This is a genomic window from Blautia coccoides (assembly GCF_034355335.1).
Classification (GTDB): domain Bacteria; phylum Bacillota; class Clostridia; order Lachnospirales; family Lachnospiraceae; genus Blautia; species Blautia producta.
Genome location: NZ_CP136422.1, coordinates 1,146,374 through 1,204,044, shown reverse-complemented (window position 1 = coordinate 1,204,044; position 57,671 = coordinate 1,146,374). Strand labels below are relative to the sequence as shown.

Sequence of the window (57,671 nt, the reverse complement as noted above, 5' to 3'; positions counted from 1 at the left end):
CAGATCTTGTACAGCTCTGCCCGTTCAGGGGCAATTCCGCCCAGACCCTCATCATAGTTTTCCTTGAAATATTCTGTTATATCGTCACTGGCAGGAAGCATATCAAAGGCCGGATTGATGCTGAACAATATCATCTCGATCCTGCCGCTTAAGGCAGCCAGCTTTGCAACTGCGGGATTATGGGTACTCATTCCCATATGTCGTATTATACCCTTTTCTTTCAAGCTTCTGGCATATTCATAGAATTCCCCATCCATAATACGCCGGAATTCTTCCTCCTCATCTACAAAATGAAGGATACCCAAATCTATGTAATCTGTCCCCAGGCGATCCATAAGATCAAAAAAAGCTGTCTTCGCCTGCCCGATATCGCGGGTTCTCACATACTGCCCGTTCTGCCAGGTAGATCCCAGATGTCCCTGGATGATCCAGCGCTCTCTTCTGCCTTTGATGGCTGCGCCTATATTAGACCTCACATTAGGCTCCGACATCCAGCAGTCCAGAATATTGATTCCCGCTTTCTCACAGCGCAGGATCACTTCCTGGACCTCCCGGGCGTTGTGGCGCTCCAGCCACTCTGCCCCAAGTCCGATCTCACTGACTTTTAATCCGGTTTTCCCTAGTTCTCTGTATCTCATTTTTCACTCACCTTTCCATAACGGGCAGAAAAAGACTGCGTTACTCCCTGTGTATGTTCCCCTGCCATATTATTTCTATTCCTGCGGACTCAGGGCAAAATTCCATATAACGCATAAAACCATGCCCTTCAATGGGATAGCTTCATACATTTTTCAACTTCTTTCGGCTTTAACCATTACTTTTTATTATAACATAAAATAATGCAGTCATTCCATAATTTTCCAAGATCATGTAATGGCTGCATTAATTTTTTTCTGCCGTTTTTGGCAGGGGTCCCGCTACTGAGGACCGATATCTTCCCATTGATTCTTCTTTTTCCATATACAACAGCTTACCAAAGCTTTTTTTAACTGTTCTATAGAGATGGGTTTTGCCAGATGTCCATTCATACCTGCCAGACGCGCGCTTTTAACATCCTCAGAAAAAGCGTCTGCTGTCATGGCATAAATGGGAAGCTCACTGATCCTTTCCATACCGGAACTACGGATCTCCCGGGCCGCCTCGTATCCATTTTTAACCGGCATCTGTATATCCATGAAGACGATATCGTAATAGAGAGGCGCATGGGTAAGGACTGCCTCCACTGCCTGCTTACCATCCTCTACCACCTCTGCCTGTACCCCCAGAAGCTCCAGCATCTCCACAGCGATCTGCCGGTTCAGCTCATTGTCCTCCGCAAGAAGAACTCTGAGGTTTGCAAAGCCGGAGATATCCTCCATCTTTTCTTCTGTAGGGACGGAGACGGTTCCATAACATTTTGTCATACACAATGTGACCAAAAATTCAGAACCTTTTCCATACTCGCTCTCCACCTCAATAGTACCGTCCATCATAGAAACAATATTTTTTACGATCGTCATCCCAAGCCCGGTGCCGGTAACCTTGCTGGTCCGGCTGTCCTCCGCTCTGCTGAAAGGCTCAAAGATATGTTCCAGATACTCAGGTTTCATACCAATGCCGTTATCCTTGATCAGAAAATGGTAGGTCCCTGCTCTCTGCTCTTCCTTGCGCTCCTCTCGGACAATAAGAGAAATCCTGCCTCCCTTATCTGTATACTTGGACGCATTTTCCAAAATGTTCACCAACACCTGTTTCAGTCTCCTGGCATCTCCTGCCACCTGGGTATGAGTCCCCTCTTCCACTTCAGCGAAAAACGTCTGGTTTTTCCTTTCAAGAGAAATGCGCACAATCTCTGACACCTCTTCCACCAGACTTTTCAAGTCAAATTCCCTCTCCTCCAGTTCCACGGTACCGCTTTCAATTTTACTGACATCCAGCACTTCGTTGATCAATCCCAGCAGATGAGCGCCGGAGCTTTGTATCTTTGTAAAATAGTCCTTTAATCGTTCCGTTTCCTCTAAATGGAGCTGTGCCAGCTCCGTCATTCCCACAATTGCGTTGAGAGGGGTCCGGATATCATGGCTCATTCTTGACAGGAAGTCACTTTTTGCCTGACTGGCCTTCTCCGCTTTCTGCAGCGCATCTTCCAACAGTTGTTTTGCCCTTCTCTCTTTTTCAAGGGTTTCCTGCTGGATCCTGCGTTCCCAGTCAATATTTCTTGACAGAGTGACTTCGACCAGGTCATCTGTATATGGACTGTCCACCCTCACTACCTGTGTAAAATACCAGTGACAGCTTCCGTCCTCTCCCATATGAGGCACTTCCATTGATACAATACGCTTTCCCTGGGCAAATGCGCTGACCAGAGAAAAATAGGAGAATTTCTCCAGGAACTTCTCCCTGTGATCAGGATGGACCCCGGCAGCCTCAGACTCGATCAGTTCATCAAAATCACCTTCATCCCCGGGACGAGCAACAGAATAGCGCTCATATTCAAGCATATGGTAGGTCCTTTTAGTCAGGTTCACAGATATGAGCATCTGATACGCAAATCCTGCGGCTGTTGCCAACTGGCTGATTTCCAGATTGCGCTGCTGCTCCTGCAGAAATTCCTCCTGTATATCACGGAATACCAGGATACACCAGCATTCCTTTTCCCCCAGCTTATCCACCCTGGCTGCGGTAAATTCCACCATGTGATAGTTTCCTTCTGCTGTAAGTCGGCGCATACGCCTGGATATCTGCTTTTTTCCTTCCCCAAAGAGACGCAGCATGGCCTCCCGGGAAAAGTTCTCGTGAAAAAGCTCCAGATCATCGGGATGTACTACCTTTTTTGCGTAATTATAATTTTCTGCCCCGAAATTTCCCTGCTCCGGTATATCCGTCCACATTACATCCTTCTGACAATTAACATAATAATCCGTAGTCAGATTTGCAATGATACATTCATCAAATATAGTCACAAGGCTCTGGGCATACATCTGCTCAATATTCTGTATCCACTGCTTTTCCTCAAAATTCGGAGTGTGAGGCGTGGATGTGATCACCACTGCCGGGATATCTCCATCCCAGTTTGTTCTGTCTGCTGTCACATCCACTGTGTTCTTCAACAGCGGATCATAACAGACAATATGGCTGGAATTCCCACTGCCCATAGCTCTGACCGGACAATTACCGCATAGCTCAGGCCAGATTTCATGACATTTTGCTTCCAGCACAGCTCTGCCGCGGCCGGTCTTTCTGCAGCGCTGATTGCAATACAAAAGCCGGTGGCTTTTCTCCTCTATGACATAAATACTGGTCTCACTCAAAGAATCCAGCAGATTCCTCAGATTATCCCCGGACATGCGGTTCCCTCCTCATTTTGTTTCTGTGACATATCATCAGTTGTCTTCCTGCAGCATGAAAAATTTATATGATTATCTATCACTTAAATAAAAAGAGGCATTTACGAACCTGGTAAGAATCGTAATGCCTCCCGGCTTCGCCTATATTTATCTACTTTTTCAGCTTGAATTTTCCAATCAGTTCTTTCAGAATCTGTGCCTGTGCGGAAAGTTCCTCACTGGCAGCTGCGCTTTCTTCCGCAGTACCTGAATTCATCTGGACCACACCGGAAATCTGGTCAATCCCCCGGGCAACCTGTTCCGCAGAACGAGCCTGATCACCGGATGCCTCGGAAATTTTGTCGATGGAATCAGCCACTTCTCCTACGCCTTCCACCACACGTTTCAGCATCGCCGCCGTCTCATCCGCAAGCTTTGCGCCGTTTTCCACAGCTTTTAGGGAGCCTTCTATCAGCACGGTAGTATCTCGGGATGCCTCCGCGCTCTTGGTTGCAAGATTTCTTACCTCGCCCGCCACTACGGCAAATCCTCTGCCGCTCTCCCCGGCTCTGGCAGCTTCCACAGAGGCATTCAGTGCTAATATATTGGTTTGGAACGCAATATCCTCAATGGCTTTGACGATATTGCCGATTTCATATGACCTTTTCTTAAGCTCCTGCATTGCTTCCAGCATTTCCTGCATACGGGTGTTGCTCCTGGCAGCCTCTCTGCCCACATCCGCCACTCTGCTGTTTGCCGTTGCCGCATTGTCGGCATTGGCAGACACCTGTTCTGATATTTCGCTGATACTCTCTGCCAGTTCTTCCACTGCTCCCGCCTGTTCTGACGCTCCCTGTGCCAGAGACTGCGCACCTTCTGATACCTGCTCAGAACCGCAGGAAACCTGTTCCGCAGAGGCATTGATCTGACCCAGAGTCAAATTCAATGATTCAATGATCTGTTCCAGTGCCTCCCGTATGAAGCGGAAATCACCGATATAGTTATCTCTCACCGTCACGTCCAGGTTACCGCCTGAAATCTCACTCAATACATGTGTGACATCATGTATCATCTCTTTCAATGTGCTGACGGAAGTACGGATGCTCACAGCCATGCGGCCAATTTCATCATTTCCGTACTCTTTAATGGAAACTTCCAGGTTACCTTCTGAAAACTCCTGCATACTGCCGCTGATTTCCACCAAAGGCTTCATCATCCTGCGGGTGATCACCATAATAACCATTATGAGAATCCCTATCATGATAACAGACAGCGCAGCCAGTGCGGCGATCAGATGATTACGTGTGGCATTTACCTCTGAAACAGGCAGTGTGGCAATCGCCAGCCATCCCGTTGTCCCGCAGTTTCTGAACATGGAGGTATAGGCTGTATCACTGTATTCAAAATTAAAGATTCCGTTATAGTTACTCTTTACATTTTCTTTATAGTCATCTGATATGTTCAGCTCTTCGACATTTTTCCCCATAGCCGCAGGGTCATCGCTGTATATGTAGTCCGCGCTGCCGGAAAGCACCTCCAGGTACCCATTTTCCCCTACTTTTATCTCTGAGAGAAGCTGCGAAAGACTGCTGACATAGACATCAAACCCCACAAATCCCTCAATCTTTAAATTGTCTTCAGAAAATACAGGGGAAACTACAGAGATTATGGATTCTCCTGTGGCCGGATCCAGATAAGGCTCAGATACAACCGGCTTCTTTTCATCAAGCACCGGCTGACGCCATACCACATCCGCCAGATTCGCTGCCACTGCCTCTCCATTTGAGAGCAGGTAACAGTCAGTCTTGTCATCTGCGACCCATACCTGCAAAACATTTTCATCCCTCATGCGTTCCAGGGCACCGGACAGTTCCTTCAGGACTATATCCTTCTCCTTATATTTTTCAATATCTTCTGCCGTATTGACAGCTCTAAAATAAGACTGGAGGTCATCGCTCTTCTCAAACATACTGACTGCTGCTGTTTTACTCTTAAAAAAATCATCCACAATGGAAACCGCATAATCTGTCTGCACGTCCAGAAGCTCATCATTGAGATCTGAAATATTATTGGCCGCAACGATACAGGATATAATGATCAGTATGACCAGTGACGGAACCAGAACGATCAGCAGGCTCCCGGTGATTCTTGTGGAGATGGACTTTTCTCTCTGTTTTACAGCCTCCTCTCCATGAGTGTTTTCACGGTTTAAAATATTTGACATTCTTTCCCCCCATAGTCATGGCATTGGCTTATCACAGCATACAGCAGCTCAATTCCATTGCGTATTTAATAACTTTACATACAAAATATTATATCATATGCCTTACAAAAGGAAAAGAAAATCATCTTTCCATTGTCAGTTCTAAGCATTTCCAGTCTTCCTTCATTACATGATACGTCTCCACACGATCGGAGATCAGATCCTGAAATCCTGCTGCTCTATAGCAATGATAAGCTGAGGGGTTATTTTCAAATACTCCCAGCGAAACTTTTCCGGCACCGTAAATTTCAAATGCAAACTTCACTCCCTGCTGTATCATTGCTTTTCCGTAACCTTTACCACGCTTAGCTGGGTCTAGGATCACATATCCAAAACGCAGTTCATCTAAGGAACTACCAGGGTTTCTAAAAGTAAAAAAGCCCACAATGCCAGATTCGTCAAATGCGGTAAAAGGCATCAATGATTTCACAGAATTAAATTCTTTCTCCGTAATGGGATAGTTTCCAAGCATCCCTGCTGTCCATTTATAAAAATCCGCTTCATTTTTACACCAGGATAGGATCTCACAGACATCCGTATCTTTGTAAGGTCTTAATCTGATCATTTTTGCGCCTTTCTAATTCTATTTTCTGTACCGAGTTTCATTTATTAAGCTTAGGATTAAAGCTTTTGAATGTGATGAATCGCCGGATCATCCTACTGCCAGTGCCTACTCTGTAAATAAAATCTGTAAATCAATATCTTCGCAGTCATATCCCACAAGTTTCAATCTATTCTGCCCGGGCGTTAATGATACGGTTTTTGTTACAAATCCATCTCCATATCCTGTGCCTCATCCGTCATGTCTGACCATATTGTTTCACGTCCGTCAAATTTAGAAACCGTAATGGAACATCCTGTATCGGTTGTATTTGCTACGGATCTTTCTTTGGCATAATGGTCTTCTGCTTTTGCAATCTTTTCGGCAGATTCGTATTCTGCCTTAGCAAATCCATTACCACATCCTGATACGGATAAACACAGCAATACTGCTAAAACAATGCGCACTTTCTTCATGCCTTTTAACATCTTTTCAACTTTTCCTTCCACATAAATTGGGGATTTCCCTCTAAATTCAGTTTACTATATGTAAGGCAATGCGTCTATAACAAGAACTGTTTTTCAATCTGCTTTTCTGCTTCAGGTATGCAGATGTCCGCTTTTTACTTCGGAGGATAGGTTTTGGCAAATCTTTTTACTTTTGGTAAAAATAAAGGTTTTGCCACGCGGCAAAACCCTCTTTGAATATTTACCTCAAATCAGCCATTTTTCCCAGCCATGACTATTCCGTCTATTACAAATCCCTTTACCGATATCTCAATACAATTCAAAGATCCCTATTGGACTTATGAGATTTTGGAATCATACTGTTTACAAAATTTTTATATTCTTATATATGAATCATTTCTTTCACACTACCCCCTTCCAATTCCGCGACACTGGTGGCAGAATTGAAAGGTTCTACTCTTCCCACATTTCACGATAATTATAAATATAATCATTTACTAATTGCGGATACCTTGAATACAAGCCTCAACAAAGTTACTTAAACAATATCCGCATTTTATCAAAATGTTTCAAGTTAATATACTGGAATTTAATTTCCGAAAACCATTTAATCAACCTTAATAATTTTAATTTTATATTTTCCGATAAAGTTTCTATGTTTTGCTGTTAATGTATATATATCTGCATTGTCCAATGTATGAAAAGTTTCTAATTCTTTTGCTTTATCTAATTGATACACCACATTACCATCTGAATCATGTAAAACTAAGTCTAAATCACCATGTTTTATATTACAACTAAATAAAAACTTTATTCTGTCACCTGCCTCTCCTGAAAATGAAATTTCAGAATTTGAAGTTATCTGTTCTGAATAACTATGATTCATATTACCTAATATTTTAGGTCTAATTAATAAGTAAACAATTATCATCACAATAACCACTGTAATAAGACATATTATTACATTTTTCTTTTTCATTGACTCTCCTTTGCACCAAATTATGATTTCTCATTGTGTTCAGTTTAGAATACTTAAGTTAATGCATCCATAACAAGCACCGTTTTCCAACCTACTTTTCGGTTTCAAGTAATCTAATGACAGGCATCTGCCCTAGGTACCGAATTTGTCCAATATTAAGCATTTTATCCCGTAGTATCAACCTTTCCGCACGAGAAACGTGACAGTTTCCACATGCGGTGGGACAGAGGTTTTATACTACATGGCAAAAATATTTTCATTACATAATGGTGGGGTAGATTTCTTCGATTATTCTCCCTCTCTTACCCCTTTTGAAGGAAAATCACCCCTTTATGAATTAATTTACCCCTCCCACAAAAATTACACTATCTTTAAGTAAAGTTAATTTGATTTTTCTTTATCATATTCCAATGCTCTGTACTCCCTTTGCAATTCCTGTGACAGCTCTTCTTCACTTGGAAGATATAGCTTATACTTAGAAGCAAAAATATGCGTTTCATTTTCCGGTAAGGTATACTTTACTACAGATTCACTTTTATCCGCACAAAGAACAATTCCTATCGGTGGATTATCTCCTTCATTCATCAATTCACGTTCATAGTAATGTACATACATCTGCATCTGCCCTAAATCCTGATGTGTCAAATCCCCAATTTTTAAATCAATTAATACAAAGCATTTCAAAATATAATTATAAAAAACAAGGTCTATTCGGAAATGCCGGCCATCAAATGTAATCCTCTTCTGTCTGGCAACAAAAGAAAATCCTCTCCCCAATTCTAAGAGAAACTTTTGCAAATGCGTTATCAATGCCCCTTCAAGATCGCTTTCATAAAAATCGTCATTCGGATTTAATCCCAGAAACTCTAATACATATGGATCGCGAATAATATCCTCTGGCACTTTTGCGGACTCCAATTTCTGAATCTCCCTTGAGACTTTTTCTTTATTTTGGCTGGACAACAATCTTTCATAAAAGAACGAATTAATTTGTCTTTCTAACTGCCGTGTGCTCCAATTCGATTTTATTGCTTCTTCTGTATAGAATTCACGGGCATTTTCATTTTCCACGCGCATAAGCAGGCGATAATGTGTCCAACTCAATTCGTCACGCAGTGCGTGACTATTTGGAAATGTCAGATAAAACTGTCTCATGTATTTAAGATTAGTCGGTGTGAAACCTTTACCAAAATCTATAGTCATTTGTTTGGATAATTCCGCTATTAATCTACTCCCATATTCTGCTTTTTCATAGCCATCCTGCTGTTCCACGATACTTTTCCCTATATTCCAGTATGCTTCCACCATGGCAAAGTTTGCAGTTTGATATACTTTGTTTCTGGCTTCTGAAAGAATATGTTTTATTTGTTCATAAAATTGTTGTTCCATATCCCCTCCATGGAGTCAATTGCTCTTAATTTTTATATCAAATTCGTTATGTTACACTTATTAACGCCTTACATATTTTACTTGTGATGAATGGAAAGCACATTCCACGATATTATACTTTTTTAAAAATAAATTCATATCAACTTCACTAATCCGATTACAGGGACCAGCAATTATCTCTTTTATTAATTTATTTGTCTTATCAATTTCACTAAATGAAACCTCTAAATAAGGGACTATATTCTTTGAAGTCACCTGAAAATTCAAGCGTTCATTTATAAACTCTAAAGCTACCTGATTCCATTGCTCATCATTTCCTAGCATTCTCACTAACTTTACTTTATTTGTTTCCTTATTAATCGGGTTATCTAAATACAATCGCCATTCGCACTCTTCTTTAAAACCGTCCATTTTATAACATACGGTTTCATTTATTTGTTGCAGAATATTAAAGCGTATATTTTCAAATATATAATTACCAAATTCTAACCCATCTTCGATTATCACATCCCCTTCCATTATTGCATTTAACACAGTATTAATAATGTACAAAATCTCCTTGGCACTGTTATAAATTAACTGTTTTCGTTCCTCTGGTGAAAGATAGATTACTTTTTCTAACCTAAGTAAACTACTATTCTGTGCATATTTTTCTAACATGGTAAAATCAAAACCTAGAGCAACTCCTTGAGCATCATTAGCATATCCTCTCCATTGGCTTAACAAGTCCCCTTCTTCTGAAAAGCAAGCTACATATGTTGATATATTACCGCTTTGAATCGACTTTGTAATCTCTTTCTCCATATCTTTTACAAAATGCTGCCATGCAATACTATCTCTTTTTTCATTATAACAAAATTCATAATCAAACCCGTTAAAATTATTATAGATATTTAACAATTCGTCAAAAAATTCCGGAAACAAAATATTCATTTCAAAGGAATCATTACTCTTTATAATATCAGATAAACGAATAGTTTTTCCTTTAAGGATATTATATGCTTTTTCATTGCTACAATAATGATATAAAATATTACTTTTCATATCTATATTCTCCTTAGTAGAAAATTAATATTTCAGATAAACCGTTTATAACAAAAGCCGTTCAATAATGATACAATTAGGACTTGATAATTGTTCTGTTACAGAGTTTAGTTTTCTCCATGCAATATATCTTTTGCCAAAATGTAGGGGTTTTGCCGGATTGTATCTTTTGCCCTACAAAACCCTCATTTTCAAACTATCCGGCGTTATCCCCGTCCCCTTATCTACGAAAACTTATCCATCTTACCCTCCACAAAAACACAACTCCATTTTCTCCAAATAATCCCTCAAACCCGCCTGGAATCAAGGTTTCCGCACCAGCAACACGGCGGTCTCCACATGCTCCGTCCAAGCAAACATATCATAAGGCACAGCTCTCACTGCCTCATACCCCTTCTTAACCAAATACCTCAAATCTCTTGCCAGTGTCTCCGGATTACAGGAAATGTACACCACCTTCTTTGGTCCCAGCTTCACTACAGATGACAGAAAAGCCTCATCACTGCCAGCCCTGGGCGGGTCCATAAAAACCACATCTGCCTTTTCTCCCTCCGAGGCCATCTGCACCATAAAGGCTCCGGCATCCCCCTGAAAAGCCCTGAAATTTTTACTGCCGTTTCTCTTTGCATTGATACCTGCATCACGCACCGCATCTTTATTTAATTCCACGCCGATCACTTCCTTTGCGTGTTTTGCGGCGATCAGGCCAATGGTCCCGATACCACAGTATGCGTCGATCACCCGCTCTTTTCCTGTCAGCCCTGCAAATTCTACTGCCTTTCCATACAGCTTTTCTGTCTGTACAGGATTCACCTGGTAGAAAGAGGAGGGTGAGATTCGGAAAGTACAGCCGCACAGCTCATCCTCGATATATCCCTTTCCGTAAATGGTAATGTTCCTTTCCCCCAGCACCATGCTCGTCCTCTTGTCATTTACATTCAGGATCACCGTTGTGATCTCAGGATGCAGTTTTCTCAGTGCCTTCACAAAATTATTCTTTGATGGGAAAATAGGCGAAACGGCTACTAAGACTACCATGATCTCGCCGCTTGCAAATCCCCTGCGCACCATAACGTGCCGAAGAAGCCCATATCCGCTGTCCTCGCTGTAAATCTTAATCTTAAAAGACTTCAAAAGTCCTCGGATGTCCTTTACAATAACATCTGCTTTCTCATCTTCTATGAGACAGTCATCCACAGGCACCACCCTGTGTGTTCCCTCTGCATACTTTCCGGAAACCGCACTTCCGTCGCGGAGATGGGCAAAAGAAGCGTGTACTTTATTCCTGTAATGATAAGGATTCTCCATGCCCACGATGGGCTCCACTTTACAAATTCCTTTTAAGAGCTTCCTTACCTGCTTTTCCTTGCCTTCTAGATGCTCCTTATATGAAACACCTCTGCAGCTGCATCCTCCGCATTTCTTGACCACAGGACATTTTTTTATTTCCATTTTGTTTTCCATATATAACAACCTTTCTATCTGCTCTCTTCTGAAACATCATTTCACACCCAAACAGCGTTTCACACCTAAACAGCGTTTCACACCTATGCCGCCTTTCATTTATTATATCCGGTAAACCTGTCCGCGTCCATAAAAAGAACAGAGAACCTTCCTATTACAATGAAACAACGGCAGATTCCTCCGTAACACGAAGGCCTCTGCCGCCACCTTATTCCTCTTTTTCCAACTGCCGTATCAAATACCGCCCCACCACTTTTGAAAATCCATTTACATTATGGATATAGGCAAAATCTTTTCCGAAAATTTTCTTCTCCGCCGGCAGATCTTTCTCCTCCCCGGCAAATACACCGAGAACGCACACCCCCTGGTTTCTCAGTCTTCTCACCTCAAAAGCCGTATCTGATATGGCGTATTTCCCTTGATAAGGCTGTGGATTCCTGGCATTGGGCCGGTTCAGTATCACATCATAGGGACGCCCGTCACTTAATACGATCAGAACCTTATGTTCCTCATCCCGATTCAGCAGTTCATGGCCTGCGGCTTTCAGGGCAAGTCCATCCCTGTTGTTAGAGGATGTGATATATTCAAAGATATTATTGTTTGCGCTTCTGTCATCCTCATAACCGCGAAAACGGTGCATGATCGTATAATCCCAGAAAGTACAAAAGCTCATCACCCTGTGGGGTATATTCACATTACTCAGCGCCTCACTCAAAATATAAGCCTGCATAGCAACCTGCCCCTGTCTGCTCCTCTGTGACCCGCTGGCATCTATAAGCACATCCACCACAAAGTCACTGTTGTCCTGCTTCAGCTCCCGGACAAAGATTTTTGCGTCATTTGTCCTACTTACCCTCCACAGCCGGGAGGGAATGATCTTCCCCCTGTCTGACAGCACTTCATCCGTCTCATCACGCATAGTAAAGGCCTTTTTCAGCATATCTGTCAGCGTCCAGATATTATTTTTCACCATTCTGTGATTGTTATGGTAAGCGTATAAATTCTTGTCTTTCTGTTTTTTGGCATATTCATACTGATAATTGCGAAGTACCGGATTCTTTAAAACGCCCTCTGTGAAATACAGGCTGCAGTCCCCGTGAATTCCCCTGCACAATAAATAATTCAGACGTTTTTCCTCGGGTTCTGTCAGATAAGTCTTTCCATAATTTCTCTGTACATAGCTGTACATACGCTCCAGAGCCTTTTCATCCACTACCAGCACCTTTTTCCTGTTGGCAGTCTCCTCTTCTCCGTCCTCTTCTTTCTCCTGTTGCTTTTCCTGTTCCATCATATCCAGGTTGGTCATGCTCTCTGTCACCTTGTCAAGATAGGCAGAAAAGGTTTCCTCCAGAGCCTCCTCATCCAGATAATCCTTCCAGGAGAACTCTGTCAGTTCCTCCAGAGTAACCGCCAGCACACGCTCCAGGGAACCATGCTGCTTTTCAAACTGCGGATCCACGATCTCATTATAAAGAAAATCCACAGTCCGTATGACTTCCATGGTATCCGCGGCATGTTTCAGCTCATACACCCTCTCCATGAACCCCCGCAGTCTGTCAGTGGCCGGCTCTTCTCCGTTCAATGCCTCCTTGAAAAGTGATATTTTTAACCGGCCTGCCTCATATTCTACCAATTGGGAAAAATCCAGCTCCAAGGTATCCTCAAAAGCTTTTCTCCTGATTTCCCCTACACCTTCTCTTTCCGCCATGATCCGATCACAGACTGCCCACTCAATACAAAGCTGCGCAAGGCTGATCAGTTCCCCCTCTGAAGCATGGAGGTATATCTTCTTGACCAGATACAGGGAAAGCTCTTCCCGGTCAAAATAACGGGCAAAAGCCCCCTGTTTGATACCGTCATAGAGCGCAATATACCTGGAACGGCGAAAGCTCTCAAGATCCGGTTTCACATCCAGTGTATAATCTCCGCTTACTGTCCACATCAGGTTGCGGATCCTGTTTTCCAGCTCCAGCTCAAATTCTTCTCTCATTGAAATACATCCCCTGTAGTCCAGGATTCCGGAATTCTTGTCATGACCACATCCTGAACGATCTCTTTTTCAAACACATCAAAACACTTGTTGACCACACCCATACGGACAGCCAGAGCAGGAGAAAGCCCACAGGAAACTGCCTTCAAGGCTCCCAGCATTCCACGCAGGTCAAGGGATTTTGTGGTAATCTCGCTGTTTCCTGCCTTTGTCTGCAGGTCCATGAAAAGCCCGATCCACTGTCTCAGAGCGTTTTCTTTTATCTCCGGGAATTTTCTCCGGAATATATACTCCAGGGTCTCCTCGTTCTGCGGCGGCATGTCGATCACAAGGAAACGGGAAACCAAAGCCTCATTCAGTTCTTTGGTGCCTGCATACCCGTAATTCATCGTTCCGATAAACCGCGCCGCGTCGTGCAGATCGATCTTATCATATCCTGGCACGTCAATGCAGCGCCTGTAATCCAGGGAGGCATGAAGAACAGAAACCGCATCATTCTTCGCCATATTGATTTCATCCAGAACTCCAAAACCACCGAACTCTGCGCACCGGTATATACTGCCTTTGCGCAGTTCCACCTCGTTATTGACAAATGTGTCTGTACCGATCAGATCACCGCTGTTGGTATTTACATGAAAAGAAACATTGTATACCGGCCGGCCGAAGATCCAGGCCAGATTCTCCGCCAGCATATTTTTCCCTGTAGCTTTAGGGCCTGTCAGAAGCAGGTTCTCCCCTTCCAAAAGGGCCGCGATTCCCATTTCCAGAACTTCTCTGCCATAAAACGGCATATCCGGACAGATGACACGCCCTTTAGCCTCCTCCGCCACATCATATTTTGACCGGAATTCCTCTACTCCGTCAATAAGTCCGCTGTCCACACCCTGTTCCCGTAAAAATTCCAATTCTTTCTCCATGTCCAATTCCTCTCACCTGTTTATTCTTCTCTTACTCTACATCAGAGTAATGATAAAATACGTTCTAACTGTTACAGCACCCGCACAGTTACCATCAAAAATCCATGCTGAATCATCTCTTGTGATAGATTTTGCCCGGCTGCTGAATATTATCTTATGGTCAGCACTGTTCATGCGCAGACCTATTGAATCATTTCAATGTGTCATATAAACTATAAAACTCATACCTTTTCTGAATCCTACCATACCACATCGTTTACAGTCTGTTGCAGATGCAACACCACTTTTATTATTATAACACAAAAGGTGTTCCGAATCTGCGTCCGGAACACCTTTTTCTGTTTCATTTATAATACTTTCTGATTGTTCAGGCAAGTCTGTACATTTGCTTAACCCTTACTTAACTGCCAGGTGCCGGAAACATATGAACTATAGAATACATATCCATGGCGGAATGGCCCTTTACAAAATATTTCCTTGCAAAATTATCTCGCCAGAATAACTCGGGCAGATGGGTTCCCGCAAATGGAATCTCGTAAATAGATTCTCACAGGGAAATGGTTCCGGCCAAATGGATTCCCGCAGGGAAATAATCCCCGCTAATGGGTTCCCGCAGGTGTATAGTTCCCGCCAAATGGATTCCCGCAGGGAAATAATCCCCGCTAATGAGTTCCCGCAGGCGTATAGTTCCCGCCTAATGGATTCCCGCAGGGAAATAGTCCCCGCTAATGAGTTCCCGCAAGTGTATAATTCCCGGCAAATAGTTCCCGCGTTCATTCTACTCTGTAAGTATGCAAATATAACAGACTACATTTTATGCCATTTGTCTTTATACATCAAACAACAAGTCCCCGTAAGAAGGCATTGGCCAGATTTCTTTGTCCACGATCATTTCCAATTCATCCACAGGGCGGCGGAGTGCTTCCATTGCAGGCATTACCTTTTCACGGTAAAAGAAGGCACGCTCTTTTCCTTCCTCCATATCTGCCGCTGTCTTTGCCACATCTTTTAAGTGATTCAGCGCATCCCTGGTATCCTTCAGAAGAGCGGATGTATCTCTGAGCAGTTCTGTCTGCACATCCACATCCAGAATACCTGCTGATACTACTGCATTGACAGAATCCGCCAGATTCTTTGTATATTTAATGACTGCGGGTATGATCTGCTTGCTGGCAACATCTATCATAGTCCTTGCCTCAATATTGATAGCCTTGGAATAAGTCTCGTATTTAATCTCTTTTCTGGATTCCAGCTCTGCTCTTGTAAACACGCCGAACTCCTCAAAAAGACTCACAGACTCTTCATAAGTCAGGGCTTCCACGGCTTCCACCATACATCCGATATTGGGAAGTCCTCTCTTTGCTGCCTCTTCCACCCATTCCTCAGAATATCCGTTGCCGTTAAATACAATCCTCTGGTGCTTTGTAAAATTCTTCTTGATCAGGTCATGGACCGCCATATCAAAGTCTTCCGCCTTCTCCAGCACATCGCAGGCTTCCTTAAAGGACTGGGCAACAATGGTATTCAGGACCATATTGGCAGGAGCAATAGAATCCCTTGCCCCAACCATACGGAATTCAAACTTATTGCCTGTGAAGGCAAACGGTGAAGTCCTGTTCCTGTCAGTGGTATCACGCATAAACTCAGGAATAGATTTGACGCCCGTCTCCAGCATCTCGCTCTCAATGCTGTGGTCAGCCATACCTGTTGTGATCAACTGGTTCATAACATCTGTGAGCTGATCTCCCAAGAATACAGAGATAATAGCAGGAGGAGCCTCATTCGCTCCCAGACGATGGTCATTTCCCACATCTGCCGCAGATTCCCGAAGCAGCGCGGCGTGTCTATCCACAGCCTTCAGCACACAGCTTAAAACCAGCAGGAATTGGATATTCTGATGGGGTGTGATACCCGGATCAAGCAGGTTCACTCCTGTATCTGTAGTCAGGGACCAGTTGTTGTGCTTGCCGGAACCATTTACACCTGCAAACGGCTTTTCATGGAGCAGGCATTTCATCCCGTGCTGAGAAGCTATTCGCTTCAGGGTCTGCATAATGATCTGGTTATGGTCAGCCTCCACGTTGACTTCCGCATAGATAGGCGCCAATTCATGCTGTGCAGGAGCCGCTTCGTTATGCTGTGTCTTGGAAGTAACCCCCAGTTTCCACAGTTCCTCATTCACGTGCTTCATATATGCAGATATTTTCTGACGGATGGTTCCCAGGTAATGGTCATCCATCTCCTGACCCTTAGGAGGCATAGCACCGAAGAGAGTACGTCCTGTAAAGGTCAGATCCTTCCTCTGCATAAAGTTTTTATCACTCACCAGAAAATACTCCTGCTCCGCTCCCACGGAAGGGGTAACTTTCTTGGCAGTTGTATCACCAAAAAGACGAATCAGGCGCAACGCCTGTTTATTGATAGCCTGCATAGAACGCAGCAGTGGGGTCTTCTGATCGAGCGCTTCCCCTGTATAGGAACAAAATGCCGTAGGAATACAGAGTGTGGCACCTGCCGCATCATGCCTTACAAAAGCCGGAGAGGTACAGTCCCATACCGTATATCCCCTGGCCTCAAAGGTAGCGCGCAGTCCTCCGGACGGGAAAGAAGACGCATCCGGTTCGCCTTTGATCAGCTCTTTTCCGGAAAAACTCATAAGAACTTTTCCACTGGGCAGCGGTGCTGTAATAAAAGAATCATGCTTCTCAGCAGTTACGCCTGTCAGCGGCTGAAACCAGTGAGTATAATGTGTTGCCCCTTTTTCAATCGCCCATTCCTTCATCTCATGGGCAATCACATCTGCCATCTCAGGAGACAGTTCTTTTCCCTCCAGGATTGCATGTTTCAAATCCTTGTAAACCTTTTTCGGAAGACGCTGCTGCATGACGGTGTCGTTAAACACGTCCTCTCCAAAAATTTCAGATACATTTGTATACTCGCTCATATGTTTTTCCTTTCCTTACTGTGCTGCCCCATACTACATCTCTCCCAGGCCCCATATCATTCTCTTGACAAACCACACGTCCCCGCACCTGAGAACCACGGAGACCTCTGGTCATTGAAACTGTTTCTAAGATACCTCAAAAACCACTAAAAATCAAGAAAAAATTTACAATTTACCCTCTCAGAGAGCCAATTGCCAGCAAAAGAAGGCACACTCCACTGAGCCAGGACAAATCCCGGTTCAATATATGCCTGGTTCCATGCCCCAGCATCCATCCTGCCTCCATGACCGCTATACCGGCCAAAAAAGAGCCTATGACCAGCATCACCTGCCCGGACTGTACCAGACCGGTACCAATACCCACAGCTATACTGTCAAGAGACAATATAAAAGCAAGCCCCAGTCCCTCCAGCAGATTCAGTGCCTTTACTTTCTCTGACTCTTCTTCCCCTTTCTTTAAAAAATAGGAGAAAAGCCTGTAACATCCAATTCCAAACAGCAGGAGAAATCCAAGTCTCCCCGTAACCCCTTCCGGAAGCAGCGCCGCCAGACGGCCCCCCATAAAAATCGCAGTACCTAAAATAGTGCTCATCAGCAGGTTCATACACACTACAATGCCAAACGGCATCTTAGTTTTACTAACTCCATAAGCAAAACTGACCACGAAAGAATCCATGGTCAGTGCAAGAATCAACAATATACCCTTTAAAACAGCTAGATAATTCATTGCACACCTGATTAGTTTCTGTTTCTATTATAGTATTCCGGTGTGTGCAGAAGTGGTATCCCTATGACAGTGTATTGATTTTACAGATGCGATGTCTCTATGACAACGTATTGGTTTGTGCAGAGGCAATATCCTTATGGCAACGTATTAGTTTGTACAGATGCGGTATCCTTATGGCAACATATTAGTTTGTACAGATGCGGTATCCTTATTCCAGCGTATTGGTTTGTGCAGAGGCACCATCGCCATGACTATTCCACGTATTGGTTTTTACTGATGCGCCATGACTTATTCCGCCTTGTTGATTTTTACTGATGCGCCATGGCTATTCTACCATATTGGTTTTTACTGATGCGCTATTCCCTATTCCTACTTTTGGGTTTGTACCGAAGTTCCATCCTTATTCCAGCGTATTGATGAGAGGAACCGTATCATCCTCCGCGATCATGATCTGTACCGCATGCTTCATATTTGTAATTTCCACATCCCTGTGCTCTCCTCCAAACTCCCCGTCCAGAGTCCAGGAAACAGGGCCTACACAGGAAATTCTAAGTGAAGACGTTTTGAAAGATTCAATCAGTTTCGTATCCGCCCCACCAAGCATGGAGGCAATGATCTCATTCAGCTCCAATATATTTTTAGGCCTGTGCACCAGCATAACTTCAAATACTCCGTCATCCAGCATAACATCCGGGCCTGTCAATTTCCGGAATCCCCCAACAGAGGTTGCATTGCTCACCATCCCAAAGATAAACTCCCCCTCCATGGTACATTCCAGGCTCTCCACAGTCATATTGTAAGATTTAATATTAAACAGTCTCTGGGTTCCTTCCAATATATAAGCAGCATGACCCAAGATATTCTTCAAATCCTGGTTCGTCTCATAAGAAACATCTGTAAACAATCCAAAGGCCGCAATATAAACGAAAAAGTCATCATTAAACTTCCCCACATCAAAAGCATGCGCCCTTCCCTCCACAATGTCCACAGCCGCCTCCAGCATATTTTTAGATACATGCAAACTATTGGCAAAGTCATTGGTACTCCCCGCAGGAATATAGCCTATAGGTGTGGAGTGTCCTCCCTCCATGATCCCGGTGACGATCTCATCCAGGGTCCCGTCTCCACCGCTGGTAACCAAGAGGTCATATTCTCCGCCCTTACGCCTGGCAACCCTCTGACCATCCCTGTAAGCCTGCGTAGGATGCACAGTCACCTCATAACCCGCCTTCACAAATATATCAAGAATATCCACCAACCGGTTCTTAATACTCCCCTTACCGGCCCTAGGATTAAAAATAAACAACATCCTCTTACCCATAACTGATCCTCCCTTTTCATCTTCAGATTATTTTACTACCGAACCCCCAATTATACAACCACATTTCCCCTCCCTTTATTCTAAACCTTTTATTTTCCTTCTATTTTTTCTTTTATTCTTTCTTTTCTTTTTTCTTTTTATCTTTTTATCCCCTTTTTCCCGCATGACACTCTCAGGGGAACCCGTGGCAGGGAGCAGCCCTGTGGTATCCTGTGAGCGGTGTTTCACGGAGCGCCTGGGAGATCCACCTGCCTCAGACGCTTAATGAGGAAGCCCTTGCTGACGAATTTAGCGACTGAGAGCAGGTTAGCTCCCTGGCAAGCGCAGTGCACCGTTCACAGGATACCACAGGGCTGTTCCCTGCCACGGGTTCCCCGTCCCCCTCATACAAAAAAAGGCCCCCAGGTTCCCCCAGAGGCCCAATAACCACATATTAAACTAACTCTAAAACAACTTCCATAGCAGCGTCGCCCTTACGCGGTCCGATTTTGATGATTCTTGTATAACCACCATTACGGTCAACGTATTTCGGAGCGATTTCAGTAAACATCCTGTCTACCATGTCCACTTCTTTGGTGTTTTTCTTTCTTCCGGCAGCTGCAACAGGAACTTCCTTGATTGGATAGAACACTTTCAGCATCTGTCTTCTGGCATGTAATCTGGAAGCAGAGTCTTTTTTGATCTCTTTTTCCACTTCGTCATATACGGTAACTTTCTTACCATCAACAACTTCTTTTACTCTCTTTCCGTCAGCATCTTTGCGCGGAACTTTTGCCATAACTTTAACTGTCTCGAAGTTATCTTTTTCTTTTACTGCCATAGCAATTAAGCCTTCAGCAATTTTACGGACTTCTTTTGCTCTGGTCTCAGTGGTAACGATTTTTCCGTGATATAACAGATTTGTCACCTGATTTCTCAGTAATGCTTTTCTCTGGTCAGATGTTCTGCCTAACTTTCTATATTTTGCCATCTCAATATTTCCTCCATTTGTGGAACAATATGCCATGCTTCTTCGGTCTTACTGACATACTGCTTTTTGCCCATAAATTCCTATCAGAGACTTACTCCTCGCTGGGATTTAACTGTAAGCCTAATTCTTTCAGCTTCGCAAGCACTTCTTCCAGAGATTTGCGTCCCAGGTTACGGACTTTCATCATATCCTCTGAAGTACGGTTGCAAAGTTCTTCTACTGTATTGATACCAGCACGTTTTAAGCAGTTGTAGGAACGAACGGATAATTCAAGTTCATCGATATTCATCTCCAGAACTTTTTCTTTCTCGTCATCTTCCTTCTCGATCATGACTTCTGCAGTCTTTGCACTTTCAGAAAGGTCAATAAAGAGGCTTAAATGCTCGCTCAGTACTTTAGCCGCAAGGCTGACTGCCTCATCGGCGTCCAGGGTACCATTGGTGTAAATATCCAGTGTCAGTTTATCAAAGTCAGTAACCTGACCAACACGGGTATTCTCAACAGTCATGTTCACACGCTCTACCGGAGTATAAATTGCATCAACAGCAATCACACCAATCGGCATATCGTCTGTTTTTCCTTTGTCAGCGCTGACATATCCGCGACCCTTGGTAATTGTCAGTTCTGCATTGAATTTGCATCCTGTGCCGCCGTTTAAGGTGGCAATTACCTGTTCTGGGTTCAGGACTTCGATATCCTGGTCTACCTGGATATCTGCGCCTGTGACAACACCTTCGCCTTCAAACTCGATATAAGCTGTCTTGGGTTCTGTGCTGTCGCTTGTGTTCTTGATTGCCAGGTTTTTCAGATTCATGATGATCTGTGTCACATCCTCTTTCACACCTGGAATAGAACTGAATTCGTGCAGAACGCCGTCAATCTTGACCTGGCTCACTGCGGCACCCGGTAAAGAAGAAAGCATGATTCTTCTCAAAGAGTTGCCAAGAGTAATACCATATCCTCGCTCCAGTGGTTCCACAACGAATTTCCCATATCTCTTATCATCAGACATTTCTGTGATTTGAATTTTGGGTTTGTTAAAATCGAACATGCAAAGCCCTCCTTGCTACGTGCATATTACTTAGAATACAACTCGACGATCAACATCTCATCAACAGGAACGTCGATTTCCTCTCTTGTCGGAAGTGCTTTTACTTCACCTTTCAGATTTTCCTGGTCAACATCTAACCAACCCGGAACAAGACGTCCGCCTGTTGCTTCCAGTACGTCTTTATATCTCTGAGAAGATTTGCATTTTTCTTTGATTTCGATTGTATCTCCGGCTTTTACCAGGTAAGACGGAATATTTACCTGTTTGCCGTTTACCATTACATGTTTATGGTCAACGATCTGTCTTGCTTCTCTTCTGGTTCTTGCGAATCCCATACGGAAGATAACATTGTCCAGACGTGTTTCCAGCATGATCATCAGGTTTTCACCTGTCTGGCCCTGTTTCTGGTCAGCCTTTACGTAGTAGTTACGGAAAGGTTTCTCCAGAACGCCGTAGATGAATTTAGCTTTCTGTTTTTCTCTTAACTGAAGTCCGTACTCAGACATTTTTCTGTTTGCTCTTCTTAACTGTCTGGTGGATTTCTTGTCAATACCCATATATACAGGATCCAGACCCAGGGATCTGCATCTTTTCAGAACTGGTACTCTATTTACTGCCATGATTTCTTAACCTCCTAATTAGACTCTTCTACGTTTTGGTGGACGGCATCCGTTGTGGGGAACCGGTGTTACGTCGCGAATGCTTGTAACTTCCAGACCACAAGCTGAGAGCGCACGGATTGCTGCTTCTCTTCCTGATCCCGGTCCTTTTACAAAAACGTCAACAGTCTTCAGACCATGAACTAACGCTGCTTTTGTAGCAGTCTCTGCAGCCATCTGTGCTGCATATGGAGTAGATTTCCTTGAACCTTTAAATCCCAGACCACCGGCACTTGCCCATGATAAAGCATTTCCTTCAGCATCTGTCAATGTTACGATCGTATTGTTGAAAGATGACTGGATATGTGCCTGTCCGCGTTCAACGTTTTTCTTAATACGCTTTTTTGTCACTTTTTTTGTAACTTTAGCCATTTTTAAACTAACCTACTTTCTCACTTAATCAAATATTATCATGTTTCTTATATCAACCACAGAAAGCACACATTGTGTACTTTCCATTGTTATAAATTATTTCTTCTTGTTAGCAACAGTTCTCTTCGGGCCTTTTCTGGTTCTTGCATTTGTCTTAGTCTTCTGTCCACGAACCGGAAGTCCTTTTCTGTGACGGATTCCTCTGTAGCATCCGATTTCCTGTAATCTCTTGATGTTCAGAGCGATTTCTCTTCTCAGATCACCTTCTACAGCGATATTCAGTTCATCGATTGCATCACGGATTTTTCCTACTTCTTCGTCAGTTAAATCCCTGCAGCGAGTGTCAGGGTTTACACCTGCCTCTACTAAGATACGGTCAGCGCTTGTTCTACCAATTCCGTAGATATAAGTCAGACCAATTTCAACACGTTTTTCTCTTGGTAAGTCTACACCAGCTATACGAGCCATGTACTTGTTCCTCCATTGTTCTTAATAAATATTGTTCCTAATTGGGATACATAAAAATGACGGGTCTCTATGCATCCAGCCGCAAAATAAAATTTTACGCAGCCTTTCCGTCACGGCAGAGCGACGGTATTAAGCAATATTCTGCAATCGCCCTCTCGGCAGGACGACAAACGTGATATATTACTATATTTGATCAGTATGAACAACGCAACCTTGCGTTTCATACTGCAGCCGCACTAAAATATTACACAAATCTCATCAACTATCAAACACTCACTCAAATATCATGCCCAACAAACAGGCAGTCCAAAAGAGTCCCATGCTTAACCCTGACGCTGTTTGTGTTTCGGGTTTTCACAGATAATTCTGATACTGCCTTTTCTCTTGATAACTTTGCATTTTTCGCAAATCGGTTTTACAGATGATCTTACCTTCACGGATAACCCTCCTTTCTGGATTTCTCTGCACATGGGCATAAAAAGTCCACGTACGAGCACAAAAGTACGTTTTTAATGATAACACTCTTTTTACAAGAACGCAAGCACTTTTTTTAATTTTAACCCCATTTTCTCACCCTATTCACACCTAAAAGATTTTCTCCCAAAAAATCTCCCCCAAAACCCTTTCCTTCTATACCTATTCCCCCTAACCACACATCCCCCTTACTCCAGAATATCAGCATCCCTCTACACTATCGCATCTGAAAATATCAACAGCCATCCCATACTTTCTCCTCCGAAAATCGCGACACCCATCTCATTCTTTCTCTTCCAAAAATTGCGCCAGCCATCTCATTCTTTCTTCTCCGAAAATTACAGCAGCCATCTCATTCTTTCTTCTCCGATAATTACAACAGCCATCTCATTCTTTCTTCTCCCATAATTACAGCAGCCATCTCATTCTTTCTTCTCCCATAATTACAACAGCCATCTCATTCTTTCTTCTCCCATAATTACAGCAGCCATCTCATTCTTTCTTCTCCCATAATTACAGCAGCCATCTCATTCTTTCTTCTCCCATAATTACAGCAGCCATCTCATTCTTTCTTCTCCCATAATTACAGTATCCATTTTATATTTTCTCGACCATAAATTACAGCAAGCATCTCATTCTTTCTCTTCCAATAATTACAGCAGCCATCTCTTTTTTTCTCTTCCAAAAATCCCAGCAGTCATCTCAAACCATCGCATCTGAGAACACCAGGGGAGGCCGTAGGAGGCAGGGGCGGGAGAGGGAATGGGATGAGCGGCGTTTCACGGAGCGTCTGGGAGATCCACCTGCCTCAGTCACTTAATGAAGAAGCCACTGCTGATGAATTTAGTGAATGGGAGCAGGTTAGCTCCCTGACAAGCGCAGTGCGCCGCTCATCCCATTCCCTCTCCCGCCCCTGTCTCCTACGGTCTCCCCGTCCGCCTTCATCCCCCCGTCCGCCTTCATCCTCCCGCATCTGCACTCATCCATCCCCTATAAAAAAAAGCGGAGACACCCCCTCCCTAAAGAAGCCCGCATCTCCACTCCATTTCCCAATTCAGGAACTATTTTCTACTTGTCTCTCCAGATAATCCTGCCCTTACTCAAATCATACGGTGACATCTCGATCGTAACCTTATCACCCGGAAGAATCCTGATAAAATTCATCCTCAGTTTCCCGCTGATATGCGCCAGAATTACATGCTTATTCTCCAGTTCCACCTTAAACATAGCGTTTGGCAACTTTTCAAGCACTGTTCCTTCTACTTCAATAACGTCTGCCTTTGACATAAATCAAACCTCCTGTTTGCTTCTATATTCTTTTATCACTCTTTTGATAGTTTCATTTTTCAGTTCTCCACCCTCACTGAGTATTCCCTCAATGACCGGGGAGATTCTGCGGTTAATCTGGACATGCCTCAATTTCTTCTTCTTGGGATGCTCACAAGTCCTAAGCGTTCCGTCAGCCAGATAGACATATCCGTCCACCGCTCTGACGATGATATAATATCTGCCGGTATCATGGCCAGCCATGGAAAGGGCTGCCATTCCTGCTCTCACCTCGCTCATAGGGTCACCTACTCACTCAAGGTCAGTATTTCCGGCTCGCCGTCTGTGATGAGAATGGTATTTTCATAATGCGCTGACAGGGATCCGTCCTCTGTCACCACTGTCCAGTCATCATCCAGCCAAACCACATCGGCTCTGCCTTCATTAATCATCGGTTCAATCGCAAGAGTCATACCTGCCTGAAGTCTCAGTCCTCTGCGCTTTTGACGGAAATTCGGTATCTGCGGGTCCTCATGCAGGCTTGTGCCGATTCCATGTCCGACCAAATCCCTGACTACACCGTATCCGAACTTCTCAGCATATGCGCCGATGGCTGCGGAGATTTCATATAAATGCTGTCCTGCCCTGGCATACTTGATTCCTTCAAAGAAACTCTGTCTGGTCACATCAATGAGCTTCTGCGCCTCGGGTGCGATTTCACCCACCGCATGCGTACGCGCCGCGTCTGAGTGGTATCCTTTGTAGATCAATCCGGCGTCCAGACTCACAATATCCCCATCCTGGAGTATGTGATCCTTACGCGGAATCCCGTGTACTACCTCATCATTGACAGAGACACAGATGGATGCCGGATATCCGTTATAGTTGAGGAAATTCGGGATACAGCCCATCTGACGGATGAGTTTCTCTCCATACTGGTCAATGTCGAGGGTGGAAATACCCGGTCGGATAAAATCCTTCAGCTCGTCGTGTACCTTTTCCAGAAGCTTTCCAGCCTCTCTCATAAGTTCAATTTCATTGGCAGTTTTTATCGATACTGACATTTTTTACGCTCCTAATATTTTGACGATTGCCTGGAACACATCTTCCATATCAACGGTTCCGTCAACCTGTTTTAATACACCGGACTTGGTATAGTAGTCGATCAGGGGCTGTGTCTGGTCATGATATACTGTGAGACGTTTTAAAACAGTCTCCGGCTTATCATCATCTCTCAGGATCAATTTTTCACCGCAGATATCACATACATCCTCTTTTTTGGGAGGATTGTATTTGATGTGGTAAGTAGCGCCGCATCCTACGCACGCTCTTCTGCCTGACATACGGTTCACAATGTTCTCATCCGGAACATCCACGTCAATGGCATAATCCACTTTCTGACCCATTTTAGCCAGCGCTGCGTCCAGACTCTCAGCCTGGGGAATTGTTCTGGGGAAACCATCCAGCACGTAACCATTTTCACAGTCATCCTGTGCCACTCTGTCCACTACCAGGTCCACTACCAGTTCATCAGGAACCAGCAGTCCCTGATCCATAAATGTTTTTGCCTTTTTACCCAGTTCTGTTCCGTTCTTGATGTTTGCACGGAAGATATCCCCTGTGGAGATATGCGGAACCTGATACTTATCGGCAATCTTCTTGGCCTGTGTTCCTTTTCCTGCGCCCGGTGCGCCTAACATAATAATCTTCATACTTCTCTTCCCCTTTCGTATTTCAATCCGCATTCCGCCTTAAAATATAATCGCGGAATGATATGCCCACGGATTGCTGCCCAGCCCCCATTAAGGCTATGTCCTTATATAGCATTTTAGTGCACCCACAAAAGTGGGTACACTTAAATCATATATGCTTATTCACTTAAAAATCCCTTATAGTTACGAACCAGCATACGGGACTCAACCTGCTTGATCGTCTCCAGGACAACGCCCACCACAATGATGATGGATGTACCGCCGAAGGAAACATTTGCACCGAATACGCCATTAAAGAAGAATGGAATAACGGCAACAATTACCAGGCCTGTGGCACCGATGAAGATAATGTAACTTAAAATTTTCTCCAGATATTCCTGTGTCGGTTTACCCGGACGGATACCGGGAATGAAACCGCCCTGTTTTTTCATGTTATCCGCAACTTCCATCGGATTGAAGGTGATGGATGTATAGAAATAAGCAAAGAAAATGACAAGCACGATATAAACAACCAGACCAATAGAATAAACAGGTTCATTGGGGTTGAACCAGTTACTTGAAGTCAGACCTTTTAAAATCTTGCTTCCGATTCCTGTACCGCCGCCCTTGCCCAGGAAGCTCGCGATAACTACCGGGAAAGACATAAGGGAGGATGCAAAGATAATGGGGATAACGCCGGCCGTGTTTACCTTCAAAGGAATCGCACTGGACTGTCCGCCCATCATTTTTCTTCCTACCATTTTCTTGGAATACTGGACCGGAATCTTCCGTTCTCCACCGTTCAGGATAAGTACCAGTACCACTACCACTATAATGATAGCCATAATAATGATAGCTGCCAGGCCGCCTCTGGCGATTGTTTTCCCTTTTACGAACTTCTCGAACAGGGATGCAAGATCGCTGGGGATTCTGGATACAATGTTGATCATCAGGACAATAGAAATACCATTGCCCACACCTTTTTCCGTGATCTGCTCACCAATCCACATCAGCATTGCAGAACCGCCGGTCAATGTTACCACAGCAACTACAATACTGGTGAAATTCATCTCTGTCAGCCAGCCGCGGTTACCAAAGCCGATAACCATAGCTACAGACTGGAAGAGAGCCAGACCTACAGTCAGATAACGAGTGATGGCAGTCATTTTCTTTCTGCCCTCTTCGCCGTCACGCTGCATTTCTTCCAATTTTGGAATCGCAATTGTCAGAAGCTGAATGATGATAGATGATGTGATATACGGTGTAATACTCAACGCAAAGATAGACATCTGTTCAAATGAACCGCCTGTAAATGCATTGAAGAAATTGAACGCATCGTTAGACTGGCTTGCAAACAGGTTCTTAAAGAAGTCTCTGTCTACGCCCGGAATTGGCAGTTGAGAGCCAATCCGGACAATAACCAGCATTAACAATACATAATAAATTCGACGTCTTACATCTTTTATTTTAAAAGCGTTCCTAAGAGTCTCAAGCATTAAATCACCTCGACTGTTCCACCTGCAGCTTCGATTTTAGTTTTAGCGGTTTCGCTTACAGCATTAACCTTTAAGTTGATCTTCTTTGTGATTTCACCGTTTCCGAGAATTTTAACGCCGTCTCCAAGACGGGAAATAGCTCCGGATGCCAGTAAAGCTGCCGGTGTTACCTCTGCTCCATCCTCGAATCTGTTTAACTCGCTGACATTGATCGCTACGATGTCTTTGGAGTTTCTGCATTTGAAGCCTCTCTTAGGAAGTCTTCTGTATAAAGGCATCTGACCGCCTTCAAATCCCGGTCTCTTAGCTCCGGAACGGGCTTTCTGTCCTTTATGGCCTTTACCTGCGGTCTTGCCGTTTCCTGAACCGTGGCCACGGCCTCTTCTGAAGTTGTCGCTCTGTCTGGAGCCTTCAGCTGGTTTTAAATTTGATAAATCCATGACTGCACCTCCTTCTTCAATGATTAGATTTCTTCTACTTTCACTAAGTGTCTTACCTGGCGAACCATACCGCGAACGGCTGCATTGTCAGGCATTTCCACTGTCTTGTTCAGTTTTCTCAAACCTAAAGCTTCTACTGTTTTTCTGTTTTTCGGAACAGCTCCGATTGTAGATTTCACCAGAGTGATTCTTAATTTATCTGCCATTTTTTAATCCTCCTACGCAAAAATCTCGTCAACAGATTTTCCACGAAGTTTTGCTACTTCTTCCGGAGTCTTTAACTGACTTAAACCTGCGATGGTAGCCAGAACTACGTTCTGTTTGTTACGGGAACCCATACATTTTGTACGGATGTTTTTGATACCTGCAAGCTCGATCACCGCACGGGCCGGGCCGCCGGCAATTACACCGGTACCTTCCGGAGCTTTCTTCATCAGCATCTCTGCGCTTCCGAATTTTCCGATGAAGTCATGTGTAATACTTCCGTTATCGTCTCTTGCTACTGTTACAAGTTTCTTCATAGCATCCTCTTTTCCCTTGCGGATAGCTTCGGGAATTTCGGCTGCCTTTCCTAATCCAGCGCCTACGTGACCATTGCCGTCACCTACAACAACTAAAGCTGTGAAACGGAAGTTACGACCACCTTTAACAACCTTTGTTACACGCTTGATTGACACTACTTTTTCTTCTAATTCTAACTGACTAGCATCAATGATAGAACGTTTCATGTGTTCATTTCCTCCCTTATTAGAATTCTAACCCAGCTTCACGTGCTGCGTCTGCCAATGCCTGAACTTTTCCGTGATATATAAAGCCGCCTCTATCAAAGACAACCTCTTTGATGCCTGCTTCGATAGCTTTCTTACCGATGACAGTACCTAAATATGCTGCAGCATCAACGTTATTGGTTTTTTCTAATTCAGCTTTTACCTCTTTCTGAGTGGTAGAAGCAGAAACCAGAGTTTTTCCAACTGTATCGTCAATAATTTGAGCATACATATGATTATTGCTGCGGAAAACTGCTAAACGTGGAGTTGTAGCGGTGCCGCTCAGATGATTACGTAATCTTCTATGTTTTTTTGCGCGAACTTTCGCTCTTGATACTTTACTAACCATTTTTACACTCTCCTTAATTATTTCTTACCAGTTTTACCAACTTTACGTCTGATAACTTCATCAGCATACTTAATACCTTTACCTTTGTATGGCTCCGGTCTTCTCTTATCTCTGATTTCAGCAGCGTACTGGCCAACTTTTTCTTTATCGATTCCTTTTACGACGATCTTATTACCGTCTACAGAAGATTCCAGTCCTTCTGGATCTTCCATCTCTACCGGATGTGAATATCCTAAGGAGAGAACCAGTTTTTTACCCTGTTTTGCAGCTTTATAACCCACACCGTTTACTTCCAGAGTTTTTTCATATCCCTGGCTTACACCGATCACCATGTTCTGGATCAGTGTTCTTGTTAAACCGTGTAAAGATTTCATTTTCTTTAAATCGTTTGGTCTTGTAACAACTACCTGACCATCCTCTAATTTGATTGACATCTCTGTCGGTAACGCTTTTTCAAGTGTTCCTTTTGCGCCTTTTACGGTCACAAAATTGTTCTCAGCAATTTTAACTTCTACGCCTGCCGGAACAGCTACTGGCTGTCTTCCAATACGTGACATACCTGTTGTCCTCCTTACTTAAATTTTCGGAAAGGCCTATTATGGTTCCTTTCTGTTTTCAGTATCTCTATCTATGAAAATTGCATATGTCCGGCCAAAGCCGGGAGGCAATTACCATACGAATGCTAATACCTCGCCGCCAACGTGCAGCTTTCTTGCTTCTTTATCTGTGATAACACCCTGATTTGTGGACAGGATAGCAATACCCAGTCCGCCCAGAACTCTGGGGATTTCCTGGCTGCCTGCGTATACACGTAAGCCCGGTTTGGAGATTCTTTTCAGACCTGTGATGATTTTTTCACTCTTGTCTGCACCGTATTTTAAGGTGATACGGATTGTTTTAAATGCGCCGTCTTCAAGAACGTCGTATTTTGCGATATAACCTTCTTTAACAAGGATATCGGCAATAGCAAGTTTCATTTTAGATGCCGGAACATCAACTGTATCATGTTTTGCAGTATTTGCATTACGGATTCTTGTAAGCATATCTGCAATTGGATCGCTCATTGTCATTAGAGTTTCCTCCTTCTATTCTTTATCCCATATCCGCAGCAGCGGATGAACTGATTAAATTGTTTCAGGCAATGGATTCCAGCACACCACTCTCACTAACCTCGTCTGTCGCCATTGGCTCGGACTCGCTAAGTGTTCGGGTGGGCTTTCTCACTAACCCCGTCTGTCGCCTTCGGCTCGGACTCGCTAAGTGTTCAATGCCTACCAGGATGCTTTCTTAACTCCCGGGATCTGGCCTTTATATGCTAATTCACGGAAGCAGATTCTGCAGATTCCGTATTTTCTCAAGTAAGCATGTGGACGGCCACAAATTCTGCAACGATTATATTCTCTTGAAGAGAATTTCTGTTTGCGCTGCTGTTTTAATTTCATTGCTGTTTTAGCCATGAATTTTCCCTCCTATAATTACTTTGCAAATGGCATGTTAAATAATGTCAATAATTCACGGGCTTCTTCGTCTGTCTTAGCAGTTGTAACGAAAATGATGTCCATACCTCTTACTTTATCGACTTTATCGTATTCCACTTCAGGGAAAATTAACTGCTCTTTGATACCGAGTGCATAGTTGCCTCTTCCATCGAATGCGTTAGGATTAACGCCGCGGAAGTCACGTACTCGAGGCAGTGCTAAGTTGATAAGGCGATCAGCAAATTCATACATTTTTTCGCCTCTCAGGGTTACTTTACAACCGATCGGCATGCCTTCACGGAGTTTGAAGTTAGCAATGGAGTTTTTCGCTTTTGTTGTTACAGCTTTCTGACCTGTGATCAGTTCCATGTCAGCTACAGCTGCGTCTAACAGTTTTGCGTTTTCCTTTGCTTCGCCTACACCCATGTTTACAACGATTTTGTCGAGTTTCGGCACTTCCATGATATTTTTATAACCAAACTTTTTGACCATACCATCTACGATCTCATTTTTGTATACTTCTCTCAGTCTGCTCACTTTAAAATGGCCTCCTCTCTAATTAATCGATTACTTTGCCTGTAGCTTTGGCGAAACGCACTTTCTTGTCGCCTTCCATCTTGAAGCCGACTCTGGTAGCTTTGCCTTCGTGTACTAACATAACGTTAGACACATCCAGCCAAGCTTCCTTCTCTACAATACCGCCCTGCTGATTAGCCATGGAAGGTTTTGTGTGCTTTGTTACCATGTTTGCGCCTTCAACCAGAACAGCACCTTTTTTCGGATTAACAGAGATTACTTTTCCTTCTTTGTCTTTATCTTTACCGGCGATCACTTTAACTGTATCACCTTTTTTAATCTTAAATGTTGACATCAGGTTACCTCCTATAATACTTCGGGAGCTAAGGAAACAATTTTCATAAACTGTTTCTCACGAAGCTCTCTGGCTACTGGTCCAAAAATACGGGTTCCTCTCGGAGTCTTGTCATCCTTGATGATGACTGCAGCGTTCTCATCGAATTTGATGTAGGAACCGTCTTTACGACGAGCGCCTTTTCTTGTACGAACAACAACGGCTTTCACAACATCACCTTTTTTAACAACACCACCTGGTGTTGCATCTTTAACAGTAGCAACGATTATATCACCGATGTTAGCATATCTTCTCGTAGAACCACCCATAACACGGATGCAGAGGATTTCTTTTGCACCGGTATTGTCAGCGACTCTAAGTCTACTTTCCTGTTGAATCATGCTTGGATTCCTCCTTACGAATTATTTGGCTCTTTCCACTACTTCCACAAGTCTCCATCTCTTATCTTTAGAGATTGGTCTTGTTTCCATAACTTTTACAGTGTCACCGATATTGCATGTGTTTTCTTCATCATGCGCTTTTAATTTATATGTTCTCTTTACGATTTTTTTGTAAAGAGGATGTTTAACGTGGTCTTCGATAGCTACAACGATAGTTTTGTCCATCTTGTTACTTGTAACTTTTCCAACACGTGTTTTTCTAAGATTTCTTTCCACGGTTATGCCTCCCTTATTACTCTGCTGCATTTGCCTTGTTCTGGGCAATCAGTGTCTGAATTCTGGCAATATTTTTACGAACCTCTTTGATTCTGCTTGTATTGTCCAATTGATTGGTTGCATTCTGAAATCTCAAATTGAAGAGTTCCTTTTTAGCAGCTACTAATTCTTCCTGTAATTCTGCAGCTGATTTTGTTTTTAAATCTTCTACATAATTTTTAATTTTCACTGTTATCACCGCCTTCTAAGTCTGCACGAGAAACGATTTTACATTTACATGGTAACTTGTGCATAGCAAGACGCAGCGCTTCGCGTGCTGTCTCTTCTGGCACACCTGCGATTTCAAACATTACTCTGCCTGGCTTTACAACTGCTACCCAGTATTCTAAGGCACCTTTACCGGAACCCATACGTGTTTCTGCTGGTTTTGCTGTTACTGGTTTATCCGGGAAAATCTTGATCCAAACTTTACCACCACGTTTGATATAACGGGTCATAGCAACACGGGCTGCCTCGATCTGGTTGGATTTGATCCAGCACGGCTCAGTTGAAACTAAACCGTACTCACCATAGTTGATCTTATTTCCTCTTAATGCTTTTCCTTTCATGGATCCGCGGAATTGTTTACGACGTTTAACTCTTTTAGGCATTAACATAATTATTTATCGCTCCCTTCCTTAGTTCCTTTAGTTGGAAGTACTTCGCCATTGTAGATCCATGCCTTTACGCCAACTTTGCCGTAGGTGGTATCTGCTTCAGCGAAACCGTAATCGATATCTGCTCTTAATGTCTGCAGCGGGATATTTCCCTCACTGTAGAACTCTGTACGTGCCATATCTGCACCGCCAAGACGTCCTGATACAGCAGTCTTGATTCCTTTTGCTCCGGCTCTCATGGTTCTCTGCATTGTAGATTTCATGGCACGACGGAAGGAAATACGGTTCTCTAACTGTAACGCGATGTTTTCAGCTACTAACTGAGCATCTTTGTCCGGTCTTTTTACTTCTTTAATATCAACGATCAGTTTTTTGCTTGTGTAGTTCTGTAATTCAGCTTTCACTTTTTCGATCTCTGAACCGCCTTTACCGATAACAACGCCCGGTTTTGCAGTATAGATGATCACTTTCACTCTGTCAGATGCTCTCTCGATCTCAATCTTAGAAACACCTGCACTGTATAATTTCTTTTTCAGGAATGTCCTGATATTATAATCTTCTACTAAGTTATCAGCGAAGTCGCTCTCAGCGTACCATTTGGAATCCCAATCTTTGATAACGCCGACTCTCAGTCCATGTGGGTTAACTTTCTGTCCCATGATTGTCCTCCTTATCTCTCATCCAACACAACGGTAACATGGCAGTTTCTCTTCTCGATCCTGTAAGCTCTGCCCTGTGCTCTCGGTTTGATTCTCTTCATAGTCGGAGCTTTGTTTGCGTAGCACTCAGCGATATAAAGGTTTTCCGGGTTCATACCATTGTTGTTTTCAGCATTTGCGATTGCTGATTCCAGTAATTTTTTGATCACGCTTGACGCGTATCTTGGGTTGTATGTCAGGATACCAAGGGCAGTCTGAACGTCTTTTCCACGAATTACATCCAGTACATAGCATGCTTTCTGTACGGACATTCTAGCGTAGGATATCTTCGCAGACGGTCTTGTATCTTTATTAGCATTTCTTGCTCTTTTAATCTGACTTCTATGTCCTTTAGCCATGATAAAAGCCTCCTTCTAAAATATTAACGAACACCTGATTTTTTCTCGTCTTTGCCATGTCCTCTGTAGGTTCTGGTAGCAACGAACTCACCGAGTTTGTGTCCAACCATATCCTCTGTTACATATACCGGCACATGTTTTCTTCCGTCATGGACAGCGAATGTGTGTCCTACGAAGGACGGGAAGATTGTTGAACGACGTGACCAGGTTTTGATAACTGTTTTATTTCCAGCCGCATTCAGAGCGTCTACTTTTTTCAGTAAGCTTTCATCTGCGAACGGTCCTTTTTTTAATGAACGAGCCATTTAGCCTTACCTCCTTATTTCGCTAATGTTTTACCATCTCTTCTTCTTACGATATACTTGTTAGACTGTTTGTTTTTCTTTCTTGTCTTCAAGCCAAGAGCCGGTTTACCCCATGGTGTACACGGACCCGGACGGCCGATACCGGTCTTACCTTCACCACCACCGTGTGGATGGTCATTCGGGTTCATAACAGAACCACGAACTGTAGGTCTGATACCCATGTGACGTTTACGTCCTGCTTTACCAATATTAATAAGGCTGTGCTCGCCGTTACCTACTACGCCGATAGAAGCGCGGCAGTTGATCGGAACCATTCTCATTTCACCTGACGGCAGACGAAGGGTTGCGTATTTGCCTTCTTTTGCCATTAACTGTGCACCGTTTCCAGCGGAACGAACTAACTGGCCGCCTTTGCCCGGATACAGTTCAATGTTGTGTATCATAGTACCAACCGGGATCTCTGACAGAGGCAGGCAGTTGCCTACACGAACCTCAGCATTGGCGCCGTTCTGGATCTTCATACCAACCTTTAATCCTTCCGGAGCAAGGATGTATGCTTTTTCACCATCTGCATATGCGATCAGCGCAATGTTTGCAGTTCTGTTCGGATCATACTCGATTGTCTTTACTGTTGCCGGAACATCATCTTTTCTTCTCTTGAAGTCGATGATTCTGTATTTTCTTCTGCTTCCGCCGCCGCGGTGCCTAACTGTAATTTTACCTTGATTATTACGTCCAGCGTTTTTATTTAAGGACACTACCAGAGACTTCTCAGGTGTCGCTGTTGTGATTTCAGAGAAATCAGAACCTGTCATGTGTCTTCTGGAAGGTGTATATGGACTATAGGATTTAATTCCCATTTCTGTCTCTCCTTTCATTCTCCACGCCGCAGGCGTTGTGTTCACAACGCATCCTGGCGTTTTCATGCCGGCAGTCAAATATCGGATTAATTTTTCTTGACTGCGCTTAGTTACTATTGGTTAAGGGCTGATTAAAGTCCCTCGAAGATTTCGATATCTTTGCTGTCCTCTGTTAAAGTAACAACAGCTTTTTTTGTCTTTGCTGTTTTGCCGAAGGTCATTCCGCGTCTTTTTGTCTTGCCATCTAAGTTCATGGTGTTGACAGTTTTCACTTTTGCTCCGTCGAACATTTTTTCAACAGCTTCTTTGATCATGGTCTTGTTTGCTTCCGGATGAACTAAGAAAGTATATTTCTTCTCGCCCATAGCAGCCATGCTCTTCTCGGTGATAACCGGTTTCAGGATTACATCATAATACTGTACGTTTGCCATTATGCGTATACCTCCTCAATTGAAGCTACAGCAGATTTTGTCAGGATTACCGTATTATATTTCAGAACATCATATACATTAATGGTGTTCGGTAATGCTGTGATCACATCCGGGATGTTTCTTGCGGATAATACTACGTTCTGATCATTGTCAGCCAGTACCACCATTGCCTTGGAAACATTCAGGTTGCTTAAAACTGCCTGCATTGCCTTGGTTTTTACTTCATCTAATTTCAGGTCATCAAGAACGATGAGCTTGTTCTCCTGTACTCTGCTTGTCAAAGCGGACTTAAGAGCAAGTCTTCTTTCTTTTTTGTTCATTTTGATCTCATAATCTCTCGGAACCGGAGCGAATACAACACCGCCGCCTGTCCACTGCGGAGATCTTGTTGAACCCTGTCTTGCATGACCGGTTCCTTTCTGTCTCCACGGTTTTCTTCCGCCGCCGCTTACTTCAGAACGGGTTTTTGCCTTCTGAGTTCCCTGACGTTTATTTGCAAGCTGACGAACAACAGCTAAATGCACTAAATGGTCGTTGATCTCAACACCAAAAACTGCATCGTTTAATTCCATTGTTCCAACTTCTTTGCCTTCCATATTATAAACAGATACGTTTGCCATCTGTGTGGTCCTCCTTTCCCAGAAAAACTTTATTTCACGGTTTTAACAGATTCTTTGATTGTAACTAAGGATTTCTTCGGTCCCGGAACGCTTCCTTTTACTAAAAGAAGATTGTTGTCAGTATCAACCTTAACAATTTCCAGGTTCTGAACTGTTACTTTTACATGTCCCATCTGGCCTGGCATCTTTTTGCCTTTGAATACCTTGCTCGGATCAGATGCTGCACCGTTGGAACCTGCATGACGATGGAATTTAGAACCGTGAGCCATAGGTCCTCTGGACTGTCCGTGTCTCTTGATCGCGCCCTGGAATCCTTTACCTTTGCTGATCGCAGTAGCATCAATCTTATCGCCTGCTTCAAAAACATCGCATTTGATTTCCTGTCCCATTGCCATTTCTTCGGCATTGTCTAATTTGAATTCTCTTACAAATCTCTTGCAGGAAACACCAGCTTTGTCAAAGTGTCCTTTCAGTGGTTTGTTGACAAGGTTTTCTCTCTTGTCTGCGAAACCAACCTGTACTGCACTGTAGCCGTCGTTATCCTGTGTCTTAACCTGTGTTACTACACAAGGACCAGCCTGCAGCACTGTTACGGGAGTTAAAACTCCGTCTTCATTGAAGATTTGAGTCATTCCGACTTTGGTAGCTAAAATCGCTTTCTTCATTTTTTCTTTACCTCCTGTGAATCTACAGCGGATTACACTGCGTTGTGCAATCATCCTAGACAGACAGTCAATATAGACTATATATCAACCTTGTAAGGATAATTTCATCTCTTACCGGCAAGCTTGCTGCGCATGCCTTATTTCTGTTTCATTTTGATATCAATGTATACACCGGCCGGCATCTCTAAACGAGACAGGGCATCAACTGTTTTCTGAGTTGGTGTGATGATATCAATGAGTCTCTTATGAGTTCTCTGCTCGAACTGTTCCCTGGAGTCTTTGTATTTGTGTACCGCACGCAGGATAGTTACTACTTCCTTCTTAGTGGGAAGCGGCACCGGTCCGCTAACAGTTGCTCCATTCTTCTTTACAGTCTCGATGATCTTGCTTGCAGATGCATCTACTAACTGATGATCATAAGCTTTTAATGTGATTCTCATTACCTGACTTGCCATAAAAAAAGTCTCCTCCTTTTCGCACTTATAAGTAGTACGACAAGCGGCGACTGTACACATTCCCGTGTGTGTCATCTAACGTTTCACACACTCCCACATTCCCGTGGTAAGTCTTCAAGATTTTGTACAGTGACTTGTCGTCAGTTTCCTAACTTGACATTCGCTCCACGGAAAACCTGCCATCTCGGCAGCAACCTCACGCTTCACAGCTATCAATGTCACAGCACTAGTTAGTATACAGGATGTTTTTCCAGAATGCAAGGTATTTTTTTCTTTTTTTGAAAAAAGTTTGCATTTTTTCCCGTACACGGTTTTTTTCTCCTAAAAATAACAGAATCAGCGGCACATTTCCTCTTTTGGGGAGAATGCGCCGCTATACTGCTGTCTGTCTTTACCGATACCTGTTACTTTTCAGCATTACTTCTCAGCCACCCCTGACGCTCTGGCGGCCTCTGCCACTGCTGCGGCGACTGCTTTGGCCACTCTGCTGTCAAAAGGATTCGGTATAATATGATCAGGCGTTAAATCCTTCTCCTCTATTAGCCCTGCAATAGCATATGCAGCCGCGATCTTCATCCTGTCATTGATATCTGATGCCCGCACATCCAGAGCTCCTCTGAATATGCCCGGGAATGCCAGAACATTATTGATCTGATTGGGAAAATCACTTCTTCCGGTTCCCACAACAGCCGCCCCCGCTTTTTTCGCAAGGTCGGGCATGATTTCCGGTACAGGATTGGCCATCGGAAAGAGAATGGGGTCTTTTGCCATGCTTTTCACCATCTCCTCTGTCACGGTTCCCGGTGCTGATACGCCGATAAAAACATCGGCACCTTTCAGCATATCCGCAAGACTTCCCTTCCGCTTCTGCCGGTTAGAGATTTTCGCCATCTCTTCCTTCTCCGCGTTCAGTCCGTCCCTGCCCTCATAGATGGCTCCGTTTCTGTCACACATTACCACGTCCCTGAGTCCCAGACTCACAAGCAGTTTGATAATGGCAATGCCTGCTGCGCCTGCGCCGGATGTGACAACACGGACATCCGCCAGTTTTTTGCCTGTCAGCTTCAGGGCATTGAGCATGGCTGCCGCCGTGACCACAGCGGTACCATGCTGATCATCATGGAAAACAGGTATGTCACAGCGCTCTTTCAGCTTCCGCTCAATTTCAAAACACCGTGGCGCGGAAATGTCCTCCAGATTGATCCCTCCGAAGCTCCCCGCCAGCAGAGCCACAGTATTAACGATCTCATCCACATCCTTGCTCCGTATGCAAAGGGGAAACGCATCCACATCCCCAAACTCTTTGAACAGAACGCATTTTCCTTCCATAACAGGCATCCCTGCCTCCGGTCCGATATCTCCCAGTCCAAGGACTGCTGTCCCGTCTGTAATCACAGCCACCATATTGCTACGCCTCGTATATATATAGGAAAGTTCTCTGTCCTCTGCAATCTTAAGGCAAGGCTCTGCCACCCCGGGAGTATAGGCAATAGATAAATCCTCCGGGGTCTCCAGTTTTGCCCTGCTCACCACTTCGATCTTTCCGTGCCATTTCTCATGCTGTCGCAGTGCCTGTTCTTTCTTATCCATATCTCTGCCCCCCTTCTATCCGATCACCTGCTCTGTAAATTCTCTCAGAATGCCTACAGATTTATCCATATCCGTCTTTTCTTTCTCATTCATGGGAATGCGCAGCGTCTGCTCGATTCCCTCCCATCCGATCCTGCACGGAAGAGATACGGCAACCCCTGACCACTTATCAAAGCTCTCATCTAAGACATGAGCTACCGGAAGTATGGCATCATCATCTTTCATAATGGTCTCCACAATATTGGAAACCGCCATGGCAATCCCGTAGAAGGTAGCACCCTTCAGCTTGATCACCTCCGCACCGCCGTCCTTTGTTCTGCGGGCTATCTCCTCCTCATCCAGTGTGATGCCAACCTGCTGTGCATAATCATAAAGGGGAAATCCCCCAATGTTGGCAGAACTAAAAATAGGAACCTGACTGTCGCCATGCTCACCCAGAATATAGGCATTGATATCCTCTACATTAACATGCAGCTTCTCACTTAAAATATGGCGGAACCGGGCTGTATCCAGGGATGTTCCGCTGCCGATGACACGTCCGGAGGGAAGCCCGGACTCTTTATACACTGCCGCGGTAGTCACATCCGCGGGGTTGGACACCACGAGGATCAGTGGATTCTCTGCATACTTCATGATATTCTGTGTAATGCTCTTTACAATAGAAACATTTGTCTTTGCAAGGTCCAGTCGTGTCTGGCCCGGTTTCCTGGCAATTCCCGCTGTGATAATGATGATCTTCGCATCAGCGCACTCCTCATATCCGCCCTTTCTGACCCAAACCTGTTTAAAAAAACTAGTACCGTGGGCAATATCAAGGGCTGCCCCCTCAGCCCGGTCCTCGTTTAAATCTACCAGCACAATATCATTGGCCTGCACACGTACCATTAACGTATAAGCTATAGCTTCACCTACATTACCTGCACCTATCACTACAATTTTGTCTCTATGGGATTCTTTCATTTTATTCGTTCTCCTGTCTGAAATGTTATTTTCTGTATGTGTCTTTATAATCTCCTAAAATTTCAGACAGACAGCGGAGGCCCCCGCCTCTTCCAGAGGTCATATTTCCTCTCACGATCATCCGCAGCTTCCCTGCAGACACTTTCCCTCTTAAAGTACAGCCAAAAAGCCGCACACGCGGCAGCCGCAGGAATCCCCCAGGATAATATAGGGGATTTTCTCTTTTCCTGCCTGTGAAGGCTGTCCTGGGAACGTTCTTTTGTTATGCAGTCATTTTTATAATGAAAAACCTGATGTCCAACAGAAGCCTCAGTCTTCTCCTCCAGTACATCCCATTGTGGTTTTGGCTCTGTATATGTCCCTAGAATCCCGGAAAGGACTACGGCCAGAATCAGGAGGAGTTTCAGGATGGTTCCTGTTTTCTGTTTTATACTTTTCACTTATGTGTTTTCTCCACTGTGATTTTTTAAAAATACAGTTTCATCATAATACAGACGTTTGATTTTTTCAACACTTTATTCGGACAGAGAGGGGAAAAGATTTTGTGAAAGGCGGACGGAAGAGGACGGAGGCGGGCCGGGGGAGGGGAAGGTCTGTGGACGAAGCGTTCCGCTGCCACGGAGCTAACCTGCTCCCAGTTACTAAATTCATCGGCAATGGCCTCTTCATTAAGTAACTGGGGCAGGTGGATCTCCGCGGCGCTCCACTAAAACATCGTCCACAGACCTTCCCCTCCCCCGGCCCGCCTCCGTCCTCTTCCTGTTCTCCACTAACCCACAAGATTTTGAATGTAAAAAAGACCATCTGCTATGGCTGGAGTAATTAATCATCAAGTAAGAAAGAAAATCTTTATCAACATATAAATATATAAAATGGAGATACCTTATTTTTCTATAGCTATAAGATGAAATACTATTATTCTACATATGAAACGGGATGACTTTATTCTTTTCTACATACAAAATAAAATGACCTTTCTTCTTTCCACGTACAAAATAGAATCACCTCATTTTTTTCCACATTCAAAATAACATAACCTCATTCCTTTCCACATTTAAAACTGCATAACCTCATTCCTTTCCACACTCAAAATAGAATAACCTTATTTTTTTCTGCATATAAAAAAGTGAGCCATTGTTTTTTACCTCCCGGAGAGAAAACCAGGGATGGAGGGGGAGGCTGCGGTTCTCTTTTGGCAGACATTGCGATAGTGAGCCTGAAAATCCAGCCCTTACGGAGACTTAGGCGCGAAGTCTTTACTGAGCGTCTTAGTCGAAGTTAGGGCTTAGTTGAAGGGGAACGAAGCTGGCTGCCAAAAGAGAACCGCAGCCTCCCCCTCCATCCCGTCCGCCTTCCATCTCGCCCCTCCCGCACAAAAAAAAGGACAACGCCCAACCGTCATCCTTTTCTTACTTCTTACAACAATTTAGAATAATCCAGAAGTGTCACCTCATTATCCTTATCCTCGATCACTTCCGGTGACTCCCCTGCTGCTTCTGCCTTAGAAAGCAGTTCAGTCACAGACGGGGCAGGGAGTACGGCTTCCTTGTCCACTACGGGCACCTCCTCAGGTTCAGGTTCAATCTCCTCTTCCTGCTGTACCTCTTCTTCGGCAGCCATTTCTTCCTGGGGCTGCACAGCTTCTTCATCCGCTGTCTCCTGGATAGCAGTGTCATCAGATATTATCTCCGCTGCAGGTTCTTCGGAATCCGCATTTTCCTCCAGGCCGAGGATAATCTCTGCTGTCACCTGAGGTACTGCAGTTTCCTGTACCTCCTCAGGCGCCTCTATCTCTCCATTCTGTACCTTTGCAATGCTCTCTGCAATAGATGCCATGGCATCTTTCATAGCGCTGTCATATTCATCAGGCTGCTTTGCCGGCGCGGGGGCAGGTTCCAAAACGGGAGCTTCTGCCTCATCATCCTCTGCCTCTTCTTCATCCGAAAGACCCTTTTTGGCAAGTTTCCTGCGGCGCTTTTCCTCTTTCTTGAGGCGCTTACGCTCTTTGCGGCTCAACTTTTCTTCTTCCTCGTCTTCGTCCTCATCTTCTTCGCTGTCATCCTCGTCCGAAGCATCCTCTTCCTCTTCGTCCTCTTCTTCGTCATCGTCTGCCTCATCCTTACGCCATAACTCAGCCAGGATAAACAGGATGATCAGAAAGATCACGCCAAGTCCGACTACGATCAGACCTTCTTTGCTCTGCAGGGCAATCGCCGCATATGCAATGTAGGGAACTACCACAACGACCTTCACTGCATTATTGATCAACTGGACTGTTTCCTCTTTCGCATTCTTGTCGTACACACTTTTCACCTTGTACGAACCAGCGGAGGAATCCATATCAGTAACTTTATAGACATATGCCTTATTGTTATTGGTATAAATAATCTTATCGCCTTTTTTAAGACTTGCGGCATCTATCTCTCTTCCGTAAGCAACAGAACCCACCGGAAGATTTGTCTCTTTACTGCTGTTGTCGTTCATGACTGTGTTGACCCCTGCAAAGGGAGGAACAAGCAGGGCGGCTGCCACAAGTATTGCGCAGATCACAACCAGATTCACAATAAATTTCAAAAACTTAGACATGTGTGTATTCCTCATTTCGTAATCTCGTGCTTATTTTTGCTGAAGTCCATGCATATTTTATATTAACATTTTCCGGCTGAGATGTACATAGGAAATCGCAAAAATTTTAATCCGCACGCTCTGTCCCTATGGTTCTCAGCAGTTTCTGAGGAATGCAAGATATCCCTGATAGGCCTCATAGATGTCCACTTTGCTGGCAATTTCCCAGGGTGAATGCATATTCAGCACAGGTACGCCGCAGTCAATGACCTCCATATTATAGTTAGCCAGTATGTAAGCAATGGTTCCGCCGCCGCCCGCGTCCACCTTGCCCAGCTCTGCTGTCTGGAAGGATACTTTGTTCTCATCCATGACACGGCGAAGCTGTGCAATGTACTCAGGGTTGGCATCATTGGAACCGCTCTTTCCTCTGGAACCAGTGTATTTGTTGAAGGTGATCCCATGGCCCAGATAGGCGGAATTCTTTTTCTCCATCACCTCTGGATAATTAGGGTCAAAAGCCGCACTCACATCTGAGGAGAGCATCTTGGAATTTTTCAAAGCCCTGCGCACCAGCAGTTCACTGTACTGTCCGCAGGCATTCATAACCTCTGCCACTGTATTCTCGAAGAAGCGTGACTGCATACCTGTGGCACCCACACTGCCAATCTCCTCTTTGTCCACCAGAAGGCACACGGATGTATACTTCACCTTATCCACAGCAGCTATGGCCTGGAAGGAGGGATATGCACATCCCCTGTCATCATGGCCGTATGCCATAAGCATACTGCGGTCCAGTCCGAAATCTCTTGCGGCTCCCGCTGGAACCACTTCCAGTTCAGCGGAGATAAAGTCTTCCTCCTCTACCTGATACTTCTCCTTTAATATAGAAAGGATCTGTGCCTTTACCGCCTCCGTCTCTGTTCCTTCCAGGGGAATACTGCCCACCAGCACGTTCAGGTTCTCACCCTCCACGACTTCTTTTGCGTTCTTCTCCATCTGTTTTCCTGAGAGATGGATCAGCAGGTCTGAGATTCCCACAACCGGGTCGTCTGCGTCCTCACCGATCACGATGGGGAGCACTGTGCCGTTCTTTTTCACCACCACGCCATGCAGGGCCATGGGCAGTGTCACCCACTGATATTTCTTCACACCTCCGTAATAGTGTGTGTCAAGCAGCGCCTGTTCCGCCTCCTCATAGAGCGGGTTCTGTTTCAGGTCAAGTCTGGGGGAATCCACATGTGCTCCCAAAATGCGCATCCCCTTCTCCATGGGTTCTTCCCCTATTAGAAAAAGTGCCAGCGCTTTTCCCATATTGTCAACATATACCTTATCACCGGCTTTGAGTTCTGTTCCCGCATTCACAACAGCATCCAAGTTTTTGAATCCGGCCTTCTCAGCTCTCTTCACCATCTCCGCAACACATTCACGCTCTGTCTTGCATCCGGATATAAACTTCCTGTAATCCTCGCAGAAAGCAAAAATTTCACTTTTGTCTTCGTATTTCTTCCAAGCGTTTTCAGTCAATTGATTAACCACCTTTCCTGTCGGGCTTCTGCCTTTCTCTTATTCAAGATTACTACACAGGGAATGGAAATGCAAGATTGAACTGCGCTTTTTAAAGGGCTGTAAACAATAACAGACCGGAACCCCGGAAAGATGCACGCTGCTGCGCCATCTGCCCGGATCCCGGCCTGACTGTTTTTCTTCCTATATATAATAGGAACATCCTCTGCAGCTCATGACTGCCCTGACAAGGTTAAAACCTGAGTTTCAAAGTCTTGATCTCAAATGGCTTCATCCTGAAGGATACCTTTCTTCCGTCAGGCATCCATTCATCCATGTCTGCTTCCAGCATGTCACATTCACATACTGACTTTATATCCTCTGCAAATACAAGGGAGACGTCCGTCCTTCTGTTAAAGCATTCGTAGAGTCTGACAATGACAGCCTCCTCATCCTCCGCTTTTTTCACCACCTCAACTACAACATTATCCTGGCTGCAGGTGACAAAGGAGTAGGCATCCGGCAGTGTGCCGCCCTCATTCTCCTTTACTGCCGCTTCCAGAGGATTATTCAGCAGATATGCCTGGTTCACAGTACCTGCATCCTTCCAACTGCCCTGATGCGGGAAGATCGAATAGGTGAAAGTATGGTGTTCCTTATCTGCCTCAGGATTGGGATAAACTGCTGATTTCAGCATGGATATACCGATCACGCCATCCCGGACGCTGCATCCGTACTTGCAGTCATTGAGAACACTGACTCCGTATCCGTCCTCAGATACATCCATCCACTTATGAACACAAACCTCAAACTTGGCAAAATCCCAGGAGGTGTTGGCATGAGTCGGACGTTTTACATTGCCGTACTGGATTTCAAAGGACGCCTCGCTGGTATGGATATCCACCGGGAACAGAGCCTTCACAAAAATCTGATGCTCTTTCCAGTCGATCTCATTCCTGATATCAATGCGGGCCGTATCCCGGTAAATGCAGATATACTGGCTGATGACTGAATCCAGATAATTCCTGGTTATTTTCAGACAGCCCCGCACCGGACCACACTCTTCTGCCCGGATCTCCTCCACATCATCAATCTCCCAGGATTTTTCCGTATAATAATTGTTCAGATCCCAGGCATCATAATTATGCGGTCTGTCCTCATAACTCATGAGCACATTAGCGGCCTTCCCTTCCGGAAGAAGCTCACGGGCAGCTCTCTTGTCGTAGATGCTGATAAACTGTCCTTTTTCGTTCAGATCAATTGAGAAAAATGCATTTTCCATGTGACTTTCAGATACCTGAATATGGTCTTCGCATTCCTCCTCACCCTCTTCGAGCAGGAAGGTTCTGTAACCCTTTGACGGAACGTCTTTTGCCGTAAACATCCAGGTGCCGTCAGCTTTTTTCTGTACGGGAAGAATTTCCTCCCCTGCCTTCACTGCGGGATAACGGATCTCATCCGGACACCAAAAAGACACCACATCCTCAGCGCTCATACTGTTGGGGTTGTAAACCACAAGGGAATGTGCCGGCGCGTTGATGCATTTTGCCAGACCCGCCAGTTTTCCGTCTGTATACTCCCTGCCGGCACGGAGTATGGCCTCATACTCTTCCTTGGAATCATCGTAAACCTCTTTGATCGAAGACCCCGGCAGAATATCGTGGAACTGGTTTCTCAGGATCACTTCCCACCCCTCATGGATCTCATGATCGGGATAGGCTTCATGGAGAAGCCTTTCTCCCAAAATGCCGTACAGCTCCATGTTCTGATAAGCAAATTCTGACCTACGGTTATATTTTTTATTCCTTGCCATAGAGGTATATGTGCCTCTGTGGTACTCCAGATAGAGTTCCCCCACCCAGGAGGGCAGATATTTCTTTCCCCGCACCTTTTCATCCAGCACATGGAAAAACTGCTGGGAAGTGCTCATAACGGTTTTGGGACAGCCAGGAATGCCTTTTGCCAGACGCCTCTGGTTTTCCAGCATATCCTTTGTAGGACCGCCGCCCCCGTCTCCGTATCCGAAGCTGCACAGCACTTCATCGTTGAGATACTTCTGGCTGTAGCGCTTCCATGCGCCTTTCATCTGGGAAGGATTGATATATCCGTTGTAGGTGGTAAAATGCTCTGTCTCATAGCCGCCTTCCACTGCTCCCTTGTTGTAATCCCTGGTGGGTACAAAATGGGTCAGTATCCTGGTGCCGTCAATGCCCTCCCACTCAAAGGTATCGCAGGGCATCTTATTAAATTCGTTCCAGCTTATCTTTGTGGTCATGAAATAGCGGATGCCGCATTTTTCCATGATCTGCGGCAGCGCTGCTGAGTAGCCGAATACATCGGGCAGCCACAAGATCTCATTGTCTTTTCCGAACTCATCCCTGAAAAAGCGTTTGCCGTGGACAAACTGGCGCACCAAAGCCTCACCGGAGGCGATATTGCAGTCAGCCTCCACAAACATGCCGCCCTCTACTTCCCAGCGTCCTTCCTTTACGCGTTCTTTGATCTCTTCATAAACCTCAGGTGCATTTTTCTTTACATATTTGTAGAGCTGCGGCTGACTGGACATGAAGATATATTCCGGATATCTGCGCATAAGCTCCAGTACAGTGGAAAAGCTTCTCACAGCCTTATCCTCCGTAACCTTAAGGGTCCACAGCCATGCACAGTCTATATGGGTATGTCCCACACAGTAGATATAGGCATCACTGTCCCCACAGTGTTTGTCATAAAATTCCCTGGTGATATACTCCTGCGCCGCCTCCAAACTTTGATAATACTCCTTGGAGCCTTCCTTCCTGAAATCCAGCAGGTTCAGGGATTCATTCAGGCAGTTCAGGATGGTCAGATATGCCTTATCGTCCTCCGGCAGAAGTTTTGCCACCTCATAGGGAACAGATAAGTCATAAAAATACTTCTCTGTCTTTCTATCCAGCACCTTGATGGCTGAACAGAGTCTGAGGGAAAAGTTCTGGTCACCTGTAAAAGCTGACAGGATAATGCGGTACTCCTGCCCTTTGCAGGCCTTTTCCGTAAGGATGATCTCTCTGTGGTTCACATCCAGCCCCTGGATCCTTTTTCCGTCTACGAAAATGGAAAACTGCGGGTTGGTGGCATCCCACTCCCCTTCTCTTCCTGTCATCAGCTCATAAACCACACATTCCCCGTCAAATTCTGCGGGAATGACCACCTTTGTCTCAAACCAGTAATATTCCCTGTGCCCGCCCCAGAGCTGTTCCCTTGTAAGTACCTCCCAGTCAGAGGTATCCAGGTTCCCAACGTCCGAAAACGTTTCCTCTGTCTTCTTCATCCTGTAATCCTGAATCTCACAGGACCTGGGGTAAATCTGCTCCTGCAGGTATTCCAGCAGCTTGCCGATCCGTTCTCTCATCAACACCATGTAAAAATTCCTCCCGTTTTCGTGTTATCCTTTTGCTGCACCCGCCATGGTAAATCCTTTTGACATATAGTTCTGTGAGAGAATGTACAGAAGGATAGAGGGCAGTGCATAAATTGCGGAGTATGCGGCAAGGGGACCATACTGGATGGTTCCGTGCTGTCCGAAAAACTGGTACAGCATAACAGATGCCGGCATCTTCTCCGGTGAACTTAACAATATGTAGGGAATAAAGAAGTTCCCCCAGCTTCCGGAAAATGTATAGATAAATACCACACAGATTCCTGGAAACATCAATGGCGCCACAATTTTGCGGATAGACTTCATGGTTGTAGCACCATCCACCCAGGCAGCCTCCTCCAGTTCCACCGGCACCCCGTCCATAAAGTTTTTCATAAGCCAGATTCCGTAAGGGAGAGAGGATGCAGATAAGAAGAGCACCAGTCCCGGAATACTGTCTAACAGCCCAACGCTGAGAAAAATTTTATATACAGGTACGGTGACAGCGATCATAGGAAGTGCTGTCATAAACAGAATAACATACATGAATCCTTTTTTGTAGCTCAAATGATATCTGGACAGCGGATAAGCTGCAAGCCCTGAAATCAGTACCACGATCAGGGACTGGGCAAAGGAAATGACAAGTCCCACACCGAATCCTCTCAGATTGTCAGAGTTTGTCAGTACATCACTGTAATTGCTGAAGGTCCACTGTGCGGGCCATTTCAAAGCCTCACCTGCATTGGTATCCAGAGACGCGATCACTACCCACAGAAGCGGAAGGATAAACACGATCCCCACGATCACCAGGAATGCACAATGCAGGGTTTTTATCATTTTTTCACTCATTCTAATCCCTCCCTTACTGGTCCTTCAAAATTCTGGTATAGATCACGCTGCATACAGCACCCACAAGCAGTATCAGCATACCGATGGCTGTACCATATCCAAGCTGCAGACCTTTCAGTCCCTGATTATACATAAATATAGGCAGCGTTGTGGTGGATGAACCCGGTCCTCCGCCTGTCATAGCATAGATCAGGCCGAAAACACCTAAAGTGGATAAGGTGTTCAGCATGGTATTGGTGGCGATGGTGTCCTTGATGCAGGGTACAATAATGCGGACGAGTGTCTGGAAACGGTTGGCTCCGTCCACCCTGGCCGCCTCCTCAATATCCCCTGACACATTGTCAAGAGCTGACTGGAAGTTCAGCATGGAAAATGCAGTGCCGTGCCATACATTGGCGATCACCACAGTCATCATAGGGTGCTTGAACAGCCAGGATACCGCCGGGATATGAACTACGCCTAAAATCATGTTCATGGTTCCGTTGTCCTTAAAAAATGCCATACAGCACAGGGCAACTACGATCTCCGGCATAACCCAACCCGCCAGGATACAGGGACCTACAACACTTCTCAGGCCCTTGGGTTTCCCTTTCATGAAATACGCGATCAAAAATCCCAGGATACTCTGTCCCAGAAGGCTGCCCACCAAAAAGAGCAGTGTGTTCTTGATGCTGGTCAGGGTACTGGGGTCTGTGAGCATCCTCTTATAGTTCTCAAAGCCGATAAATTCCACATTTTTTGCGTTTGCCCCGCTCAGTGCCAGGTTGGTAAAGGAATAGTATACGGTCAGTACAATAGGTATGATAAAAAAACATAAAAGCAGCAATACTGCCGGAAGCAGCAGGATAGATTTTTTTGCCTCGTCTTTTATGACAGCCGCACGGCTTGGTCTTGTCATAAAACGCCCTCCCTTCAATCGTGAAAAAATATGGGCGGCGGCACTTTACGGTGCCGAAACCGCCCAGTTGCTGATCATGCCGGAACTATCTTCCGGGCAGCCTTTTATTTCTCAACTACATTGTCATCGCCTACAGCACGTGCCACATCTGTAGCATACTGTGTCATGGCATCTTCCGGAGATGTACCGGATACTACAGATTCCACCATGGTCTGAATACTGGTGGTGACAGTGGAATACTTGTCATTCTGCGGTCTGAAATCTGCACTCTCCAGGAATTCTGTTGCAATCTGTTTGAACGGCTGTGCGGAGTATTTCTCATCGCTTGCTACGTCCTGTCTGGTGGCAATATTACCCTGTGCGATCACAGCATCTGTGTAAACTGCCGGATCCATGAGGTGTTTGATGAACTCAAAGGTCTCGTCTTTGGCATCTGAATTTTCCGGTATGGACAATGCCCAGCCGCCTGCCAGTGTTATGGTTCCGGGATCCTGTCCCTCAGAGGTAGGCATAGATGCGAATCCCAGCACGTCCTTAGCCTCCGGCCACGGTGCTGCGCCTGTGTCTGTCCAGTTGCCTGTGATCCAGCTTCCGTCAAGGGAGATTGCCAGCTTGCCCTCCGGCAGATATTCTCTGGCAGATGTATTGGAAGCCTGACCGTTTAACACGAGAGAAAGATCCGGTCCGTATCCGTTTGTGTAGATATCCTGCAGGAAGTTCAGGGAATCCAGAATGCCCTGGCTCTTAACGATCCATTTGTCGTCATCAGAAAGCAGTCTCTCTCCTGTTCCGTAGAGCAGCATCTCATATGTCTGCATGGAAGTCGCCTCACCGGTAGCCACACCGGAGTTGCACCAGAACGGTACTACATCCGGACATTTTTCCTTAACGGCTTTGCACGCGTCCAGAATATCGTTCCAGTTCTTGGGCTCCCAGTCCTGTCCTTTGCTGATGACACCAGCCTGTGCCAGAATGTCCCTGTTATACCATAATCCCCTGGTATCTGTACAGTAAGGAACGCCATATACAGATCCGTCTGAACCTGTCACACCTTTTTTCATGGAATCATAGTAGGCTGTATTCCAGTCCTCATAATCCTTCACGTAATCATCTAATTTTGTCAGATAGCCTGCGCTCACATCATTGGGAAGCTGGAATGTATCCTCACAAACCAGGTCCGGGCATGTCTTCTTATCCGCAAGCTGGAGAGCTACTTTTGTAAAATAATCTCCTTCCTGAGCCACAATAGGAGCAATATTCAGATCGACTGTATCTTTTTTATCCCAGGTATCGTATCCGTCCTGGATCCATTTCCAGAGTGCGCCGTCCTCACCCTGACCGTCATCCCTGAAACAGAAGGTAATGGTCTTCTTCCCGCTGTCCGCTTCCTTTTTCTCACCGCTGCCGGATGAGGCCTCTTTGCCGCTTCCGCCGCCGCAGGCTGTCAGTCCTGCTACCATGGCAGCCGCCAAAAACAGACTTGTCACTTTTTTCATCTTCATACTCGTTCTCTCCTTTTGTTTTTTGATGAGATAAGAATACCATTTTTTCCCGTTGGGGGATATTCCACATATTTAAGAAAGGGGGGTATTTATGACCACCCTCTAACGTTTTTTTATAATGATAAGCTTCACAGCATTCTGAAGCTCCCGGGCTGTGTCTTCCGGTGAGGTTCCCCTGACCTCCATCAGGTTATAGAGGCTCTCAGATACCTGCTGGGCGATTTCAAACCAGGAATTGTTGGTCTCCGCATACCATCCGCCGTTAATATAACGGTTGAGAAACTCCGTCCCTTCATCCGGCCCGATACGCTTGGACTGGTACGGCACCGCTGCTTTTACAGGCAGGGTGTCCATGGCATTGCAGATCCGCTCCTGAATATCATTTTCATAGAGATATGTGAGGAAGCGGTAAGCCTCCCGGTCCGCGTATCCTGTCACTCCGATATTTTCTCCTGAAAGCATCAGGGATTCCCTCACATCACTGGGAAGAGGCACAATGCCGGCTGAGAATTCCATTCTGGAGCTGCGCAGAATGGTGGATGCGCTGAGCCTGTTTGCCATCATCAACACCTTTCCCTCTGCAAAAGAGCGGGCCACGTCCGCCTCTGTGAGATTGATGGTCTGCTTTCCTATGTACCGGCTGCGCTTCAGTTCTTCCAGAATACTGACTGCCTTGATCCCGCCTTCCTGATCCATGGTATTAAGGCTTCCGCCGCAGGCATAAAGCAGTGATCTGTAAAAGGCATAAATCTCCTCCGGACGCTTGGCCGCAAATCCAAACTTATCACCAACACTGTCCTGCAAAGCACCACAGGTATCCAGAAGCCCGTCCCAGTTCTCCGGGACAGACAATCCATTTTTCTGAAATACATCACGGTTATAAAAGAGCACATAGGGATCACAGGTAAAGGGAATGCCGTAATATTTCCCGTCATCCATGGTGGTGTTCCACAGCTTCTGAAAATTCATGCTGTCCTGGCAGGATTCCTCCACATACTCAGAAATATCCGCAAATACACCCATATCGATCAGGGCAGGCATCATACCATTGTCACAAATGATCAGATCTGCTGTTTTTCCGTTATCCATGCGGAGACAGATTTCTTTTTTAAAATTCTCCTTGGGGATAAACTCCATGATCACTTTTGCACAGCCGGAGCGGCTGGAATAATTCTCTGCCACCTCATTTAAAATCTGCTGATGAAGTTTTGTCTCATAGGCGCTGAGTACATATATCTGCTTCTTCTGCTGTTCTTCTGTCTCCTGCACCTCTTTCTCCCCGCCCTTTTGCCAATGGAACAGAACGGCCGCGGCAAGTGCACATAGAAAGAAGGCAGCAAGATACCATCTCTTTCTCATTTCCCATTCTCCCTTTTGTATTCTGAGGGTGTGACACCGCTTAGTTTCTTAAAGACTTTTACAAAATATTTCTGGTCATGGAAGCCCACCATCTCAGCCACCTCATACACCTTATAATTGCCGGACAGGAGCAGGCGCTTGGCTGTGCTGACTCTGAAATTCTGCAGAAAGGAGGTGAAATTCACCCCGGTTTCCCTACAGAAGATACGGCTCAAATATTCCGGTGTGACACAGCACCCCTCTGCGGCTTCAGACAGAGTGATATCCCTCTGGTAATTGCTGCGGATAAAATCGATCACATTGAGTATCATCCCATTTTCTGTAATATCCAGTGTTTCCCTGCTGCTGGCAACTGCGTTCATGATCTTCTCAAACTGATATCTCACCTCTCTTTTTGAAGTGCTCCTGGCAATGCTCTCCATAATATAGGAGGTGTTCTCCCCCGCGTCCAGACAGCCTCTGGTCTCGCCCGCCACCCGGAGGATCCCCGCGGAAAACCTGAGTACATACTCCCGGATACAGGCCGGCTTTCCCTCACTGTCTATCACTGACTTTGCAAACTGTTCTCCGGTGGCGCGTACCTTGTCATAGCGCCCGCTGCGTATTTCCCTGTAAATGCTCTGCTCCAGATAATCGGGATATTCTAAATCCCTGTACTCAATGGATTCCACAAGTTCCCTGCTGAGTATGGTCTCATCCGGCAGAGAAAATGCGTACTGCATCATATCCTTCAGCTCCGCAAGCTTCTCATTCAGCTCTTTCAGCCCGTAAATGGTCCCATAGCTGCAGTGGCACTCTGTGATCTGGCAGAGGGAATGGTAGATCCTGGTCTTGAAGATCTTAAAAAGGTTTTTATTTCTCTCCGTGTCGGTCAGCATCACCAGAAACCCCTGCTGCCTTGGCAGAGACATAACATAATAGTTTTCCATGCACAGGGAATCCAGCAGCTCCGTTGTGTGCTTCTGGAGTTCACTTCCCGTCTCATTGGCCAGACTGCAGGGATAGATACAAAAGAGGGTGATCTGTGTCCTGTCGTCTGCCTGCAAGGTCTCCCTTAAGATCGGCTCTGTCTGCTGTCTCTCCGCGTCTGTACCGGTAAAATAGGTCCAAAGAAGCTGCTCCGCAGACACCTTTTCCACCCGGTTTTTCTCAATATTCCCCTCCACCTTTCGCAGTACCTCCAGAAAACCCTCTACCTCCAGGGGTTTCAACACATACTCCACCACCTGAAGTTTCAGCGCCCTTCGCGCGTATTCAAACTCAGAATATCCTGTGAGAAGAACAGCCTGTACTTCGATCCCCTCTTTCAGGATTCCTTCTAGCATCTCCAGGCCCCCCATGACAGGCATCTTAATGTCTGAGATGACCAGATCCGGCCTGTGCTCCTTTACTGCCTCCAACCCCTCTTTTCCGTTTCCGCAGACTGCCGCCACCTCATACTCCGTATCTCGGGCGAGTATATTTAAAATCCCTTCTCTTGACTTCGGTTCATCCTCTACTACGATTATTTTCATATTGTCTTCCTCCTACTCATAGGGAATCAGAATGGTTATAACAGTCCCCTCCTGGTTTGATTCCACATGGAAGCTTCCCTGCTCCCCATAATAAAGCTTGATCCTGGTTATCACATTGCGCACACCGATGCTGGATTCCACACGCTCTTTCTTATAGTCAAAATGATTAAAATACTCTGCCTGCCCCTCCTCCATTCCTTTTCCGTTGTCTTTTACCACTATGGATATTTTTTGGTCTCCTGCTTTTGTCAGGCGGATATTGATCTCATCCATGCCTGTATTTCCGGGAAATCCGTGGACTAACGTGTTTTCCAGAAGAGGCTGTATCAGCAGTTTATGTATTCTGCACTTCATCAGATTTTCATCGGCCTCCACCGTGCAGATGAAAGAGTATTCAAATCTCTGCTGCTGCAGGTATACATACCGCTTCAGATATTCCAGTTCATCTCTGATCTCCACGATCTCATTACTCTTGTGAATGCTGTACCTGAGGATCAAAGCCAGACTAGTGAGCATTTTGCTGATGCTGTACTCTTTCCTGTCTATTGCCACCCAGTTGATAGCGTCCAGGGTATTATACAAAAAGTGTGGGTTTATCTGTGCTTCCAGAGATCTGATCTCCGCATATTTTTCCCGCACAAGGGCTTCCTTTTCCTGCTCATTGGAAGTCCGGATCTGTCTGAGCATACTGTTAAAATGTCTGCCGATCCTGGCAAACTCGTCCATACCCTCCTCCGGTACGCGCACATCCATATCCCCCTCGTTTGCCTTATCCATGGCATTCAGAATGGGTTTCACAGAGCGATCCATTTCTTTTGAAAAGGAGACGGCGATCAGCACGCAGATCACACCTGCCAGAAGCCCCACCAACACTATGAGAAAGGTCAGATTGTGCAGATCTTTCAACACATAGTTCAGATCCCGCACATTCACCACATAAAAGTTCTGGTTCTGGACCCCTTTGCTGCGCACAGACAGGCTTGCCCCCTGGGGATACCGGTTGTCCTCCACAAATTTCTGAGCTGCCTGCTCTATTTCCTTTTTGCTCCTCTCCTTTTTCTCCTCCCCGGCAAATATACTTCTTTCCCCGTAATTTCCCTCCGGATAAGAGATAATATCACCGTACCGGTTCACCACAAACGTGATATTGGATTTTGTGCTGCCCTGCTTGTATACATCACACAGTGCTTTCTCATCCACACACAGCAGAATGCATCCCACAGGCCCTTCCTTGTAATCATTAAAGTCCGTGAGCTGATGGGCCACATAGAAATAGTCCTTCTCTCCATATCTGGTGTCCAGCTTATGATACGTCCTGGAATAGACGGTCTGCTTTTCCGCATAGGCCTGCTTTACCATCTCATTGTTTCTGATATTGTCCAGGTCAAAGCAGAAGCTCTCTGCGCCTGATAAGGTCATGCTGTCATAAAAGCATACATCACCGTAAATGCCCGTGACCGCGATTCCCAGTATATCTTTGTTTATGTATACGATATTCTGCAGGTTTTCCTCAATCTTATGCTTTGCCAGGTAAAATCTGCTGCTGTCCCAGATATTGATGGGTTTTAGATTATCCACATAGGTCTGGTCCGTATAAATATCTTGTATCAGACTCTCAAAGGTATCTAAAAAGTTCTGCACGTTTCCGGATGACTGTTCCAGATTGGCTTCGATCAATTCTCCGGTCTGCCTGGTTATGGTAGAGGCGCTCTGTCTGTAAGAGATCAGCAGAACAAATATGATGGGCACAAGGGAAACTCCTAATAAAAGCACAAGCATCCGCCTGCCGATTCCCAGTTTTTTTAGTCTTTTCTTCAAAATAGTTCAGTTCTCCTCCTTTCCATTGCAGTATGTTTTGTGTATGTACATTGGGGATTTATATTCTCTCTATAAAAATACATATTTTCCCATGATAAGATACTTCTCCATTTTACAGTATGTTTTCTTCTGTGCCAAGGTAGAGATATTTGACTTTTGGGGTGTATTCTATATATAATAAAAAATAACTTGTAACTGTAAGGTTACTGAACAGTTGTGATAACTTTTAAGATAAGGCGGAGACGCAGATGAACAGTAAGATTAAAATTATTGAGGACCTTTCCCTGAATGCATGGCCCTCACATCAGATGCAGATTTATGATGGATGGATCCTCAGGTTTTCTTATTTTTATACCCACAGGACAAACTGCGTGGAACAGATTGGGCCGTCTTCTATCCCGCTCCGGGATAAGATCGCGTACTGTGAGGAGGTCTATGCCAAATGGGGGACTCCCACTATTTTTAAAATCAATCCGCTGATGGACAGTTCTTTTGACCAGAAGCTCATGGAACGCGGATATCATACCGCCCATACCACAGAGGTTATGACTCTGGATCTGGAAAAGTATAAGATACAGAAGCCGCCCAGACCGGTGTTTCTCAGCAGGGAAATATCTCCGGACTGGCTGAACGGGCTTTTTTCCCTGAAAGGGACTGTGAATGAGATCCATAGGAAGATAGTGCCGTCTATGTACAGGGCTATTCCTAAGGATACTATATTTGCGTCTATTTATGATGGGGGGCGTATTATAGGGACAGGACTGGGGATATTGGACAGGGATTATGTGGGGATTTACGCCATACATGTGGCTGAAGAGTATCGGAGGCAGCATTTGGGGGAATCTATCTGCAGGTCTATTTTGAATTCGGCTATTGATGAAGGGGCTACGGAGGGGTATCTTCAGGTGGTTGAAGGGAATGTGGGGGCACGGAGGCTTTATGAGGGGTTGGGGTTTGAGGGGTTTTATACTTATTGGTTTCGGCAGGAATTTTGATTGAAAAGATAGACAAGTGGACGGAGACGGACGGAGACGAGCAGGGGGAAGCGGGGCGGACAGGGGGATAGGACAGACGAAGCGTTCCGCTGCTCGTCTCCTGGTTTTGGCTATTGGCCTTTCTGGATGACTGGTGTCTTTTTGGAGGGCTGGATTTTTTGTTTGGTTTTTTGTTTTGTTATCTCTTGATTTATGTCTTTTTAATCTTGTTTTTTCTTTTGATCATTTCACATCATATTATTAGGTATTCTAACGCTACAGTGGATATCGTGAATTTCAAATACTATGACGAACAAAAGTTGATCTATAAATAAATGGGGGTAGTATTGGATTACATTATTCTGCGTATTGAATTTTTGTCGGCGGCGGCTTGTCTTTATTTGTAGGTTGGCTCTGGTATTGCGGATGTTTTAATCTGTGATCAGATTGGTTTTTACTGAGGTGAGCCAGGTTTCTATGGATTGGGCGAGGAGATATTGTTGGGTTAGGACGGCTTTGGCGGTTTCGGGGATTTGGGGGTTGGGGGTTTTGGTTGTTATGTTTTGTTCCAGGTTGGCTTTCAGGGTTTTTATGCTGCTCTCGATGTTTTCAAGGCAGGTCTTTTGAGCCTGGGGCGGGAGGCTGTCCAGGTTTACCATTACGGCATTAAAATCCAGAAAGATGTTGATGGGCTGGGTGGATATTCCAAACATCAGGGTTTGGAACTCCTGCTCGCCTTTTTCTGTAAGGGAATAGACGGCTTTTTCTGCCATATTCCCCTCTTTTATCATGGTGCTTTTGATGAAGCCCTTTTTCTCAAGCTGGATCACCTTTTTGTATATGGAGGGCGTGCTGATCTTTACCCATCGGGATATGTTCCTGTACTCTACCAGCTTTTGGATGTCGTATGCGCTCAATGGTTCTTTTTTTACAATTCCCAGTACAATTAAATCTATGGTTGCCATGTTGTCACCTTCCTTTTTATTTTTCTTGACAGTTACTATAAATTATAGTAGTATGTATCCCAAGGCTCAAATACTATAATTTATACTAGTATATTTTATAACTATTGTCAAGCAAAAAAGAAAGGAGTCTCTGACTATGAGTAAGGAGAACAAAAAAATGGAACTGCTGGGCAGTGCGCCTGTATGGAGGGCACTTTTGGCAATGGGGCTTCCCACTATGATCGGAATGATGATCAATGCATTGTATAATCTGGTGGATGCTTATTTTGTGGGCGGACTGGGGACGAGTCAGATGGGGGCGATCTCTGTGGCATTTCCCATCGGTCAGATCGTTGTGGGACTTGGACTGTTGTTTGGAAATGGAGCTGC

At 44.9% G+C, this 57,671-nt stretch carries 61 protein-coding genes (2 of these 61 running past the window's edge); 2 read left to right on the top strand and 59 right to left on the bottom strand.

The window, feature by feature from the left end; genetic code table 11:
• The 58 genes from BLCOC_RS05205 to BLCOC_RS04920 all read right to left on the bottom strand — a co-directional run.
• Positions 1-638 carry the 5' portion of an aldo/keto reductase gene (locus BLCOC_RS05205; RefSeq protein ID WP_115624620.1) on the bottom strand. 505 nt of this gene lie to the left of the window's left edge, so 638 of the gene's 1,143 nt are visible here — the first part of the coding sequence; the start codon lies at positions 636-638; the stop codon falls past the left edge of the window.
• 279 nt (positions 639-917) lie between these two features.
• A complete protein-coding gene (locus BLCOC_RS05200; protein ID WP_115624619.1) occupies positions 918-3,326 on the bottom strand; it encodes an ATP-binding protein in 2,409 nt (802 codons plus the stop codon).
• 151 nt (positions 3,327-3,477) lie between these two features.
• Positions 3,478-5,529: a methyl-accepting chemotaxis protein gene (locus BLCOC_RS05195; RefSeq protein WP_115624618.1), complete on the bottom strand. Its 2,052-nt coding sequence runs from the start codon at positions 5,527-5,529 to the stop codon at positions 3,478-3,480.
• A gap of 121 nt (positions 5,530-5,650) precedes the next feature.
• On the bottom strand, positions 5,651-6,133 hold the full coding sequence (locus tag BLCOC_RS05190) for a GNAT family N-acetyltransferase (protein ID WP_115624617.1): 483 nt from the start codon (positions 6,131-6,133) through the stop codon (positions 5,651-5,653).
• 200 nt (positions 6,134-6,333) lie between these two features.
• On the bottom strand, positions 6,334-6,585 hold the full coding sequence (locus tag BLCOC_RS05185; RefSeq protein ID WP_131918275.1) for a hypothetical protein: 252 nt from the start codon (positions 6,583-6,585) through the stop codon (positions 6,334-6,336).
• A gap of 598 nt (positions 6,586-7,183) precedes the next feature.
• Entirely contained in the window at positions 7,184-7,555 is a 372-nt protein-coding gene (locus BLCOC_RS05180) for a hypothetical protein (RefSeq protein WP_115624615.1), read from the bottom strand.
• Positions 7,556-7,936: 381 nt separating this feature from the next.
• Positions 7,937-8,944, bottom strand: coding sequence for a PDDEXK nuclease domain-containing protein (locus BLCOC_RS05175; RefSeq protein ID WP_115624614.1), 1,008 nt, complete (start codon positions 8,942-8,944; stop codon positions 7,937-7,939).
• Positions 8,945-9,004: 60 nt separating this feature from the next.
• Positions 9,005-9,988 carry a DUF2971 domain-containing protein gene (locus BLCOC_RS05170; protein ID WP_115624613.1) on the bottom strand — a complete coding sequence of 328 codons (984 nt, stop codon included), beginning with the start codon at positions 9,986-9,988 and terminating at the stop codon, positions 9,005-9,007.
• 303 nt (positions 9,989-10,291) lie between these two features.
• Positions 10,292-11,452, bottom strand: coding sequence for a 23S rRNA (uracil(1939)-C(5))-methyltransferase RlmD (gene rlmD / locus BLCOC_RS05165; RefSeq protein WP_115625544.1), 1,161 nt, complete (start codon positions 11,450-11,452; stop codon positions 10,292-10,294).
• A 208-nt stretch (positions 11,453-11,660) separates the two neighbouring features.
• The gene (locus tag BLCOC_RS05160) at positions 11,661-13,442 is read right to left on the bottom strand and encodes a cobaltochelatase CobT-related protein (protein WP_115624612.1); all 1,782 of its coding nucleotides are present in this window, start codon (positions 13,440-13,442) and stop codon (positions 11,661-11,663) included.
• Entirely contained in the window at positions 13,439-14,359 is a 921-nt protein-coding gene (locus BLCOC_RS05155; protein ID WP_029470374.1) for an AAA family ATPase, read from the bottom strand. The genes BLCOC_RS05160 and BLCOC_RS05155 overlap by 4 nt, the downstream gene beginning before the upstream one ends.
• A gap of 829 nt (positions 14,360-15,188) precedes the next feature.
• A complete protein-coding gene (locus tag BLCOC_RS05150) occupies positions 15,189-17,303 on the bottom strand; it encodes a glutamine synthetase III family protein (protein WP_029470376.1) in 2,115 nt (704 codons plus the stop codon).
• A gap of 172 nt (positions 17,304-17,475) precedes the next feature.
• Positions 17,476-18,030: a manganese efflux pump MntP gene (locus BLCOC_RS05145; RefSeq protein ID WP_029470377.1), complete on the bottom strand. Its 555-nt coding sequence runs from the start codon at positions 18,028-18,030 to the stop codon at positions 17,476-17,478.
• Positions 18,031-18,430: 400 nt separating this feature from the next.
• Entirely contained in the window at positions 18,431-19,351 is a 921-nt protein-coding gene (locus tag BLCOC_RS05140; protein WP_115624611.1) for a diacylglycerol/lipid kinase family protein, read from the bottom strand.
• Positions 19,352-19,784: 433 nt separating this feature from the next.
• Complete coding sequence (locus BLCOC_RS05135; RefSeq protein ID WP_115624610.1) at positions 19,785-20,321, bottom strand: bL17 family ribosomal protein; 537 nt, start codon at positions 20,319-20,321, stop codon at positions 19,785-19,787.
• A gap of 91 nt (positions 20,322-20,412) precedes the next feature.
• Positions 20,413-21,372 (bottom strand): DNA-directed RNA polymerase subunit alpha, encoded by a 960-nt coding sequence (locus BLCOC_RS05130; RefSeq protein WP_018595063.1) that lies wholly within the window; start codon positions 21,370-21,372, stop codon positions 20,413-20,415.
• Positions 21,373-21,398: 26 nt separating this feature from the next.
• Positions 21,399-21,992, bottom strand: coding sequence for a 30S ribosomal protein S4 (gene rpsD, locus BLCOC_RS05125; RefSeq protein ID WP_018595062.1), 594 nt, complete (start codon positions 21,990-21,992; stop codon positions 21,399-21,401).
• Positions 21,993-22,010: 18 nt separating this feature from the next.
• Complete coding sequence (gene rpsK / locus BLCOC_RS05120) at positions 22,011-22,403, bottom strand: 30S ribosomal protein S11 (protein WP_018595061.1); 393 nt, start codon at positions 22,401-22,403, stop codon at positions 22,011-22,013.
• 96 nt (positions 22,404-22,499) lie between these two features.
• Positions 22,500-22,871: a 30S ribosomal protein S13 gene (gene rpsM / locus BLCOC_RS05115; protein ID WP_018595060.1), complete on the bottom strand. Its 372-nt coding sequence runs from the start codon at positions 22,869-22,871 to the stop codon at positions 22,500-22,502.
• A 323-nt stretch (positions 22,872-23,194) separates the two neighbouring features.
• On the bottom strand, positions 23,195-23,308 hold the full coding sequence (rpmJ, locus tag BLCOC_RS05110; protein WP_003022746.1) for a 50S ribosomal protein L36: 114 nt from the start codon (positions 23,306-23,308) through the stop codon (positions 23,195-23,197).
• A gap of 1,105 nt (positions 23,309-24,413) precedes the next feature.
• Complete coding sequence (gene infA, locus BLCOC_RS05105) at positions 24,414-24,632, bottom strand: translation initiation factor IF-1 (RefSeq protein ID WP_003022750.1); 219 nt, start codon at positions 24,630-24,632, stop codon at positions 24,414-24,416.
• Positions 24,633-24,635: 3 nt separating this feature from the next.
• The gene (locus BLCOC_RS05100; RefSeq protein WP_018597916.1) at positions 24,636-24,911 is read right to left on the bottom strand and encodes a KOW domain-containing RNA-binding protein; all 276 of its coding nucleotides are present in this window, start codon (positions 24,909-24,911) and stop codon (positions 24,636-24,638) included.
• Between the two features lie 8 nt (positions 24,912-24,919).
• Positions 24,920-25,675, bottom strand: a complete 756-nt coding sequence (gene map / locus BLCOC_RS05095) for a type I methionyl aminopeptidase (protein ID WP_115624608.1) — start codon at positions 25,673-25,675, stop codon at positions 24,920-24,922.
• A gap of 3 nt (positions 25,676-25,678) precedes the next feature.
• On the bottom strand, positions 25,679-26,323 hold the full coding sequence (locus BLCOC_RS05090) for an adenylate kinase (protein ID WP_018597914.1): 645 nt from the start codon (positions 26,321-26,323) through the stop codon (positions 25,679-25,681).
• Between the two features lie 158 nt (positions 26,324-26,481).
• Positions 26,482-27,798 carry a preprotein translocase subunit SecY gene (gene secY / locus BLCOC_RS05085; RefSeq protein ID WP_018597913.1) on the bottom strand — a complete coding sequence of 439 codons (1,317 nt, stop codon included), beginning with the start codon at positions 27,796-27,798 and terminating at the stop codon, positions 26,482-26,484.
• On the bottom strand, positions 27,798-28,238 hold the full coding sequence (gene rplO, locus BLCOC_RS05080; RefSeq protein WP_018597912.1) for a 50S ribosomal protein L15: 441 nt from the start codon (positions 28,236-28,238) through the stop codon (positions 27,798-27,800). The genes secY and rplO overlap by 1 nt, the downstream gene beginning before the upstream one ends.
• Positions 28,239-28,261: 23 nt before the next feature.
• On the bottom strand, positions 28,262-28,444 hold the full coding sequence (rpmD, locus tag BLCOC_RS05075; protein WP_018597911.1) for a 50S ribosomal protein L30: 183 nt from the start codon (positions 28,442-28,444) through the stop codon (positions 28,262-28,264).
• Positions 28,445-28,456: 12 nt separating this feature from the next.
• On the bottom strand, positions 28,457-28,966 hold the full coding sequence (gene rpsE, locus BLCOC_RS05070) for a 30S ribosomal protein S5 (protein WP_018597910.1): 510 nt from the start codon (positions 28,964-28,966) through the stop codon (positions 28,457-28,459).
• 19 nt (positions 28,967-28,985) lie between these two features.
• Entirely contained in the window at positions 28,986-29,354 is a 369-nt protein-coding gene (rplR, locus tag BLCOC_RS05065; RefSeq protein WP_018597909.1) for a 50S ribosomal protein L18, read from the bottom strand.
• Positions 29,355-29,371: 17 nt separating this feature from the next.
• Positions 29,372-29,911: a 50S ribosomal protein L6 gene (gene rplF, locus BLCOC_RS05060; protein WP_018597908.1), complete on the bottom strand. Its 540-nt coding sequence runs from the start codon at positions 29,909-29,911 to the stop codon at positions 29,372-29,374.
• A 111-nt stretch (positions 29,912-30,022) separates the two neighbouring features.
• Positions 30,023-30,424: a 30S ribosomal protein S8 gene (gene rpsH, locus BLCOC_RS05055; RefSeq protein WP_018597907.1), complete on the bottom strand. Its 402-nt coding sequence runs from the start codon at positions 30,422-30,424 to the stop codon at positions 30,023-30,025.
• 201 nt (positions 30,425-30,625) lie between these two features.
• Positions 30,626-30,811 carry a type Z 30S ribosomal protein S14 gene (locus BLCOC_RS05050; protein WP_018597906.1) on the bottom strand — a complete coding sequence of 62 codons (186 nt, stop codon included), beginning with the start codon at positions 30,809-30,811 and terminating at the stop codon, positions 30,626-30,628.
• An 18-nt stretch (positions 30,812-30,829) separates the two neighbouring features.
• Positions 30,830-31,369, bottom strand: a complete 540-nt coding sequence (gene rplE, locus BLCOC_RS05045; protein ID WP_029470382.1) for a 50S ribosomal protein L5 — start codon at positions 31,367-31,369, stop codon at positions 30,830-30,832.
• A gap of 22 nt (positions 31,370-31,391) precedes the next feature.
• On the bottom strand, positions 31,392-31,703 hold the full coding sequence (gene rplX / locus BLCOC_RS05040; protein WP_018597904.1) for a 50S ribosomal protein L24: 312 nt from the start codon (positions 31,701-31,703) through the stop codon (positions 31,392-31,394).
• 11 nt (positions 31,704-31,714) lie between these two features.
• Positions 31,715-32,083: a 50S ribosomal protein L14 gene (gene rplN, locus BLCOC_RS05035; protein WP_018597903.1), complete on the bottom strand. Its 369-nt coding sequence runs from the start codon at positions 32,081-32,083 to the stop codon at positions 31,715-31,717.
• 21 nt (positions 32,084-32,104) lie between these two features.
• Positions 32,105-32,359 (bottom strand): 30S ribosomal protein S17, encoded by a 255-nt coding sequence (gene rpsQ, locus BLCOC_RS05030; protein ID WP_018597902.1) that lies wholly within the window; start codon positions 32,357-32,359, stop codon positions 32,105-32,107.
• A 16-nt stretch (positions 32,360-32,375) separates the two neighbouring features.
• The gene (gene rpmC, locus BLCOC_RS05025) at positions 32,376-32,588 is read right to left on the bottom strand and encodes a 50S ribosomal protein L29 (protein ID WP_018597901.1); all 213 of its coding nucleotides are present in this window, start codon (positions 32,586-32,588) and stop codon (positions 32,376-32,378) included.
• A complete protein-coding gene (rplP, locus tag BLCOC_RS05020) occupies positions 32,578-33,015 on the bottom strand; it encodes a 50S ribosomal protein L16 (protein ID WP_018597900.1) in 438 nt (145 codons plus the stop codon). The genes rpmC and rplP overlap by 11 nt, the downstream gene beginning before the upstream one ends.
• Positions 33,016-33,017: 2 nt before the next feature.
• The gene (rpsC, locus tag BLCOC_RS05015) at positions 33,018-33,674 is read right to left on the bottom strand and encodes a 30S ribosomal protein S3 (RefSeq protein ID WP_018597899.1); all 657 of its coding nucleotides are present in this window, start codon (positions 33,672-33,674) and stop codon (positions 33,018-33,020) included.
• 11 nt (positions 33,675-33,685) lie between these two features.
• Positions 33,686-34,072: a 50S ribosomal protein L22 gene (rplV, locus tag BLCOC_RS05010; protein WP_018597898.1), complete on the bottom strand. Its 387-nt coding sequence runs from the start codon at positions 34,070-34,072 to the stop codon at positions 33,686-33,688.
• A 23-nt stretch (positions 34,073-34,095) separates the two neighbouring features.
• Positions 34,096-34,377, bottom strand: coding sequence for a 30S ribosomal protein S19 (rpsS, locus tag BLCOC_RS05005; RefSeq protein WP_018597897.1), 282 nt, complete (start codon positions 34,375-34,377; stop codon positions 34,096-34,098).
• A gap of 14 nt (positions 34,378-34,391) precedes the next feature.
• Positions 34,392-35,237, bottom strand: coding sequence for a 50S ribosomal protein L2 (gene rplB, locus BLCOC_RS05000; RefSeq protein WP_018597896.1), 846 nt, complete (start codon positions 35,235-35,237; stop codon positions 34,392-34,394).
• Positions 35,238-35,368: 131 nt separating this feature from the next.
• Complete coding sequence (rplW, locus tag BLCOC_RS04995; RefSeq protein WP_115624607.1) at positions 35,369-35,668, bottom strand: 50S ribosomal protein L23; 300 nt, start codon at positions 35,666-35,668, stop codon at positions 35,369-35,371.
• Complete coding sequence (gene rplD / locus BLCOC_RS04990) at positions 35,668-36,288, bottom strand: 50S ribosomal protein L4 (protein WP_115624606.1); 621 nt, start codon at positions 36,286-36,288, stop codon at positions 35,668-35,670. The genes rplW and rplD overlap by 1 nt, the downstream gene beginning before the upstream one ends.
• Positions 36,289-36,317: 29 nt before the next feature.
• A complete protein-coding gene (gene rplC / locus BLCOC_RS04985; RefSeq protein ID WP_115624605.1) occupies positions 36,318-36,953 on the bottom strand; it encodes a 50S ribosomal protein L3 in 636 nt (211 codons plus the stop codon).
• Between the two features lie 137 nt (positions 36,954-37,090).
• Positions 37,091-37,408 (bottom strand): 30S ribosomal protein S10, encoded by a 318-nt coding sequence (rpsJ, locus tag BLCOC_RS04980; protein WP_018597892.1) that lies wholly within the window; start codon positions 37,406-37,408, stop codon positions 37,091-37,093.
• A gap of 417 nt (positions 37,409-37,825) precedes the next feature.
• The gene (locus tag BLCOC_RS04975) at positions 37,826-38,998 is read right to left on the bottom strand and encodes an NAD(P)-dependent malic enzyme (protein WP_115624604.1); all 1,173 of its coding nucleotides are present in this window, start codon (positions 38,996-38,998) and stop codon (positions 37,826-37,828) included.
• Positions 38,999-39,013: 15 nt separating this feature from the next.
• Positions 39,014-39,958 (bottom strand): L-lactate dehydrogenase, encoded by a 945-nt coding sequence (locus tag BLCOC_RS04970; protein ID WP_018597889.1) that lies wholly within the window; start codon positions 39,956-39,958, stop codon positions 39,014-39,016.
• Between the two features lie 62 nt (positions 39,959-40,020).
• Entirely contained in the window at positions 40,021-40,398 is a 378-nt protein-coding gene (locus BLCOC_RS04965; protein ID WP_115624603.1) for a hypothetical protein, read from the bottom strand.
• A gap of 976 nt (positions 40,399-41,374) precedes the next feature.
• The gene (locus tag BLCOC_RS04960) at positions 41,375-42,544 is read right to left on the bottom strand and encodes a primosomal protein (protein ID WP_018597886.1); all 1,170 of its coding nucleotides are present in this window, start codon (positions 42,542-42,544) and stop codon (positions 41,375-41,377) included.
• Positions 42,545-42,679: 135 nt separating this feature from the next.
• Complete coding sequence (locus BLCOC_RS04955; RefSeq protein ID WP_115624601.1) at positions 42,680-44,050, bottom strand: aminopeptidase; 1,371 nt, start codon at positions 44,048-44,050, stop codon at positions 42,680-42,682.
• A 232-nt stretch (positions 44,051-44,282) separates the two neighbouring features.
• A complete protein-coding gene (locus BLCOC_RS04950) occupies positions 44,283-47,426 on the bottom strand; it encodes an alpha-mannosidase (protein ID WP_115624600.1) in 3,144 nt (1,047 codons plus the stop codon).
• A gap of 24 nt (positions 47,427-47,450) precedes the next feature.
• On the bottom strand, positions 47,451-48,272 hold the full coding sequence (locus BLCOC_RS04945; RefSeq protein ID WP_029470390.1) for a carbohydrate ABC transporter permease: 822 nt from the start codon (positions 48,270-48,272) through the stop codon (positions 47,451-47,453).
• A 13-nt stretch (positions 48,273-48,285) separates the two neighbouring features.
• On the bottom strand, positions 48,286-49,170 hold the full coding sequence (locus tag BLCOC_RS04940; protein ID WP_018597882.1) for a carbohydrate ABC transporter permease: 885 nt from the start codon (positions 49,168-49,170) through the stop codon (positions 48,286-48,288).
• 104 nt (positions 49,171-49,274) lie between these two features.
• Entirely contained in the window at positions 49,275-50,672 is a 1,398-nt protein-coding gene (locus BLCOC_RS04935; RefSeq protein WP_029470391.1) for an extracellular solute-binding protein, read from the bottom strand.
• A 102-nt stretch (positions 50,673-50,774) separates the two neighbouring features.
• Entirely contained in the window at positions 50,775-52,031 is a 1,257-nt protein-coding gene (locus BLCOC_RS04930; RefSeq protein WP_029470392.1) for an ABC transporter substrate-binding protein, read from the bottom strand.
• Complete coding sequence (locus BLCOC_RS04925) at positions 52,028-53,545, bottom strand: response regulator transcription factor (RefSeq protein WP_115624599.1); 1,518 nt, start codon at positions 53,543-53,545, stop codon at positions 52,028-52,030. Before BLCOC_RS04925 ends, BLCOC_RS04930 begins: the two co-directional genes overlap by 4 nt.
• Before the next feature lie 12 nt (positions 53,546-53,557).
• Entirely contained in the window at positions 53,558-55,363 is a 1,806-nt protein-coding gene (locus tag BLCOC_RS04920; protein WP_018597878.1) for a cache domain-containing sensor histidine kinase, read from the bottom strand.
• A 248-nt stretch (positions 55,364-55,611) separates the two neighbouring features.
• Here BLCOC_RS04920 and BLCOC_RS04915 point away from each other — a divergent pair, with 248 nt between their 5' ends.
• Entirely contained in the window at positions 55,612-56,358 is a 747-nt protein-coding gene (locus tag BLCOC_RS04915) for a GNAT family N-acetyltransferase (protein ID WP_029470394.1), read from the top strand.
• Positions 56,359-56,768: 410 nt separating this feature from the next.
• On the opposite strand, the gene BLCOC_RS04910 is transcribed toward BLCOC_RS04915, so the two are convergent.
• Positions 56,769-57,302: a PadR family transcriptional regulator gene (locus BLCOC_RS04910; protein WP_115624598.1), complete on the bottom strand. Its 534-nt coding sequence runs from the start codon at positions 57,300-57,302 to the stop codon at positions 56,769-56,771.
• Between the two features lie 136 nt (positions 57,303-57,438).
• On the opposite strand from BLCOC_RS04910, the gene BLCOC_RS04905 reads away from it, so the two are divergent.
• Positions 57,439-57,671, top strand: the start of a protein-coding gene (locus BLCOC_RS04905; RefSeq protein ID WP_115624597.1) for an MATE family efflux transporter. It continues 1,171 nt past the right edge of the window; only the first 233 of its 1,404 coding nucleotides appear in the window; the start codon lies at positions 57,439-57,441; the stop codon falls past the right edge of the window.

What these genes read in the sequence shown, in the direction of transcription:
- BLCOC_RS05200 (WP_115624619.1), bottom strand. Translation starts at nt 3,326, where the DNA reads ATGTCCGGGGATAATCTGAGGAATCTGCTGGATTCTTTGAGTGAGACC.
- BLCOC_RS05195 (WP_115624618.1), bottom strand. Translation starts at nt 5,529, where the DNA reads ATGTCAAATATTTTAAACCGTGAAAACACTCATGGAGAGGAGGCTGTA.
- BLCOC_RS05190 (WP_115624617.1), bottom strand. Translation starts at nt 6,133, where the DNA reads ATGATCAGATTAAGACCTTACAAAGATACGGATGTCTGTGAGATCCTA.
- BLCOC_RS05185 (WP_131918275.1), bottom strand. Translation starts at nt 6,585, where the DNA reads ATGAAGAAAGTGCGCATTGTTTTAGCAGTATTGCTGTGTTTATCCGTA.
- BLCOC_RS05180 (WP_115624615.1), bottom strand. Translation starts at nt 7,555, where the DNA reads ATGAAAAAGAAAAATGTAATAATATGTCTTATTACAGTGGTTATTGTG.
- BLCOC_RS05175 (WP_115624614.1), bottom strand. Translation starts at nt 8,944, where the DNA reads ATGGAACAACAATTTTATGAACAAATAAAACATATTCTTTCAGAAGCC.
- BLCOC_RS05170 (WP_115624613.1), bottom strand. Translation starts at nt 9,988, where the DNA reads ATGAAAAGTAATATTTTATATCATTATTGTAGCAATGAAAAAGCATAT.
- rlmD (WP_115625544.1), bottom strand. Translation starts at nt 11,452, where the DNA reads ATGGAAAACAAAATGGAAATAAAAAAATGTCCTGTGGTCAAGAAATGC.
- BLCOC_RS05160 (WP_115624612.1), bottom strand. Translation starts at nt 13,442, where the DNA reads ATGAGAGAAGAATTTGAGCTGGAGCTGGAAAACAGGATCCGCAACCTG.
- BLCOC_RS05155 (WP_029470374.1), bottom strand. Translation starts at nt 14,359, where the DNA reads ATGGAGAAAGAATTGGAATTTTTACGGGAACAGGGTGTGGACAGCGGA.
- BLCOC_RS05150 (WP_029470376.1), bottom strand. Translation starts at nt 17,303, where the DNA reads ATGAGCGAGTATACAAATGTATCTGAAATTTTTGGAGAGGACGTGTTT.
- BLCOC_RS05145 (WP_029470377.1), bottom strand. Translation starts at nt 18,030, where the DNA reads ATGAATTATCTAGCTGTTTTAAAGGGTATATTGTTGATTCTTGCACTG.
- BLCOC_RS05140 (WP_115624611.1), bottom strand. Translation starts at nt 19,351, where the DNA reads ATGGGTAAGAGGATGTTGTTTATTTTTAATCCTAGGGCCGGTAAGGGG.
- BLCOC_RS05135 (WP_115624610.1), bottom strand. Translation starts at nt 20,321, where the DNA reads ATGGCAAAATATAGAAAGTTAGGCAGAACATCTGACCAGAGAAAAGCA.
- BLCOC_RS05130 (WP_018595063.1), bottom strand. Translation starts at nt 21,372, where the DNA reads ATGTTCGATTTTAACAAACCCAAAATTCAAATCACAGAAATGTCTGAT.
- rpsD (WP_018595062.1), bottom strand. Translation starts at nt 21,992, where the DNA reads ATGGCAGTAAATAGAGTACCAGTTCTGAAAAGATGCAGATCCCTGGGT.
- rpsK (WP_018595061.1), bottom strand. Translation starts at nt 22,403, where the DNA reads ATGGCTAAAGTTACAAAAAAAGTGACAAAAAAGCGTATTAAGAAAAAC.
- rpsM (WP_018595060.1), bottom strand. Translation starts at nt 22,871, where the DNA reads ATGGCTCGTATAGCTGGTGTAGACTTACCAAGAGAAAAACGTGTTGAA.
- infA (WP_003022750.1), bottom strand. Translation starts at nt 24,632, where the DNA reads ATGTCAAAGGCAGACGTTATTGAAGTAGAAGGAACAGTGCTTGAAAAG.
- BLCOC_RS05100 (WP_018597916.1), bottom strand. Translation starts at nt 24,911, where the DNA reads ATGAGCGAGGTGAGAGCAGGAATGGCAGCCCTTTCCATGGCTGGCCAT.
- map (WP_115624608.1), bottom strand. Translation starts at nt 25,675, where the DNA reads ATGTCAGTATCGATAAAAACTGCCAATGAAATTGAACTTATGAGAGAG.
- BLCOC_RS05090 (WP_018597914.1), bottom strand. Translation starts at nt 26,323, where the DNA reads ATGAAGATTATTATGTTAGGCGCACCGGGCGCAGGAAAAGGAACACAG.
- secY (WP_018597913.1), bottom strand. Translation starts at nt 27,798, where the DNA reads ATGCTTGAGACTCTTAGGAACGCTTTTAAAATAAAAGATGTAAGACGT.
- rplO (WP_018597912.1), bottom strand. Translation starts at nt 28,238, where the DNA reads ATGGATTTATCAAATTTAAAACCAGCTGAAGGCTCCAGACAGAGCGAC.
- rpmD (WP_018597911.1), bottom strand. Translation starts at nt 28,444, where the DNA reads ATGGCAGATAAATTAAGAATCACTCTGGTGAAATCTACAATCGGAGCT.
- rpsE (WP_018597910.1), bottom strand. Translation starts at nt 28,966, where the DNA reads ATGAAACGTTCTATCATTGATGCTAGTCAGTTAGAATTAGAAGAAAAA.
- rplR (WP_018597909.1), bottom strand. Translation starts at nt 29,354, where the DNA reads ATGGTTAGTAAAGTATCAAGAGCGAAAGTTCGCGCAAAAAAACATAGA.
- rplF (WP_018597908.1), bottom strand. Translation starts at nt 29,911, where the DNA reads ATGTCACGTATTGGAAGACAGCCAGTAGCTGTTCCGGCAGGCGTAGAA.
- rpsH (WP_018597907.1), bottom strand. Translation starts at nt 30,424, where the DNA reads ATGACAATGAGCGATCCAATTGCAGATATGCTTACAAGAATCCGTAAT.
- BLCOC_RS05050 (WP_018597906.1), bottom strand. Translation starts at nt 30,811, where the DNA reads ATGGCTAAAACAGCAATGAAATTAAAACAGCAGCGCAAACAGAAATTC.
- rplX (WP_018597904.1), bottom strand. Translation starts at nt 31,703, where the DNA reads ATGTCAACATTTAAGATTAAAAAAGGTGATACAGTTAAAGTGATCGCC.
- rplN (WP_018597903.1), bottom strand. Translation starts at nt 32,083, where the DNA reads ATGATTCAACAGGAAAGTAGACTTAGAGTCGCTGACAATACCGGTGCA.
- rplP (WP_018597900.1), bottom strand. Translation starts at nt 33,015, where the DNA reads ATGTTAATGCCTAAAAGAGTTAAACGTCGTAAACAATTCCGCGGATCC.
- rpsC (WP_018597899.1), bottom strand. Translation starts at nt 33,674, where the DNA reads ATGGGACAGAAAGTTAACCCACATGGACTGAGAGTCGGCGTTATCAAA.
- rplV (WP_018597898.1), bottom strand. Translation starts at nt 34,072, where the DNA reads ATGGCTAAAGGACATAGAAGTCAGATTAAAAGAGCAAGAAATGCTAAT.
- rpsS (WP_018597897.1), bottom strand. Translation starts at nt 34,377, where the DNA reads ATGGCTCGTTCATTAAAAAAAGGACCGTTCGCAGATGAAAGCTTACTG.
- rplB (WP_018597896.1), bottom strand. Translation starts at nt 35,237, where the DNA reads ATGGGAATTAAATCCTATAGTCCATATACACCTTCCAGAAGACACATG.
- rplW (WP_115624607.1), bottom strand. Translation starts at nt 35,668, where the DNA reads ATGGCAAACGTACAGTATTATGATGTAATCCTGAAACCGGTTATCACC.
- rplD (WP_115624606.1), bottom strand. Translation starts at nt 36,288, where the DNA reads ATGGCAAACGTATCTGTTTATAATATGGAAGGCAAAGAAGTTGGAACA.
- rplC (WP_115624605.1), bottom strand. Translation starts at nt 36,953, where the DNA reads ATGAAGAAAGCGATTTTAGCTACCAAAGTCGGAATGACTCAAATCTTC.
- rpsJ (WP_018597892.1), bottom strand. Translation starts at nt 37,408, where the DNA reads ATGGCAAGTCAGGTAATGAGAATCACATTAAAAGCTTATGATCATCAG.
- BLCOC_RS04975 (WP_115624604.1), bottom strand. Translation starts at nt 38,998, where the DNA reads ATGGATAAGAAAGAACAGGCACTGCGACAGCATGAGAAATGGCACGGA.
- BLCOC_RS04970 (WP_018597889.1), bottom strand. Translation starts at nt 39,958, where the DNA reads ATGAAAGAATCCCATAGAGACAAAATTGTAGTGATAGGTGCAGGTAAT.
- BLCOC_RS04960 (WP_018597886.1), bottom strand. Translation starts at nt 42,544, where the DNA reads ATGTCTAAGTTTTTGAAATTTATTGTGAATCTGGTTGTGATCTGCGCA.
- BLCOC_RS04950 (WP_115624600.1), bottom strand. Translation starts at nt 47,426, where the DNA reads ATGGTGTTGATGAGAGAACGGATCGGCAAGCTGCTGGAATACCTGCAG.
- BLCOC_RS04945 (WP_029470390.1), bottom strand. Translation starts at nt 48,272, where the DNA reads ATGAGTGAAAAAATGATAAAAACCCTGCATTGTGCATTCCTGGTGATC.
- BLCOC_RS04940 (WP_018597882.1), bottom strand. Translation starts at nt 49,170, where the DNA reads ATGACAAGACCAAGCCGTGCGGCTGTCATAAAAGACGAGGCAAAAAAA.
- BLCOC_RS04935 (WP_029470391.1), bottom strand. Translation starts at nt 50,672, where the DNA reads ATGAAGATGAAAAAAGTGACAAGTCTGTTTTTGGCGGCTGCCATGGTA.
- BLCOC_RS04930 (WP_029470392.1), bottom strand. Translation starts at nt 52,031, where the DNA reads ATGAGAAAGAGATGGTATCTTGCTGCCTTCTTTCTATGTGCACTTGCC.
- BLCOC_RS04925 (WP_115624599.1), bottom strand. Translation starts at nt 53,545, where the DNA reads ATGAAAATAATCGTAGTAGAGGATGAACCGAAGTCAAGAGAAGGGATT.
- BLCOC_RS04915 (WP_029470394.1), top strand. Translation starts at nt 55,612, where the DNA reads ATGAACAGTAAGATTAAAATTATTGAGGACCTTTCCCTGAATGCATGG.
- BLCOC_RS04910 (WP_115624598.1), bottom strand. Translation starts at nt 57,302, where the DNA reads ATGGCAACCATAGATTTAATTGTACTGGGAATTGTAAAAAAAGAACCA.